The following is a 57199-nucleotide window of genomic DNA, read 5'->3' as shown; positions in this document are numbered from 1 at the left end:
GCGGCAGGATCAGGAAGCGCTCGTCCTTCACGCCTTCCAGCGTGACCTGTGCCACGTGCTCGGGCGTGACCGAGCCGGCCTGCAGGAAGCCCTTGCGCTCGCCATCCTCGCCGAACAGCATGCGCGTCTGCACGCCCTGCGGGCAGATGCAGCTGACCTTGATGCCGCGATCGCCGTAGGTGATCGACAGCCACTCGGCAAATCCGATGGCGGCGTGCTTGGTCACTGCATAGGGCGCCGAGCCGATCTGCGACAGCAGGCCGGCGGCCGATACGGTGTTGACGAAATAGCCATCGCCGCGCGCCAGCATCTGCGGCAGCACCGCGCGCGAGGCGTGGATGTGGGCCATGACGTTGATCTCCCAGATGCGCTGCCATTCCTCGGCGCTGGCATCCAGGCCCTTGCGCAGGATGATGCCGGCGTTGGAGCAGAACACATCGATCTGGCCGAAGCGTTGCGTGGCCTCATCGGCCAGCGCCTGCACGGCGGCAGCATCGGCCACGTCGGTTTGCTGCGCGAACACCTGGCAGTCCGGGCTGGCCTTGGCCACTTCCTCGGCTACCGCCTGCGCGCCCTTGCCATCCAGGTCGGCCACGGCCACGCCGCGCGCGCCGCCGGCGGCAAATGCCAGCGCCAGCGCGCGCCCGATGCCGGTGGCGGCACCCGTCACCACCACGGTCTTGTTGCGAATCTCCATCTTTGTCTCCTTTGTTTGCTATGTCTGTATTGCCAGCTAGATGTGTGGCCCTGGGGCCGTGAGAAAGCGATACGTGGCGATGGCATCGATGGCGCGCATGGCACAGCTATCCACGCCCCTGCCACAGACGGCTCTGCAGCGCTTCGGCCAGCTCGCGGATGCGCGGGCCAAGATTGCCGTCGAGGATTTCCGGCGTCAGCCGCGTAGCCGCGCCGCCGATGTTGATGGCCAGTACTTCCGCGCCGTCTTCAAGCACCACGGGCGCGGCCGCGCCGCTGACCGTGCGGTCCCACTCCGCGTGGGCCAGGCAGAAGCCGCGCTTGGCGTAGTCGCGCAGCGCGCGCTCGAGCTTGATGCGGATCGCGGGCCAGCGTGCGCCGTAGTGGCGCTCCAGGTCGGCCAGCACGGCGGCGCGCCGCTCCGGCTCCAGCCCGGCCAGCCACGCGCGGCCAATGGCGGAGGTGGCGGTGGGCAGGCGCGAGCCGGGCGCCAGCCGCATTACCAGCGCGCCGCGCGGCTGGCAGACTTCCAGGTACACCATCTCATGGCGGTCCGATGTGGCAAGCGCCACCGTGCAGTCGGTGGCAAACGCCAGCGATTGCATCAGCGGCTGCGCGATCTCGCGGATGCCCGAGCCGGCGAGGTAACGCTGGCCAAGCACCATCGCGCCCTGGCCGAGCCGGTACTTCTCCAGCGACGCCGAGTAGATCAGATAGCCCAGGCTGGTGAGCGTGTAGGTCAGGCGTGAAACCGTGGGACGCGGGATGCCGGCGCGCCGCGCCAGTTCCGCATTGCCAAGGTAATCGTCGTGCGGGCCGAAGGCGCGCAGCAGGTCCAGCCCACGCGCCAGCGCGGTGACAAAATTGCGGTCGTCACGGTCGATGTCCGGTTCGCCACCGTGGTGCGGCGCATCGGCGGCGCGCACAGGCGTGGCATGCGCGCCGCCGGGCAAGCAAGCGGAGGAGGCAGGCGAGAGCGGGATCGACGAGGTGCGCTTCATACGTGGCGATAACGCTTGGCTACTGGGTGCGGGAAGCAGACCTGTGGCCGCCTTTGGAGATGGCGGGCCGGAGGTAAGCCGGCTATTTCGCTGTGCGGAAGACTATTCCGTATTTCTTGACTGTGCCTCAGGCCGTATGCAACAGTCAATGAAAACGAACGATCGTGCTGGAACATACCTACGCAGACATGCGTAGCGCTTCACGGTACACGACGACACCGCACCCGGGGCCTGCACGGCAGGCCATTGCCGCATCGCACAGGAGACCAAGCATGCATCACGCCATTCACCAGGCCGCACCGCCCCGCGGCTGACTTTCGCCCCGCCTGACCAAGTGGCCCCCGCATTGTTTTTTGCGCGGCGCCGCCATTTCCACGCAGCCCGCAGCGCGGCTTGCGTGCCTTCGTTCGTGATTCGAAAAGTCGCATGAGGTAAGCCCGTGACATTGTTTCTTCAACAAGTCCTCAACGGCCTGACGCTGGGCGGCGTATATAGCCTGGTGGCGTTGGGCCTGACGCTGGTCTACGGCATCCTGCACGTGCCCAATTTCGCGCATGGCGCCTTCTACATGGCAGGCGCCTACGTCTCGTACTACTTGATGACGTCGCTGGGCATGAACTACTGGCTGGCGATGGGCGCCGCCGCCATCGCGGTGGCGGCGCTGTCGATGCTGGCCGACCGGCTGGTGTTCCATCCGCTGCGCAACGCGCCGGAGCTGCACGACATGATCGCCGCCATCGGCATCATGCTGTTCCTCGAAGCCGGCGCGCAGGCAATGTGGGGCGCCGACTTCCATCGCATGCCCACGCCTTATGGCCAGATGGTGGAAGTGATGGGCCTGACCGCGCCGGCGCAACGGCTGCTGATCATCGCCGCCGCCTTCGGGCTGATGGTGCTGCTGCACCTGTTCCTCACGCGCACCGTGACCGGCTCCACCATCGTGGCGATGGCGCAGAACCGCGAGGGCGCGGCGCTGGTGGGCATCGACGCCACGCGTGTCACGCTGCTGGTGTTTGCCATCTCCGGCGCGCTCGCCGCCATTGCCGCCACGCTCTACGCGCCGATCAACCTGGTCTACCCGAGCATGGGCAACCTGGTCATCACCAAGGCCTTCGTCATCATCATCCTCGGCGGCATGGGCAGCATTCCCGGCGCCATCGTGGGCGGACTGATCATCGGCATGGCCGAGAGCTTCGGCGGCTTCTACGTCTCGACGGACTACAAGGACATCATCGCCTTTGCGCTGCTGGTGCTCATCCTGTCGATCCGGCCCCAAGGCCTGTTTGCCGGCAAGGCCGCATAAGGAGCGCACCATGACAAAGACACTGCAAGGCAAGACCGGCTGGGCCCTGTTGCTGGCGCTGGCCATCGCGTTCCCGCTGGTCACGCCCAACAGCTACTACCTGACGGTGATGACGCTGGCCTTCATCTACGCCATCGCCACGCTGGGGCTGAACCTGATCACGGGCTATACCGGCCAGCTCAACCTGGCGCACGGCGGCTTCATGGCCATCGGCGCTTATACGCTGGGCATCCTCACGGTGGATCACCAGGTGCCGTTCTGGGCGGCGTTCGTGCTGTCCGGCGTGGTGTGCATGGTGGTGGGCTACTTCGTCGGCGTGGTATCGCTGCGGCTCAAAGGCCATTACTTCTCGATCTTCACGCTGTGCATCGGATACATCATCTACCTGCTGATCGAGAAGTGGGAAAGCCTGACGCACGGCACCGTGGGCCTGATCGGCATCCCGGTGCCGGCCTCGGTGGGCCCGCTCGCGTTCGACAACGTGCAGGCGCAGTACTACCTGGTGCTGTTCTTCCTGGTGGCGGGCACCTTCCTGATGCACCGCATCGTCACTTCGCTGCTGGGCCGCAGCTTCATGGCCGTGCGCAACAGCGACGCGCTGGCGGAGGCGCTCGGCATCAACCTGATGCGCACCAAGGTGCTGTCGTTCGTGCTGTCGGTGGGCTATGCCGGCTTTGCCGGCGCGCTGTACGCGGGCCAGGTGCGTTTTCTCGGGCCGGACATCGCGCGCACCGACCTGACCTTCGAGATGGTGATGGCGATGCTGGTGGGCGGCACCGGCACGCTGCTGGGGCCGCTGCTGGGCGCGGTGCTGGTGCCGTGGATCACGCAGACGCTGCAGTTCCTGCAGGACTACCGCATGCTGGTGTTCGGGCCGGTGCTGGTGCTGCTGATCATTTTCGTGCCGGACGGCATCGTGGGCTCGTGGGCCAAGCGCCAGGCGCGCCGCGCCGCCGCTGCACGCCGCGGCGGCACAAGCCGCGAGCACCCGGCCGACGCGCCCGTCGCCGGCAACCCGAATGCAAACGCTGCGAACGCAGGGGCCGACCATGCTTGAGATCCGCAACCTGACCAAGAAATTCGGTGGCCTGAGCGCCGTGCACGATGTCTCGATCACCTTCGAGACGGGCCATATCAACGCCATCATCGGCCCCAACGGCGCGGGCAAGACCACCTTCTTCAACCTGATCGCCGGCACCCATGCGCCAACCTCCGGGCAGATCCTGCTCAAGGGCCGCAACGTGGCCGGCCTGCGCGCCGACCAGATCGCCCGCCTCGGCGTGGCCCGCACCTTCCAGGCCACGCACCTGTTCGACCGCGCCACCGTGCTGGACAACCTGATCGTTGGCCACCGGCTGCGCACGCAAGCGGGGCTGGCCGACGTGATCTTCAACACGCGCCGGCTGCGCGAGGAAGAGCGGCTGTGCCGCGCCAAGGCCGAGGAGGCGCTCGACTTCGTGGGCCTGGCGCACCTCGCGCATGAAGTGGCGGCGGACATCACGCAGGAAGAGCGCAAGCGCGTGGCCTTTGCGCTGGCGCTGGCCACCGATGCCGAACTGCTGCTGCTCGACGAGCCCGCGGGTGGCGTGAACCCCGAGGAGACCGTGGGCCTGGCCGAACTGATCCGCAAGATGGTCCGCCACGGCAAGACGGTCTGCCTGATCGAACACAAGATGGACATGATCATGCGGCTGGCCGACAAGATCATGGTGCTGAACTACGGCGAGAAGATCGCCGAGGGATCGCCCGCGCAGATCCAGCAAGACCCGCAGGTCATCGAAGCCTATCTGGGAGCCGACCATGTTGCAGCTTGAACGCGTTTCGCTTTCGTACGGGAGCTTTCGCGCGCTCGACAACATCACGCTGAACGCCGCCGCCGGCGAGCTGGTGGTGCTGCTGGGCGCCAACGGGGCCGGCAAGAGCTCGATCTTCATGGCGCTCAGCGGCATCCATCGCACCAGCGGCGGCAGCATGCGCTTTGACGGCCGCGAGCTGGCTGGCATGAAACCTTCGCAGATCGTGCAGGCGGGGCTGGTGCACTGCCCCGAAGGGCGCAAGCTGTTTCCCGCCATGAGCGTGCAGAAGAACCTGACGCTGGGCGCCTACGTGCACCGGCGCGACTCGGCCGGCATCAAGCGCTCGCTGGAAGAAGTCTTCGAGATGTTCCCGATCCTGCGGCAGAAAAAGGACGACCCGGCCGGCTCGCTGTCAGGCGGACAGCAGCAGATGGTGGCGCTCGGCCGCGCGCTGATGGGACGCCCGCGCACGCTGCTGCTCGACGAACCATCGCTGGGCCTGGCGCCACTGGTGGTCAAGCAGATGTTCGAGGTGATCCAGCGCATCAACCGCGCGGGCACCACGGTGCTGCTGGCCGAGCAGAACGCCTATGCGGCGCTGGGCATCGCCCACCGCGCGTATGTGATCGAGAGCGGCCGCATCGTGATGCAAGGCGACCGCGACACGCTGCTAAAGGATGAAGGAATTCGCCGCGCTTATATCGGTGGCTAGAGCGCGCCAAAGCCGTTGGAAATGACGACGGCAGTTACTCCCTCTCCCCTCAGGGGGAGAGGGTTGGGGAGAGGGGTGGCTTAGCTAGGAGCCACAAAAAGCAAAGCCAACGGTTTTGCGCAGCGCGGCGGCGCAATGATCGCCCGCCCTCTCCCCCAACCCCTCTCCCGCAAGCGGGAGAGGGGAGCAAGACCAGAACCAGCAGGCAACAACGAACGCAGTGCAAACACAACTGGAGACAGCCAAATGCAAACCAAAATGATCCGCCGCCTCTTCCCCCTCGCCGCCACCGCCGTGGCCACGCTGATGGCATCCGGCACCGCCTTCGCACAGGAAGTCGTCAAACTCGGCTACACCGGCCCGCTGTCGGGCGGCGCCGCGCTGTACGGCAAGAACGTCCTGTCCGGCATCCAGATGGCAGTGGACGAAATCAACGCCTCGGGCCTGGAGGTCAAGGGCAAGAAGGTGAAGCTGGAAGTGGTGTCGCTGGACGACAAGTACGCGCCCGCCGAGGCCGCCATCAATGCGCGCCGCCTGGTGCAGCAGTACAAGACGCCCGCCGTGTTCGTGCCCCATTCGGGTGGCATCTTCGCACTGCAGGCGTTCAACGAGCAGGAGAAATTCCTGGTGATGGCCTACTCCAGCGTGCCGCGCATCACGGACACAGGCAACAAGCTGACCATCCGCATCCCGCCGTCCTACACTGGCTATATCGAGCCCTTCATCAAGGCGCAGATGAAGCGCTACGGTAAGAACGTAGCACTGGCCCCGGCCGACCACGATTACGCCAAGGCCTGGGTGCAGGCGTTTGTGCCGGCCTGGGAAGGCGCGGGCGGCAAGGTGGTGGCCAACAACCCGATGTCCTACACCAAGGCCACCGACTTCTACAGCGGCGTGTCACGCGTGCTGGCCGACAAGCCCGACGTGATGTTTGTGGGCGGCCCGTCCGAGCCGACCGCACTGGTGGTCAAGCAGGCGCGCGAGCTGGGTTTCAAGGGCGGCTTCATCGTGATGGACCAGGCCAAGCTGGATGAGATGGCCAAGGTCACCAACGGCCTGGCCATGCTCGAAGGCTCCATCGGCGTGATGCCGCTGGCCAACGATGCCCGCCCGGCCGCGCAAACCTACAACAGCAAATACAAGAAGCTGCATGACGGGCGCGACGCCACCACCGAGATGTCGCTCAACTACACCATGGTCTACGCGCTGGCCGGCGCCATGAAGCTGGCCGGCACCACCAGCGACGTGGCCGCGATCCGGGCCAGGATGCCGGAGGCGGTGAAGACGCTGGCCAAGGATGCCAACCCGAACGAGATCGAGAGCATCGACGCCAAGGGCGGCACCGTTGCCGACACCGTGGTGGGCTGGGTGCAGAACGGCAAGATCGCACCGGTGCGGCTGTCGGAACTGGCGAAGTAACGCGCGGCAAGAGACAGGCCCGGCGCACCGCCGGCGCCATCGGCAACGAGCCCGTCCTGGCTAGCCAGGGCGGGCTCGTTGCCCTTCAGGCGTGCGCAACCGCGCTCTCGCAAGCGATCCGCCCCGCCCTCACGCGTGGGGTGGCTGCGCATCCGCCGCCACGGGATGCGGCTGCGCCGCGTGTTGCTGCTGGCGCTGCAGTTCCTGCTGGCGCTTTTGCTGCTCCTGCTGCTGGCGCTGTTGGTCCTGCTGCTGGCGCTGCTGCTCCTGCTGCTGACGTTGCATCACTTGCTGCTGCCGCTGCTGCTCCTGTATCTGCTGTTGCTGCTGCTGTTGCTGTTGCTGACGCTGCTGGGCCTGCTGTTGCATGGCCTGTTGCTGCGCTGCCTGTTGCGCGCGCTGCTGCTCCTGCATCTGCCGTTGCATGGCTTGCTGCTGCCGTTGCTGCTCCTGCATCTGGCGCTGCTGGGCCTGCTGCTGCTGGGCCTGCTGCTGCGCGGCCTGTTGCGCGCGCTGCTGCTCCTGCATCTGCCGTTGCTGCTGCTGGCGCTGCATCTCTTGCTGCTGCTGGAGCGCCTGCTGCGCACGCTGCTGGTCACCCTCCTGCCGCTGTTGCTGCTGGCGCTGCATCTCTTGCTGCTGCTGGAGCGCCTGCTGCGCGCGCTGCTGATCGCCCGCCTGCCGCTGTTGCTGCTGGCGCTGCATCTCTTGCTGCTGCTGGAGCGCCTGCTGCGCACGCTGCTGATCGCCCGCCTGCCGCTGTTGCTGCTGGCGCTGCATCTCTTGCTGTTGCTGGAGTGCCTGCTGCGCGTGCTGCTGGTCGCCCGCCTGCCGCTGTTGCTGCTGGCGCTGCATCTCTTGCTGCTGGAGCGCCTGCTGCGCGTGCTGTTGGTCGCCCACCTGCCGCTGTTGCTGCTGGCGCTGCATCTCTTGCTGCTGCTGGAGCGCCTGCTGCGCGTGCTGTTGGTCGCCCGCCTGCCGCTGTTGCTGCCGTTGCATGTCCTGCTGCTGTTGCAGCGCCTGTTGGCCGCGAGCCATGCCTTGCGGCTCCGGCTGCGGGCTGTGGCCATTCGGCTGTGCCTGCTGGAGGGGCGCTGCCGGCTGGCCGTTCTGCGGCGGCATGCCGCCGGCCTGGCCCGGGCGCGTGGTCCAGCCGCGCGTGCGCGGATCGATGCCCTGGGCGGGCGGCTGGGCGCCATGCTCGCCTGCCAGGCCCTGCGGCATCGGCGGACGGATCCCGCCTTCCGCCCGCTGCGGCACCATGGCCGGGTTGCCGAAGTTACCGCCTGCCGGACCGCCGACCTGGCCGCCTGCGATGCGGCCATGATTGGCCTGGGCTGCCTGGCTCAGCCGGACTGGCGCGGGCGCCGCCTGGATGGCGGCAGGACCGTTGCCCCGCCCTTGCCAGACTGGCCCGGCGCCAGGCACTGCGCCGCCGGCGCGGGCGAAGCGCTGGGCCAGTTCGTCGCTGGCCGGGCGGCCCGGGGGGCGCGCCGCGATAGCGGGACGCGCAAAGCCTTGCATCGCCGCGGCCGGAGCCGGCCGTGCGGGCGCCGGGCCGGCCAGGCTCGCCTTGACGGGTGCCAGCGGCGGCGCGCCATTGGCCTCGCCCCGCGGCAGGTCGCGCCAGGCCACGTTGCGAGCACCCGGAGGCACGCGCTGGCCCTGTACAAAGGCGCGCGCCGGCATGCCAGTGATGGCGCCGGGTACATCGCGATTGATATACGTGTTGTGGACGTTGTTATTGATCGTCACGTTGTTGACCGCGACGTTGTTAATCCGCGTGATGTACGTCGGGCTTGCGCCGTAGACAGGCCGATAAGCTTCGCGCGGGCCGAGCGGGTACCAGGCGACGCCAGGACCATTGCCGATCTGGATGGACGCGTTCCAGCCACCGCCGCCGATAAAGCCGACCAGCGCTGGCGCATAGACCGGGCGCGCCGCGACCGGGCCCGGCATCCAGCCCCAGCGCTCGCCAACGCGCGCCCAGCGGCCGTAGTGGAACGGCGCAAAGCCCCAGGGCGCATCGTCGCACCAGCTCCACCCCCACGGCGCCACCCAGGCCCAGTGGCCTGTGCTGTACGGCGCCCAGTCCGCCGCCACCACACGCGGGAACCACACCGCGCCATAGCCGGGATCTTCCTGCCAGTCGCCGTAGCTATCCAGCTCGGCGGAGCCGGTCATTTCACGCGGCACGTAGCGTGCCGACGGCGATCCATCCTCCCGCGCGTCGCGCGCCAGGGCCCACCGGTCAAACGCATCCATCGGGGGATTGGAAGCACTGCCGTCTTGCGCCAGGTCGGAGCCATCGAAGCGGATCTGGTCACCGCGCCGCATTACCAGCGAGTGGTTGTCGCCGTAGACCACGGCAGTGCCGTGATGCATGGTGACGACCGTGCTGGTGCCGTCGGGCGCCACGTCCAGGCGGTAGTCGCCGGGCTCGCTGGGCACGAACGCCAGGTTGGGCGTATCCACCTCGACCGGCTGGTCCGGCGGCAGCGCGCGCACACGCAATTGCAGCGTGCCCTGGGTCAGCTTGACCTGGGTAGCGCTGTCGTCGAGGTTGAGCACCGTCACGGCGGTACCGCTGCCCAGCCGGATCGCCGTGGAGCCGGCATGCAGCTCGGCACGGCCGCCATTGTCGACCCACAGGCGGTCGCCGGTGGTAATGGGCCGGTTCAGCGCCGCGGCTGCCCAATCGTCCGAACCCGCCGGGGCAAAGCTCAGGTTGCCGGCAGCATCGGTCACGGTGGCGATGCGGCCAGAGGGATCGGCGGACTGCGCCAGCGCCGGCAGTTGCCAGGTGGCGAAAACGAGGCCTGCGGCAAGCAGCAAGGCGCGGGCGCCGGGGCCAAGCCTGCGATCAGAGAACATTTGGAATACCTCTTGGTCAGTATGGGCGCCCGGGCCGAGACTCGCCGCCCCTGATATCACCATACTTCCGATAACGCCACGCAGCCAGACTGGCCGACTTGACTTTGTAAGCACATATGTCCCCGGCCCGGCCGTGACCGGCAAGCGCGCCCGCCTGCGTGCCCCGCGCGGCGGCCCAGGTGCTGCCGGCGTTAGCCGCAGGAGCCCGGTGGCCGGGACAAAGCCGGAAACAATTTGCCGCAAGCCGCGCGAGCGCGGGCCTTGCGCGCACGCCGCGCGGCAAGGCCATGGGACGATGGGGAAGTGGCGGAAAGTGGCGCAACGTGCCCGGGCAGCCGGCCCGGATCAGCGTGCCGACTGCTGCAGGAACTCGGTGAACTTGTCGGCGGACATGGGCCTGCCATACAGGTAGCCCTGTACCTCATGGCAGCCATTCTCGGAGAGGAAATCCCGCTGCTCGACGGTTTCCACGCCTTCGGCCACCACGCCGATGCCCAGGCTGCCACCCACGTTCACCATGGCGCGCACGATGGCGGCGTCGACCGGGTTCTGCGTGACATTGCGGATAAACGACTGGTCGATCTTGATACGGTCCACGGGGAAGGACTTGAGGAAGCTGAGCGAGGCGTAGCCGGTGCCGAAATCGTCGCAGGTCAGGGTCACCCCGTCGCGGCGCAGGGTCTGCAACTGCCCGGAAAACTCGTCGCCCTGCTGCAGGGCGATGGTCTCGGTGATCTCCAGCTCCAGCCGCTCCGGCGCCAGTGCCAGCTCGCGCAGCACGTGGCGGACTTCGGTCAGCAGCCGGCTCTCGCTAAGCTGCGCGGCAAACAGGTTGATGGCCACCCGCGGTGCATCGGCAAACCCGAGCGACCACATGCGCGCCTGGGCGCAGGCGGTATGCAGCAGCCAGACGCCGACGTCCGCCGCCACGCTGCTGGCGGCCAGCGCGTCGATGAAGCTGGCCGGCGTCAGCAAGCCCTGGGTGGGATGGCGCCAGCGCATCAGCGCCTCTGCGCCAACCACGCGGCCATCGCGCAGGTCGATCTGGGGCTGGTACAGCAACTCGAACTGGCGCTGCGCGTAGGCGTCGCGCAGCGCTTGCACCAGCGACAGGCGGGTCGTCACGTCGGTGCGCATCTGCGGCTTGAAGAAGCGGATGGTGCGGCCGCCGTCGCGCTTGGCCCGGCCCAGGGCCAGGCTGGCCGAGGCCAGGGCATCGGAGGCATTGTCGCCGCCAGCCGGCATCACGCAGGCGCCCAGGCTGGCCAGCACGTGGTGGCGCCGGTTGCCGTACTCGTGGGGCTCGGTCTGCAGCGAAAGGATGGCGGCGCTGACGTGGCGCACCAGGGTGGGATCGGCAATGGAAGGCAGCAAGACGGCGAACTCGTCGCCGCCGACCCGCCCCAGAATGGCATCGCGCGGCGAGGCGTCGCGCAGGCGGCGGGCCACCCGGCGCAGGATCTCGTCGCCCTCGGCATGGCCATGCATGTCATTGAACGCGCGGAAATCGTCGATGCCAAGCAGCAATAGCGAGCAGCGCGGGGAAGCCTCCGTGCGCAGGCGGCCTTCCAGCGTGTTCAAGAATGCCTGGCGCGACGCTACGCCTGTCAGCGGATCAATGTCCGCGTTTGGCGGGGCGCCGGCCTTCGCCTCTGACCTGGCCACCATGCCTGCCCTGTTCGTGATTATCGACATCGGTCCGATCTGTCTATTTGGCAAGTGTGACTAAAACCAGGAAAAAATCAAGCCGAGTTAAACGATATGTTGCGGCAACAAGTTGCAACGCACCGAATCCCCTTGCCGCTGCGCGGGCGCCATTGAAATGGCCGGGGCCTTACAGTACCCTACGCCGCTATCAACCGGCCGCTCGCGCCCGGCCCGCGCACGCGCGCCGATTCCCGTGCGCCCGGCCGGTCATGGACCGCCTTCCGACAAGAATAAGCAACGGGAAACCGCACCGTGACTCACTGGACCATCCGCACGCGCATCCTGGCAAGTTTTGCCTTCATCCTGGCGGTCATTTTACTCACGGCGGTGGTCGCCTATGACCGCCAGTCGGCCATCCAGACCCATGCGAATGCGCTGCGCGACGATGCGCTCCCGGGACTCTACTACAGCACCGCGATGCGCGGCGCCTGGGGCGAGACCTATGTGCTGGCCTGGCAGAGCGTGACCGCGGCCAATGACGCCGAGCGCCGGCAATACGCCGAGGCCAACTCGACCCTGCTCAAGCGGCTGGACGGCCTGGAGGCAAAGTACGCCGATTCGATCCGGCGCGCCGACGATCGCGAGCGCTTCGAGAAATACCGGGAACTGCGCCGGCACTATGACGAGCTTTCGGCGCCGCTGTTCGCGGCGACCGGCCCGGAGGTCGTCGCCGCCGAGGCCAAGCTGCGCGGACCCATCCACGCAGCCTGGACCGAAGGCCGCACGGCCGTGCAAACACTGTTGGAAGATAACAACAAAGTGGCCGAGGAAGGCGCCAGCAGCATCAACCAGGCGGTGCAAACGGCCAAGATCAGCATCGAGGTCTCCCTGATCGCTGCCCTTCTGGAGTCGCTGGTGGCCGGCTACCTGCTGTTCCGCTCCATTACGGTGCCGATGCGCTCGATCGTCAAGCAGCTCGCCGACATGCGTGGCGGGGACTTCCGCCAGCGCCTGTCGCTAAACCGCAAGGATGAGTTCCTGGAAGTCGAGCAGGGCTTCAACCAGATGACCGGCGACCTCACCGCGCTGGTCGGGCAGGCCCAGCGCTCGGCCATCCAGGTCACCACCTCGGTCAACGAGATCGCCGCCACCGCGCGCCAGCAGCAGGCCACCGCCACCGAAACGGCGGCCACCACCACCGAGATCGGCGCCACCTCGCGCGAGATCTCCGCCACCTCGCGCGACCTGGTCCGGACCATGACCGAAGTCTCCGGCGCCGCTGAGCAGACCGCTGGCCTGGCCGGCACCGGCCAGGCCAGCTTGTCGCGCATGGAAGCCACCATGCACCATGTGATGGAAGCCGCCGGCTCGGTCAACGCCAAGCTGGCCACTCTGAACGAGAAGGCGGGCAATATCAACCAGGTGGTCACGACCATCGCCAAGGTCGCGGACCAGACCAACCTGCTGTCGCTCAACGCTGCCATCGAAGCCGAGAAGGCTGGCGAGTACGGGCGGGGCTTCTCGGTGGTCGCCACCGAGATCCGCCGCCTGGCCGACCAGACCGCGGTGGCCACCTACGACATCGAGCAGATGGTGCGCGAGATCCAGTCAGCGGTGGCGGCGGGCGTAATGGGCATGGACAAGTTCTCCGAGGAAGTGCGGCGCGGCATGTCGGAGGTGACCCAGGTGGGCGACCAGCTCTCCCAGATCATCGGCCAGGTGCAGTCGCTGGCACCGCGCGTGCAGATGGTCAACGAGGGCATGCAAGCCCAGGCGGGCGGCGCGGAACAGATCAACCAGGCCCTGATGCAGCTGTCCGAGGCGGCCCAGCAGACGGTGGAATCCCTGCGCCAGTCCAGCCAGGCGATCGACGAGCTGACACTGGTCGCCAACGACCTGCGCACCGGCGTGTCGCGCTTCAAGGTTTGAGCGCACTTTGAGCGCCCCGGGCACCCACGCAACCCCATGAAACTCTTCCTGCTCTTTCGCATCGGGACCGACCACTACGCGCTGGACGCGAAGGAGATCGTCGAAGTGCTGCCGCTGACCACGCTCAAGCACTTGCCCGAGGCGCCGGCCTGGGTCAGCGGGCTGCTGGCGCGGGGCGGCCAGGTGGTGCCGGTCATCGACATCAATGCGCTGGCCATTGGCACGCCGGTCGCCAGCCGGACCAGTACACGCACCGTACTGGTGCATTACCGCCGGCACGCGGAGGCGCCTGCACGCCTGCTCGGGCTACGGCTGGAGTACGCCACCGAGACGCTGCGCTGCGAGCCCGCCGAGTTTATCGACAGCGGCGTGGACGCCGCCCCGGCCCGCTACCTGGGGCCCGTGCGCAGCGGCAGCCAGGGGCTGGTGCAGTGGATCAAGGTCGATGCCCTGCTGCCCGACGACGTGCACGCCAGGCTATTCCCCGATCTGCCGGCGGCTGACGCCACCGCGCCAGGGCCATGACCACCGCCTCCCATATCGAAGCACTGCTCAAGGAGCGCATTGGCCTGGACGCCGCCACCGTCGGCCCCGGCATGATCGAGCGCGCGTTGCGCGAGCGCCTGGCAGCGGCCGCGGTGCCCAACCACCACGCGTACTGGAACCTGCTGCACTCGCACCCGGACGAACTGCAGTCGCTGATCGAAGCCGTGGTGGTCCCCGAGACCTGGTTCTTCCGCCATCGCGAGGCGCTGCTGGCGCTCGGCCGCTTCGCCGCCTTGCGGGTCTTCGGCAGCGATCGCGCGCCGGACGGCGCCGCGCCCCTGCGCATCCTCAGCGTGCCCTGCTCGACCGGCGAAGAGCCATACTCGATTGTCATGGCGCTGCTGGACGCCGGCGTGCCGGAGCAACGCTTCCAGGTCGATGCCGTGGACGTGAGTGCCCGCTCGCTGGAACGCGCGCGCATCGGGCAATACGGCAACAACTCCTTCCGGGGCACCCCGCTGGACTTCCGCGACCGGCATTTCACCCCCTGCGCGGGTGGCTACGCGCTCAAGGCCAACGTGCGCGCCAAAGTACGGATGCTGCGCGGCAACCTGCTCGACCCAGGGCTAATGGCCAATGAGCCGCCCTACCACTTTGTGTTCTGCCGCAACCTCCTGATCTATTTCGATGCACCGACCCAGCACCGTTCGCTCAAGATGCTGGAACGGCTGAGCCGGCAGGATGCCACGCTCTTTGTCGGCCCGGCCGAGGCCAGCCTGCTCACGCGGCACGGCTTTATCTCGGCGGGCGTGCCGCTTGCCTTTGCCTTCACCCGGCGCAGTGCGCACCAGGCGGGCAGCGCCACGCCGGCAATGCCGCGCTATCCTGCGCAGCCGAGTGCGCCGGCCCGGGCCGCCCCGCGACCGTGGCCGCAGCCGCCGAGGCCGCCGGCCGCAGGCGGCCATGCGGGCTCCATCGGCGTGCCGGCGCCCTCGGCACCGGCGCCTGGCGCCTCCACCACCGGCAAAGCGGCCGAGCGGGCCGAGGCCAGCACCGACGCACTGTCCCGGATCTCCCGGCTCGCCGATCGCGGCGAACTGGCCGCCGCAGTGACGGCCTGCGTGGCGCACCTGGATGCGCAAGGTCCGTCGGCTGCCGGCTACTGCCTGCTGGGCGTGCTCCACGACGCCACCGGCCGTCCCGCCGACGCGCGCGAGTCCTATCGCCGCGCGCTTTACCTCGACCCGGCCCACCAGGAGGCGCTCTACCATATGGCTGCCATCCTGGAAGCGGAAGGCGACGGCGCGGCCTCGGCCCGTCTGAGAAACCGCGCACAGCGCAAGACCCCGATCCGTCATGGCTGAGCCCGCATCGCATCCCCTGGCCGCGCATGGCCAGCCGCCCGGCATGGGCACTGTTACGGTCGCCGTCGACGATTGCTGGCGCCGCATCGGCGTGCTGGGCGATGGCAGCTGTGCGCTGCTGGCCGTGCACATCCATTGCCGCAACTGCCCAACCTATTCGCGCGCGGCGCTCACGCTGCTTGACAACCTGCCCACCGGCGAAGTCAGCCTGCCGGACGGCCACGCCGTTCATGCCAATGCCACCGCGCGCGGGCCTGCCATGTCATGCCTGGTGTTTCGCATCGGCGACGAATGGCTGGCGCTGCCCGCGGGCGCGCTGGCGCTGGTCACCGCGCCCTGCCCCGTGCACTCGCTGCCGCACCGCCGCCACGCCGCGGTACTGGGCCTGGCCAGCGTGCGCGGCAATCTGCTGGTATGCATCTCGCTGGCACGGCTGCTCGGGCAGGACCCTGCCGCCGGCGCCGCCTCCAACGCCGCCGCCAACGCCGCCGCCAATGCCAAAGGCAGCGCCGGACACGGCGCCAGGCTGCTGGTGCTGGGCCAGGGCCGCACCGCCATCGCGCTGCCTGTGGATGAAGTCACTGGCATCGAACGGATCGCCGAAGCCGACCTGCAGCCTTTGCCGACCACCTTGTCACGCGCCTCGGCGCATTACACCCGCGCGCTGCTGACAAGCGGCCAGCGCACGGTGGGCTTGCTCGACCCGGCCCGGCTGCAACAAGCCTTGAAGCGGAGCCTGGCATGAACCCCGACCAGTTGCGCGACGCCTCGCTGCTCGAGCTGTTCGCGCTGGAAGCGCAGTCGCAGGCTGAAGTCCTCAACACCGGCCTGCTGGCGCTGGAGCGCGACCCCGCCGCGGCCGAGCAGCTCGAGGCGTGCATGCGCGCCGCGCACTCGCTCAAGGGCGCCGCGCGCATCGTCGGCCTGGATGGCGGCGTGCGCGTGGCACACGTGATGGAAGACTGCCTGGTGGCCGCTCAGCGCGGCGAGCTGCTGCTGCGGCCCGTGCATATCGACACCCTGCTGCATGGCACCGACCTCCTGCTGCGGCTGGGCTGCCCGCCCGGCGGCGATCTGGACTGGGCCGACCGGGACGGCAAGGCCGAAGTCGATGCGCTGGTGCTGCGCATGGCCGCGCTGCTGGCCGGCGAGGAGGTGGACTCCGACGCCTGGGCCACGGGTCATGCCTCGGCGGCGGCAACGCCTGCGAGTGCATCCGCGGCCGAGCCAGAGGCCACGGTGACAGCGGCCGTCCACCCGGCGCCACCAGATGGCCCGGTGGCCGACGTGGTCTCCGATGCGGTCCCCGGCATGGTCCCCGGCACGGCCACGGCACCAGCCACGTTCGCGCCCGGCGAAGCCCCCCGCGAGCCGGAAGCCCAGGAGCGCATGCTGCGCGTCAGCGCCGATACGCTGGACCAGCTGCTGGCGCTGTCGGGCGCGGCGATGGTGGAGACGCACTGGCTCAAGCCCTTCGGCAACGCCCTGCAGCAGACCCGGCGCGTACAGATGCGCGCGCTGCAGGCACTCGACGCCCTGCAGGTCACGCTCGCGGCCGGCACGGCCGATCCCGCCGCCCACGCCGCGCTGGCAGAAGCACAGCGCCTGCTGGGCGAGAGCCACCAGCAACTGTCGCAACGGGTCACGGAGCTGGAGCAGTACGACCACCGCACCGGCCAGCTTTCGCACCAGCTCTATGACCGGGCGCTGGCGAGTCGCATGCGGCCCCTCGCCGACGGGCTCACCGGCTACTCGCGCATGGTGCGCGACCTGGGGCGCTCGCTGGGCAAGGCCGTGCACCTTGAACTGGTCGGCGAGAGCACCAAGGTCGACCGCGACATCCTGGAGCAGCTCGAAGCGCCGCTGGCGCACCTGCTGCGCAACGCGGTGGACCATGGCATCGAGCTGCCCGAGGCGCGCCGCGCCGCGGGCAAGCCGGTCGAAGGCCGCATCACGCTGAACGCGCGCCACAACGCCGGCCGCCTGATGATCGTGATTGCCGACGACGGTGCGGGCGTGGACCTCGACGCCTTGCGCGCCGCCATCGTGCGGCGCAAGCTGGTGCCCGAGGAAACCGTGGCCAGGCTGTCGCAGGCCGAGCTGCTCGACTTCCTGCTGTTGCCCGGCTTCAGCATGCGCGAAACCGTCAGCGAAGTGTCCGGGCGCGGCGTCGGGCTCGACGCCGTGCAGGACATGATCCGCCAGGTGCGCGGCAGCATCCGCCTGACGCAGGAGAGCGGGCGCGGCATGCAATTCCACCTGGAGTTGCCGCTCACCTTGTCGGTGGTGCGCGCCTTGCTGGTGGAGGTGTCCGGCGAGGCCTATGCCTTCCCGCTGGCCTATGTCATGCAGGCCATCAACCTGGAGCGCGGCAGCATCGAGCAGCTGGAAAACCGCCAGCACTTCCGCTTTGGCGGGCGCCAGGTCGGGCTGGTGAGCGCGGCACAGGTCCTGCAGCAAGCGGAGACCCGGCGCGACGAGGACACCGTGCCGGTGGTGGTCCTGGGTGATCACGAACGTACCTACGGCGTGGCGGTGGACCGGCTGCTGGGCGAGCGCATCCTGGTGGTGCAGCCCCTGGTGGCAAGCCTGGGCAAGATCAAGGACATCGCCGCCGGCAGCCTCACCGAGGATGGCACGCCGGTGCTCATCTTCGACGTGGAGGATATGGTCCGCTCCGTGGAGAAGCTGCTCTCGGAGGGCAAGATCGACCGCATCCGCCGCGCAGCGGAGGCCGCCCCGGTACGGCGCAAGCGCGTGCTGGTGGTGGACGATTCGCTCACGGTGCGCGAGCTGGAGCGCAAGCTCCTGTCCAACCGCGGCTATGACGTCACGGTAGCGGTGGACGGCATGGATGCCTGGAACGTGCTGCGCGCGGAATCCTTCGACCTGGTCATCACCGACATCGACATGCCGCGCATGGACGGCATCGAGCTGGTCAGCCGCATCAAGCGCGAGGCCCGCCTGATGCACCTGCCCGTGATGGTGGTGTCCTACAAGGACCGGGAGCAGGATCGCCAGCGCGGGCTGCAGGCCGGCGCGGACTATTATCTGGCCAAGGGCAGCTTCCAGGACGCCGCGTTGCTCGATGCGGTGCAAGACCTGATTGGAGAAGCACGCGCATGAAGATCGGCATCGTCAACGACTCCCACCTGGCGGTGGTCGCGCTGCGGCGCGTCATTGCCCTGGATCCCGCGTTGGAGGTCACATGGGTGGCCGAGGATGGCGAGAGCGCTGTGCGCCTGGCCGCCGCGCGCACGCCCGACCTGATCCTGATGGACCTGATGATGCCGGTGATGGATGGCGTCGAGGCAACCCGCCGCATCATGGCAGCCACGCCATGCGCCATCGTGGTGGTGACCATGGACCTTGGCCGCAACGCCACCCAGGTCTTCGATGCCATGGGGCAAGGCGCCATCGACGCCGTGGACACGCCCACATTGACCCAGCCGGATTCGCAACTGGCAAGCGGCCCCCTGCTGCGCAAGATCCGCAATATCGGCCGCTTGCTGGAGGGCCGCACCGGACCCGCGCGCGCGGCCGCGCCGCCAAGGCACAAGGCCAGCGCCGAGCGCCTTGTCGCGCTGGGCGCATCAGCCGGCGGCCCGGCCGCGCTGGCTACCGTGCTGGGCGGCCTGCCGGCCGGCTTCACCGCCGCCGTGGTCGCGGTCCAGCACGTGGACGAGGCCTTCGCAGCCGGCATGGCCGACTGGCTGGACGCGCAGTGCGCGCTGCCGGTGCGCCTGGCCCGCGAGGGCGAGGGGCCGCAGCCGGGCACCGTGCTGCTGGCTGGCAGCAACGACCACCTGCGCCTGGTCAGCGCCTCGCGCATGGTCTACACCGAAGAGCCGAGCGACTACCTGTACCGGCCCTCGATCGATGTGTTTTTCGAGACCGTGGCGCAGCACTGGCGCGGTGACGCGGTGGGCGTGCTGCTCACCGGCATGGGCCGGGACGGCGCGCTGGGCCTCAAGGCCATGCGCGAGCGCGGCTACCTGACCATCGCCCAGGACCAGGCCAGCAGTGCCGTCTACGGCATGCCCAAGGCCGCCGCCGCCATTGGGGCCGCCAGCGAAATCCTGCCTTTGCAGCAGATCGCCGCCCGCATCGTACGGGCATGCAATGCCATCAACAACCAGGGGTAGCACAGAGGCGCTAACAACATGAAACACAATGCAAACCTGGCCGCGCGCGCCTGCGCCGCCATGCCAGGATCATGCTGTTAGCGTCTCCAGGTCGGAGAGCACGAGGAAGACAATGTCTAAAGATACAACCCCTAGAGCGCCCCTGCGCCCGGATGAATACCTGGCCATGGTGCTGCTGGTGGACGACCAGGCCATGGTAGGCGAAGCGGTACGGCGCGAGCTGGAACCCGAACAAGATATCGATTTTCACTACTGCGCCAAGCCTGACGAGGCCGTAGCCGTGGCCGAGCGCACCCGTCCCACGGTGATCCTGCAAGATCTGGTGATGCCTGGCATCGATGGCCTGACGCTGGTGCGCCGCTACCGCGCCAACCCGGCAACGCGCGATATCCCCATCATCGTGCTATCCACCAAGGAAGACCCGCTCATGAAGAGCGCGGCCTTCGCCGCCGGCGCGAACGACTATCTGGTCAAGCTGCCTGACACCATCGAGCTGGTCGCGCGCATCCGCTATCACTCGCGCTCGTACCTCAACCTGCAGCAGCGCGACGAGGCCTACCGCGCGCTGCGCCAGAGCCAGCAGCAGTTGCTCGAGACCAACCTGGAGCTGCAGCGGCTGACCAACTCGGACGGCCTGACCGGGCTGTCGAACCGGCGTTATTTCGACGAGTACCTCGGGGCCGAATGGAAGCGCGCCAATCGCGAGCAAAGCCAGTTGGCGCTGCTGATGATCGACGTGGACTCGTTCAAGGCTTACAACGACACCTACGGCCACGTGGCCGGGGACGAGGTGCTGCGCCGTGTTGCCGGCGTGATCCGCGAGAACTGCGCGCGCCCGGCGGACCTTCCGGCGCGCTTCGGCGGCGAGGAGTTCGCCATGATCCTGCCGTCCACCTCGCCCGGCGGGGCACGGCTGCTGGCCGAGAAGGTCAGGCGCGCGATCGAGTCCCTGCAGGTGCCGCATAGCGGGTCGCTGGTGGGGCAGCATGTGACTGTCAGCATTGGGGGCACGGCGCTCGTGCCTGGTGCGGATTTGCCTTTTAGCCGGATTGTGGAGATTGCTGATGCCGGGCTTTATCAGGCTAAGCGGAATGGGAGGAATCAGGTTGTTATGACTTCTTGAGGGGTTGGGGGTGGGGTTGGGGTTGGGGCTTCAACTTCAACTGCAACTTCAACTGCGGTTTCACCACGCCTGCGGCGCGGCGACCTACTTTCTTGTCTTGCCAAGAAAGTAGGCAAAGAAGGCGCGCCGGATGGGGCGACACCCCCTCGGGCTTCGGCGAAAAGAGCGGCCGGGACCCAAACTCGCATCGCCTTAAGGCGATACTCAGACATGGGTCCCTCTTTTCCGCTCTTTTCGCCGAAGCCCGAGGCGCCCCATACGGCCTGGGCACACCTTGACGGCTCGCTTCGCATCGCGCTTGGGTGTTACCCGCCTGACTGGCGGGTAACACGGCCGAACCGAATGGCTGCGGCGCGGGCTGCCGCCGGTTTGACCGTATCCGGTGCCGGCGCTACGATTGCCGCCAGACGCCATCCCATGAATATGGAGTACCGCCCCGCGCCAATGCGCGCCATAGTCGAGACTACCTCAGCCTGAACCATGCCCTCACAGAACCTGTCTGCGGCCCCAGAGGCCGATATCCGCGTCCTGCTGGTCGAGGATGACCCCGCCACCAGCGTGCGCCTGCAAAATGCGCTGGCCAGCTTGCCGGGCATCCAGGTGATGGCGGCCTGCGCGCAGCGCGCCAGCGCCTGCGAGTGGCTGGCCGCGCATGAGCCCGACGTGCTGCTGTGCGACCTCGGGCTGCCGGACGGCTCCGGCATCGATGTCATCCGTCAAGCGCGCCGGCTGCACCCGCGCTGCGACTGCATGGTGATCACCATGTTCGGTGACGAGGCCAATGTGCTGGCCAGCATCGCCGCGGGCGCCACCGGCTACCTGCTCAAGGACGAATCGGACGACAACCTGCGCGCCTCCGTGCTGGAATTGCGCGCCGGCGGCTCACCGATGAGCCCGGTGATCGCGCGCAAGGTCATCACCCGGCTGCGCAGTGCCAGCGTGCCTGGCATCCCGGCGCAGGGCGCCCCTGGCATGGACGTGACGCTATCCGCCCGCGAGACCGAGGTGCTCGACCTGATCTCGCGCGGGTACACCTATGCGGAAACCGCCGGGCACCTGGCGATCAGCGTGCACACCGTGCAGGCGCATATCAAGAACATTTACGGCAAGCTGGCGGTCAACTCCCGCACCGAGGCCGTATTCGAAGCCCACAAGCTTGGCCTGTTGAAGACCTTTTGAGGCCAATGCCGATGGCCCTGCTGCCCATCCTGCGGCTGGTGTGCCTGAGTGCCCTGTGGCTCGCCATGGGCTGTGGGGTCACCGCCTGCGGCGCAGAGCGCCAGGATCCGTCGCTGCCATCCGCGCCGGACCCGGCAAACCAGGTGCAGGTGCTGCAGCAAGCGCTGGCCGTGGTCCGCCCCGACGGCGCCGGGCAAGGCCAGGCGCCCCAGCCGGCCGAGATCGCACTGCCCCACGACTGGGACCGCGTCTACCCCGGCCGCGACGGCACGGCGACCTATCGCCTGGATTTTCCCTACCGCGGCGCCGGGCAGGACATCCCCGCGCTCTACCTGGCGCGCGCGGCCAACAGCTTCGAGATGCATCTCAACGGCAAGCTGCTGGCCGCCTCCGGCGCCATGGATGCGCCTGCCCTCTACGGCGGCCAGCGCCCCTTGTACATCCCCGTGCCCGAGGCCATGCTGCAGCCGGAGAACGAGCTGACGATCAAGATCGCCGCCCGCGCGAATGCCAAGGCAGGCCTGTCGCGCGTCGAGTTCGGGCCGGGCCGGCTGGTGCATTCGCACTACCTGGGCGCGCTCTGGTTCCGCGTGATCGGGCCGTTGGTGATCACGGCGCTGAGCCTGTTGCTGACGGCGATCTCGCTGCTGATCTGGTGGCGCCAGCGCGATCCATTGTTCGGCCTCTATGCGCTAGCCGAGATCGCATGGTCGGTCAGCGTGGTCGAGCGCCTGCTGGACAGCGCCCCGTTGCCGCTGCACGCGTGGCAGGTGCTGGTGCTGGCCAGCCGGACCCTGTTCATCGTGGCCACAGCCCGGTTCGCGCTGATCATCATCGACGTTCGCTCGCCGTGGCCGGCGTGGCTGGTCACCGCTTTCCTGTGGATCAAGCTGCCGCTGATCGTGGTGATGACATTCCTGTTCAACACCCCCAGCCTCAAGCTGTTCGACTGGGCCGTCAACATGCTGCTAGCGTGCGGCATCGCCACGGCGCTGGCGTGGGCGGCGCTGCGGCGCCCCAGCCGCGAGCGCCTGGTGCTAGCCGCCACGGTGGCGCTGGCCAGCGCGCTGAGCACCGCCGACGTGATCCGCATCCTGTTCAGCAACGATTTTTACTGGGACACATCGCTAACCAAGTACGTCTCGCAGCTGTTCAGCCTCAGCATGGCCTGGCTGCTGGTGGACCGCTATACGCGCACCACCAGTTCGCTGGCCGAGCTCAACCGCAACCTGGACCGCAAGGTTGCGCAAAAGGAGGAAGAGCTGCATCTGCTCTACGCGCACTCACGTGAGATCGAGCGCGAGCAGGCCACCTTGCGAGAGCGCGGGCGCATCATGCGCGACATGCACGATGGCCTGGGCAGCACGCTGGTCGGGGCGCTCAGCCTGTTGCGCTCAGGCCATGGCTCGCCCATGGTGCTGCAGCAACATCTGCAGCAAGCGCTGGATGCCTTGAAGCTCTCGGTGGATGCCATGCAAGACACTGGCGGCGACCTCGCCGTGGTGCTGGGCAACCTGCGCTACCGGCTGCGGGCCCGCCTGGAGGCGGCGAAGCTGCGGGTGGACTGGCAAGTGGAGCGGCTGCCGCCCGTGGCCGGCCTGACGCCGCAGATCGTGCGCGAGCTACAGTACCTGCTGCTGGAAGCCTTCTCCAACGTCATGCAGCATGCCGGCGGCGCTACGGTGCAAGTGGTGGCGCGCAGCCTCGCGGGCGCCGGCGCCGAGGCCATCCTGATCGAGATCCGCGACGACGGGCGCGGCTTCGATGCGCAGTCCGGCGCCCAGGGCCACGGCCTGGCCAATATGCGCAGCCGCGCGGCCGCCATTGGCGGCGAGTTGTCGATTGCGTCTTCGGAGCGGGGCACGACCGTCAGCCTGCTGCTCTACCCGGCGCGGTGGGCCGAAGGCGAGGCCACCTGAGCGATAGCCAGGTGCGGCAATGCTAGCGCGTCTGCTCGATGTCGCTTTGCAGGACGTCGAGGTGCGACAGGTATTTGTGCAGTTCTTCGCGTCCGCTATCGGTAATGCAATAGACGCGGCCACTGCCTTCCACCAGCTCCGCCGTGATCGCGCGTGCGATCATCAGGCTGCGCAGGATGGGCCTGAGCGAACGGATGTTCTTTTCCACTCCATGCTCGCGCAGGCGGTCAACCAGCGTCATGACCGTCGACGGGCTCGACTGGACAAGCTTGAGGATGTACAGCTTCGAAACGAAGCCGTCTAGCGTTGGCGCTCTCATGCGGCTCCTGTGACACACCTGCCAGCGGTGCGATAGAGCAGATCTACATAGGCAGCCCTGGCGCGGCAAGCGCGCCCGGGCGTGTTACCTGCAAGCGGCCCGGTCGGCACCAGGCGCGCCAATTAAAAAAATGGGGTGCACGAGGCACCCCATTTCTTGCATTGCGCGCGCCAGCGCGAGGCCGGCGCGGGTGGGGCTTGACGATTACTCTTCCTGGAACGCCTCTTCGCGCTTTGCCTTGATGGAAGGCAGGGCAACGATGGCAACCAGCGAAGCTGCTGCGATCAGCAGGCCCAGCGACAGCGGACGGGTCACGAACACAGTGAACTCGCCGCGCGACAGCAGCAAGGAGCGGCGGAAGTTCTCTTCCATCATCGGCCCCAGCACGAAGCCCAGCAGCAACGGAGCCGGCTCGCACTTGAGCTTCAGGAACAGGTAGCCGATGATGCCGAAGCCAGCTGCCATGAACACGTCGAAGGTCTGGTTGTTGACCGAGTACACGCCGATACCGCAGAACACCAGAATGGCCGGGTACAGGAAGCGGTAAGGCACGGTCAGCAGCTTCACCCACACGCCAATCATCGGCAGGTTCAGGATGATCAGCATCAGGTTGCCGATCCACATCGAGGCGATCAGGCCCCAGAACAGCGCGGGGTTGCTGGTCATGACCTGCGGGCCCGGCTGGATGTTGTGGATGGTCATCGCGCCCACCATCAGCGCCATCACGGCGTTGGGCGGAATGCCCAGCGTGAGCAGCGGGATGAAGGAGGTCTGCGCCGCGGCGTTGTTGGCCGATTCCGGACCTGCCACGCCTTCGATGGCGCCCTTGCCAAACTCATGTGCGTACTTGGAGGTCTTCTTTTCCAGCGAGTAGGCTGCGAACGAAGCCAGTGCCGCACCGCCGCCCGGCAGGATGCCCAGCGCGGAGCCCAGGAACGTGCCGCGAAGCACGGCCGGGATCATGCGGCGAAAATCTTCCCTGGTCGGCCAGAGGTTGGTGACGCTGTCGGTGAAGGTCTCGCGGGCTTCCTTCTGCTCCAGGTTCGCGATGATTTCCGCGAAGCCGAACATACCCATGGCCAGCGCGACGAAGTCGATGCCATCGGTCAGCTCGGGGATGTCGAAGGAGAAGCGTGCGGCGCCCGAGTTCACGTCGGTACCGATCAGGCCCAGCAGCAGGCCCAGCACGATCATCGCCACGGCCTTGGGCAGCGAGCCCGAAGCCAGCACCACGGCGCCGATCAGGCCCAGGCACATCAGCGAGAAGTACTCGGCAGGACCGAACTTGAACGCCAGTTCCGACAGCGGCGTAGCAAACGCGGCCAGGATCAGGGTAGCCACGCAGCCGGCAAAGAAGGAACCCAGGCCAGCGGTTGCCAATGCCACGCCCGCTCGTCCCCGCCGTGCCATCTGGTAGCCATCGATGGTGGTCACCACCGACGACGATTCACCCGGCAGGTTGACCAGGATAGCGGTGGTGGAGCCACCATACTGTGCGCCGTAGTAAATACCGGCCAGCATGATCAGCGCTGCCACCGGGGGCAGCGTGTAAGTCACCGGCAGCAGCATGGCGATGGTGGCCAGAGGCCCCAGGCCCGGCAGCACGCCGATCAAGGTACCCAGCACACAGCCCAGGAAGGCGTATGCCAGGTTCTGCAACGAAAGCGCCGTGGAAAAGCCCAAGGCAAGATGGTCAATCAATTCCATATGGCCGACTCCTTAACCAGTAATGAAAGCAGGCCACACCGGCATCTGCAGGTTGATGCCGTACACGAAGGCGCCCATGCTGATCAGCACCAGGACGATCGCGTTCAAGACCGCGCCCTTCCAGCTGAACTCATGGCTGGCCATCGACGACACCAGCACCAGCACGAACACCGACAACACCATGCCGAGCGGCTTGAGCAGCAGGCCGAACAGCACCACCGAACCCAGAATCCACAACAGGGTCTTCAAGTCCCAGCGGGCGAGCTGGTCAGCTTCACCCTTTTTCGATACCGAGCCGATCAGCACGAATGCACCGAGCACGGCGAGTACCAGGCCGAGTAGAAACGGAAAATATCCGGGGCCCATCTTGGCGGCTGTTCCCATGGAATAGCCGCGGGCGACCCAGGAAAAGCACAATCCGACCAGAATGAACATCAGGCCGGAGGCAAAGTCCTTTTGGCTGCGTATGCGCAAAACGATTCTCCTCAAAGTACGTGAAAGCAGTGCCCCTCCGCTCGCAGGCTCTTTGCATGCGGAGGTGGTCCGTTCGGCAGGAAGAAAATAGTGTCCCTGCAGGATGGAACGAACATTAGAGAGGCGATCTTTCAGCTTGCTTTCATTTGTCTTGGTTTAGGGGTATTCACCGATACGCTTGGAAATCCCGCCAAAATACATACATCACGCCGTGATGTAACACCGAAAGACGAATGAAAGGAAGCCGAAGGGAAATTGAAGGGGATCGAAAGGAAAACGTAAGGAAAACACGAGGATCATCCTGGTGCGGACGCGTGCCGGCAGACCCGAGGGCCGCTTGCATCACCTTACTGGAACGCCGGATATGCGGGCCAGCGACTCAGTCGGCGCCCTGCTTCGACATTGCACGTGACTCTCCCGCCAGCGCCGGCTCGCCGGCGGCGCCGGCCGTGCTCAGGGCTTCCTCGCACGCTGTGCCCATGCTGGTATCGGGCGCCTGGGGCGCGAACTCCGGCTCCGGGGCCGGCCCGGGCGCGACCGGCAGGATACGGGCGGCGCGCCAGTTGCCAAAGCGGTAATACGCCACGGCCAGCGTGACCGAGACCACCGAGCCCAGCGGAAAGCTCCACCAGATCGCATCGGCGCCGACGGCGCGCTCGAGCACCCAGGCAAATGGCAGGCGCACCACCCACATCGACAGGAACAGGATCACCAGCGGGGCCATCACCGCGCCGGTGGCGCGCACGGTGCCGAACAACACGATGGTGAAGCCGAACAGGATGAAGGACCACAGCACGATGGCATTGATATGCTGCGCAATACCGATGGCCGTGCCGTCATCGGGCAGGAACAAGCCCAGCGAGTGACGGTTGAACAGGTAGATCAGGGCAACCAGCGTTCCGGTCATCAGCAAGTTGAACATCAGCCCCACGCGTGTGATGCGCGTCACGCGACTCCACAGCCCGGCGCCCACGTTCTGCGCCACCATCGACGACACGCTGGCGCCAACCGCCAGCGCGGGCATCTGCACGTACGTCCACAACTGCGAGGCCACGCCGTAGGCGGCGGTGGTCTGCGAGCCGTAGCGATTGACCAGCGACATCATCACGATCGCCGACGACGAGATCACCACCATCTGCAGCCCCATCGGCAAGCCCTTGGCCACCAGCGCGCGCAGGATCGCGGTATCGGGCCTCAGGTAGGCGAGCTGGTGGCGCCGCAGCGCCAGGAAGTGGTGGCGGCGGTAGAGCACGACCAGCATCGCGGCCAGGCTCGCCAACTGCGCGATCAGCGTGGACAGCGCCGAGCCGGCGATGCCGAGCTCCGGGAACGGGCCGATGCCAAAGATCAGCAGCGGATTGAGCACCACGTCCAGCCCCACCGACAACAGCATGAAATAGAACGGCGTGCGCGAGTCTCCCGCGCCGCGCAGCGTCATCATCACGAAGTTGTAGAAATACATGAAGGGCAGCGCCAGGAAGATGATGCGCAGGTAGCTGATGGCAAGCGCCCTGGCATCGGCCGGCGTGCCCATCGCGGCAAGGATGTCGGGCGTGAAGGCGTAGCCCAGCGCCGCTGCCAGCACCGACAGCAGGACAAAGAAGGTGGTGCTGGTGCCCACCACGCGGCGCGCCTCGACCAGGTCGCGCGCGCCCACGGCTTGCCCGATCATGATGGTGTTGGCCATGCTGATGCCGAACACCACGCCGAGCAGGAAGAACAGGATGATGTTGGCGTTTGAGGTGGCCGTCAGCGCCGCCTCGCCGAGGAAATGCCCCACCCACACGGAATTGATCGAGGCGTTGAGCGACTGCAGGATGTTGCTGCCCAGCACCGGCAGCGAAAACAGCAGCAACGTGCGGCCGATCGGGCCCGTGGTCAGCTGGGCTTTGGATTTTGTTGGCATGTTCGGGGGTGGTCTCGTGTTTTTATCGTGTTCTTGTCGTGTTCTTGTCGTGTTCTGATTGCGCCTGGGATCGTCGGGAAACGCGGGGCAATGCCATGCGCGATGCCCACGTTTGCCACTATGTCACACCTTGCCGACAGCCCTTGTCGGTAGTCGTCTGTCAGACGGAAAGCCAATTGTAAGCAGTTGTTTGGATCAGGGCACGAGCTCTGCGCGCAAGGAGTCAAACATTGGCGAAACGCAATACACAAGTGGCCCTTGGTGTCTCGCAGAGCGGCCATGGCGGTGTCCCCCGCCGTGGCGTCCAAGCGCCGTTTCCATCCATGAACCGTGAGGTCCGATATGACGAAGAACACGCCGATTCGCTTTTTGCAAGCTTCCACCGCCCTGGCTGCCGGCCTGCTATGTGCGGCCGCCTTTGCCCAGACGCCCGCCGTTCCTGCCGATAGCGGCAATGCCGCGGCGCCTGCCGGCATGACACAGATCGAGCCGCCGAAGGATCCGCTGGTCCAGCGCCGCGATGCCAACAAGCAGGCCTCGGACGAATACAAGACCAAGAAAAAGGCCGCCAAGACAGAGTACAAGCAGGACGTGAAGTCCGCCAAGCAGCAAAAGAGCGCCGAGAAGAAGGCCAACAACGACACCATGAAAAAGGACATGTCGACCACGCCCGCCGACGCGCAGAAGAACTAAGCGCGTACGGCCGCGTTTTGCCGCTTCCCGCTTCCCCCTTCCCCCTTCCCCCTTCCGGGCAACCACGATAAAACGCCCCGCCTCCCCCAAGGAGGCGGGGCGTTTTATCGTGATGATCGCTTGAACCGCAGCGCCATTGGGCGAACCATCAGGCGCAATTTCCGAGTCTGTGGCATCTCCGGGTAGAATCGCGTTAGGTGCAAACTAGATCACATTATGGGAAGAACCGTGGATATCAATGGCAACGCATTGACAGGTGCTCAGCTGGAACAGTTACTGGATCGCCTCGAAGCCGATCTTGAGGAAGGCAATTCAAGCGAAGCCGCCGATTTGCTGGCCAGATTGCGCGCCAAGCCTTTGCGGGCCGACTCCCTTGAGTCCATCGACCGGCTGCATACGCTATGGATGCGCGCGGGGGATCCGGAGGCTGCGCTGGCGGTGGTCAACGTAGACGGCGCCGGCACGCTGGAAGCCACGCCGCGCGAAGCGCAGGCCGAACTGCGCATGTACCTGGCGCTCTATCGCCTCCAGATAGCCAACCACGTCAACGAGGAAGAGAGCATCCAGCGTGCCCTCGCTGAGATGCGCGCCATCGTGGCAGGGATGCCGGAGCTGAATGCGGACCGGTATCGGCAGCTTCGCGTGTTCGATAGCCTGGAAGTGCGCAAGCTGGGCATTGCGCTGGAGACAATTGACCTGCGCCATGCATTGAACGGGGCCATCGCGGAACGCGCGCCGTTCCGTGCATGGGACCTCGCCGACTATCAGCGGCGGCGCGCCTGGGCGCTGACGCGCCATGACAGCAACGACGAGGCCCGCGCAGCAGCTGGCGCGGCCATCCTGGCGCTGCAGACGGCCGACGCGCAACAGGACGTCGACGAAAACGACTGGCTGCGCCTGGGCAGCGCCCTGATCGGCATCGCGCCCGAGCGCCTCGCCGACTTCCAGCAGGCCGCGAGGGCCCTGACAGCGCAGCAGTCGTTGCCGCAGCGCCGTGAACTGGAAGTCCGGCTGTCCCGGCTCGCGGCGCGCGCCTTGTACGCGCAGGGCGATTTGCCCGGCGCACTGGACGCCTGCTCCGCCGCGCGCCATAGCCTGTCGTCGAACGGCAGCGATGACTTCATCGAATACGAGCTGCCGTGGCTGATGCAAGCCCAGCGCGTTGACGAGGCCGGCCGCCGGGCCTTCCTGCACATCTATCAGGTCGAGGACGAGATGTGGGATGGCGCCGCGCAGCTGGTTCACGCGCGGCTGGCCGATGCGGCCGACGGCTCGGCCTGGTGGCCATTGTGCGCCATGCGGGCCTGCAATACGGAAGAAACGCTGGCAGCCTTCCTGTCAAAAGCGCAAGAGGGAGAACAGGATCCGCGGACCCTCTCCCCGACCCATGAAGCGCTCTTTGGCGCCGTGGGTGAGCAAGTGGATGCGCAGGCCTTGCAGTCGGTATTCGACGCAGCACGCGCACTGGCCGAGCAGCGTTCGCCGGGCCATCCATGGATCGCAAGACTGGCGGCGGTCAACGACGGCGCGGCGGGCCGCATCGATGCCACAACGCAAGCGGCGCGGCTGTATGCGGCGGCGCAGGAAGGCGGCATGCAGGACAACCGCACGGCCTATGCCCTGTTCGAGGCTCGGGTGCAATCGCTTGGGGTGATCCAGACGCTGAAGCTGCCGGCCTTCTCGCTGCCAAGCGGGCTGTGGGCGTACAACTTCGGGGTCGCGCTTGGCGATTTGCTCGGGGAACACCTGGACCGCGTCCCTGCCGAGTCGCGCAACGAAACCTACAGCGATTTCATCAAGCTGCAGATTGCCGCCTACGAACAAGGGCAGGCGTGCCTGGAGCGCTATTTCGAGAGCGGTGCCGGCCATCCGTACGATGCCTGCGCGCACCTCTACTCCATGCTGTGCAACAACCTGGCCATCATCTATCGGTACGACGAGCGGCGCTACGAGGATGCCGTCGAGCTGCACAGGCGCGGCATCGCCGCCAGCCCGTTTGCCGAACACTACGCCGGCCTGCTGAGCGTGCGGATCGCAATGCAGGATTCCGAGGGGATCATCAGCGCCGCCGAGCAGCTCTGGCACTACGCCGCCGAGTTTGGCTACAGCCGGCATGACCCCAACGACTACCTGAGCGAGGTGTCGCAGGCCCTGTACAAGCTCGATCGCGACCGCGAGATTCCCATCTGGGTGGAGCGCCTGGTGAAATGGGAGCGGGAAGAAGGCCAGGACGGTAGCAAGCTGTCGAGCAGGGACTTGGGCGTGCGCCTGCAAATGGCTTTCAACCTGGCGCATAACTGCCCCGAAGAAGCCGCGGCCCTGTGGAGCCGCATCGCGCGCCACGTCGATGGTTGCTCGGAATCCTGGATGGTCAGCCTGGCGGCCGACACGCTCAGTGGGCTGCAGCGCCACGCCGAGGCCGCCGCCCTCTTTGAGCGTGCCATCGCACTCAATCCGCGCAGCAACGAATACGAGCTCGCCGATGTCAAGGCGATGGAGGAAAAAGTGGCGCTCTACCGCACGCAAGCCAACCCTGCCGGCAAGAGCAAGAGCTGGTGGCAAGTCTGGAAATGAGTACCGCCTGCCGGATGACAGGCTACGCGCCGCGCAACGCCCTCAATGCCGGCGCCCTGAAGGCGGGCATCGCCGCGCGCAGCCAGGCGCGCGGCGACGATGCCGCGGTGCGCGCCTGGCTGCTCAACCACTTCTATCGCCATCTCGTCGCCAACTTCGAGCCGGCCATCAAGATTGATTCGCTCGACGGTGCGCGGCAGGCCCTGAGATCCGAGGCGATGCCGGAGTGGGTTGCGGCGCGCTTTGGCGCGTCGGCCAAGGCGAGCGGCGAAGCAGCAATGCCACCGGCCCCGGTCGTCTGGGTGGATCCTGTCGAGCCGCGCCTGCTGGCGCTGGAAGCGCGGCTCGTCGAGTTCCTGACCTCGCGCAAGGGCACCGCTCTTGACGGCAAGCTCGACCGCATCACCTGCCCGCAAGCACTGGCGCTGTGGGACAAGGAACATGCCGAGATGGCCACGCGCATCGAGCGCGGCTGGCGCCAGAGCCAGCCCGAAGCGCTGCGTACCTTGCTGTCGACGCCGCATGGCGTGTTCGTGGAATTGCTGCCAGACAGTGCGCTGCTGCGCGCGGAAATGGCCTTTGAAAGCTACGTCATGCGGCATTGCCTGGGGCAGTTTTCCGACCGGCGCGCGCTCTCCGGCGGCTACGGCGAGCGCTATGCCGAAGCGGTGGCGCAGCAGCGCCTGCGCTTGCTGAGCTTCCGCGATGCCAGCGGACAACCGCATATCACCATCAGCGTGCATGTGCTGGCCAGTGGCGCGCTCACCATCGACCAGGTCAAGGGCAAGCAGAACAGGCCGCCCATCGCGCGCTACGTGGAAGATGTGCTAGCCTGCCTGAACGCCCTGGGTACCGATGCGGAAACCCCGGACGATTGCATCGCCATCGGCGTGGTGCGCACGCCAGCCGGCTGGGCGCGCATTGAAGACGTGGCCGACGCCGCGACGCAGACCCGATTGGTCGCCCGGTACCCACAACTCTTTGTCAGGCTCCGCGCGCCGACGCCAATGGTGGAGTGGCTGGTCGCCGCGCGCCAGCCTGGCTTGCTGACGGAGCGTTCGCCAATGGCGGCATCGGTCCGGTATGCCACTCGGCAAACGCCGGGCGCGGGTGACGCCGAGGCGGTTGTCGCCACCGAAGACGTGCCATGGCCGGACATCTCGCTGTCGCACGCGGCGCAAATCCAGGCTTCGCCCTCGCGAGGTGTAACGGAGCGCCAGATCGGATGAATGGGATGAATGTCTTCTACCTGCTCCTCGGGGCCTTTGTGCTATGGCGGGTCTACCGCTTCCTGCGCCCCAAGCGTCCCGCTGTGTTCACCCGGCGCAAGCAATGGGCATTGACGTTGGCGCAGCCCATGGTTGATGCCACCAGCATGACGGGGTTTTTCAACCCCGCATCGGACCACATGACCGACGCGGCGCGCGCGTTGTTCCGCGTGCAGTTGCTGCATCAGATGGAGTTCCGCGCCAATGCCACGGATGACGAAGTGCGCCAGCACCTCGCCCAGATGTTCGAATCACGGTGGTTTCGCGCCGACCTGCATGCGCTGCTGCCGACCGACGATCCGCGCGCCGCGCTGGCCTTTGCCTGCGTCCGGATGGCCTTTTTTGCGCGCACCGTCATGCTGATGGGCTGGGTCGAGCCGATGGCCGCGTGGCGCGTGCTCCTGCTCAACGCGCAGCGCGCGCAGGACTGTTTTGCCAGCTGGGAAGACTTCGGCCATGCCTTTATCGCCGGCCGCCAGCAATGGCTTGCCGCATTCCGCGCCGACCCTCTGGGCAAGGCCTTCGATGCAGCCAGCTTGCGCCAGCTGCTGGCGCCGCCCAAGGGCGCCTGGGCAGCGCTGGCATGGCCGGACCTGCCGGCGTTCAGCCCCGAGCCGCGCTGAGTCAGCGCCTGGACGCCGCCCGGTAGGCGGCGATGCGCGCCTTGAGTCCCGGCCGGGCGGCGGAGCGCACCAGCTCGGCCAGCTGCGCCGCGCGCGCCGCTTCTGCCATGGCGTGGCCGCCCTGCGTGGCGGCCTGGATAGCGGCATGGGTTGGGGCGTCCAGCCGGCGCGCACGCTGCGCCAACGTGGCAAGCGCGCCGGCGCGCGCCTGCGGCGCCACCAAATTGCCGGCCATGTCGCAGGCCAGCGCTTCCTCGGCCCGAACGGCCCGCCCGCTCGCGATCCAGTCCCGCGCCGTAGCCACACCCACCAGCTGCGCCAGCCGAGCGCTGCCCAGCACCAGGCCGAAGGCCGCGCCGGGGAAAGCCAGCGTGCTGCCCGGCGCGATCCAATGCTGCTCGCAGGCCACCATCAGGTCGGCGCCCGCGCCCATGGCGCGGCCCTGGACCAGCGCGACGGTGGTAAAGGGTGCGCCGTGCACGCTTTGCAGCAGCAGCTCGACGCGCACGAAACGCGCCAGCAGCGAATCGTCGCTCTCGCTATCCAGCTCACCCAGATCGAACCCCGTGCAGAAATGCGTGCCGGCGCCGTCAATGGCGAGCAGGCGGGTGCCATCGTGGTGGCACGCCAGCACCGCCGCCGCGAGCGCCTCCACCAGCCCGGCCGACAGCGCATTGCCACGCTCGGGCCGGTTCAGCGTCAATCGGGTGACGTCGCCTTGCTTGTCAATCAGCAGACCGGCTTGTTCCACGTTCACCCCTGCGCCGGCGCTGCCGCCGGCGCCCACAGGTTGGGCACCAGCGCATTGGAGTAGCCGGATACGAACGGCTTGGTGGCGCCGCTGGCGGCGTCATACACATGGCGCTGGATGCGGCCAATGTTGCCGCCATACAGATGCACGCTGATCGACACCCGGTCGTCATGCGCATTGCGCACGCGGTGCACATCGCCCAGCGTGGGCGAGACCGCGGCCACCTGGCCGGCGCTCAGCACCACGGCATCGCCGTCTTCCACCAGCCGGCCGCCTTCCACGCGGTAGTGCTGGTCCACCTCGGCGCCGCGCAGCATGCCGATCAGGCCCCACACCGTGTGGTCGTGCACGGGCGTTTGCTGGCCCGGCCCCCAGACGAAGCTGACCAGCGAAAAGCGATCGAGCGGATCGCCATAGAGCAGATGCTGCTGGTAGTAGACAGGATGCGGGCGTGCCATGGCCTCAGGCAGCCAGTCGTCGTGCGCCACCAGTTCGCTCAGCGCGGCGCTGGCTTGCGCGAGGATGTCCGGCTCGCTGCTGCCCTCGCGTTCTGCCTGCGTAACCACGCGGCTGATGGTGGCAACGAACGCGCGCAGCCGATCGATGTTGCCGGTCTTGTCGCTCATGATGATTCCTCTATCTGCCTTTGACTTACGTGGGGTCTTGTTCCGTGGCTGCACTGCCCGCCTGGTAGCGGGCGCGCACGGCGGCGTTGTGCTCGCCCAGCGCCGGCGGGTCGCGGCGGATCGGCAAGCCCAGCCCGTCGAAACGCAGCGGCGAGGCGAAGGTGCGGGTCTGGTGGCCGCCAGGCAGCGTCAGCGGGCGCACCCAATCCATATGCGCCACCTGCGGATCGTCCAGCGCGGCGGCATAGTCGTTGATACGCGCATGCGGCACGCCAGCGGCATTGAAAGCGGCTATCCAGTGCGCCACGCCAGCGGTGGCAAAGCGCTCCTCCAGCAGGATCTTCAGTGCGGCCTGGTTGGCCGCGCGGTCGCGCGTGGTGGCGAAGCGCGCGTCCTGCGCCAGAGCGGGCAGTGCCACCACGCGCACCACTTCGAGCCACAGCTTCTGGTTGCCCGCGGCGATGGCAAAGTAGCCATCGGCGGCCTGGAAGGCCTGGTAGGGCGCATTGCGCGGATGCGCGGAGCCCAGCTTGGCCGGGCTTCGGCCGGTGCCGAAGTACTCGCTGGTCTGCAGTGCGGCGATGCCGAGCGTGCAACCGTACATCGGCACATCGATATGTGCGCCCGCGCCGCCGGCCCGCACCCGGGTGAGCGCGCTGGCAATGGCAAAGGCGCCGTACAGCCCCGAAGCAAAGTCCGCCAGCGGCACGCCGCACTTCACCGGCGCGCCATCGGGCTCGCCGGTTACGCTCATGACGCCGGCCGCAGCCTGGATGGTCAGGTCGAACCCGCCCTCGCCTGCGCGCGGGCCGCTCTGGCCGTAGGCGGACACCGAGCAATACACCAGACCTGGCTTTTGCTCGCGAAAGCTGGCGTAGCCCAGCCCGAGCCGGTCCATCACCCCCGGGCGGTTGTTCTCGATCACCACGTCGGCATCCAGGATCAGCGCACGCGCCAGCGCCACGTCGGCGGCATCCTTCAGGTTGAGCGCCACCGACTCCTTGTTGCGGTTGAGCGAGGCGAAGTTCTCGGAGAAGCCATCGGATAGCGGCGGCCACTGCCGTAAGGTGTCGCCCTCGGGCGCTTCCACCTTGATCACCTCGGCGCCCATATCGGCCAGCAGCATGCCGCAAAAGGGCCCGGCGGCAACGGTACAGAATTCCACGACCCGCACGCCTTGCAGCGGCAGGTCCTGTTGGTCGAGATCACGCATGGGAAGCATCCACAGGGAAGGAGAGAGAGGCGGCGCAGTGAATCAGCCGTCCTCTTCGGCAAGCTGCCGGCCGCGTTGCGACAACGCGCTGCAACGATTATAGGGAGTTGCAAAATACGATACTATCGTTCCACATTTGAGAACAGGGTGCGCCATCCGCATCAGATGCCCGCATGGAGCATAAGCATCGATGAACAACACCTTGATCAAGGGCCTCGGCGTGATCGAGTTGCTGGCGCACAGCGACCGGCCGCTGGGCCTCACCGAGATCGCCACCCGCCTGGGCCTGGCCAAGAGCAATGTGCATCGGCTGCTGCAAGCGCTGACCGAACTCAATTATGTGATTCGCGACGCCTCCGGCACCGGCTACAGTGCGTCGATCAAGCTCTGGGAGTTGGGCTCGGCGGTGCTCTCGCGGCTGGACCTGCGCCGCCATGCCCAGGCGTGGATGGACAAGCTGATGCACGCCAGCGGCGAGAGTGTGCACCTGTCCGTGCTGGACCGCGCCGAGGTGGTCTACGTGCACAAGATCGACAGCCCCAACCCCGTGCGCGCCTATACCCAGATCGGCGGGCGGGCGCTGGCGCACTGCGTGGCCACCGGCAAGGCGATGCTAGCCTTCCAGCCGGACACCGCGTTGCAGCGCATGTTCACCACGCTGGTGCCGTCCACACCCAACAGCATCGTCGAGCCCGAGCGTTTCCTGCGGGAGATGGCCAAGGTGCGCAAAGAGGGCTATGCGGTCAACCGCGGCGAGTGGCGCGAGACCGTCTACGGCGTGGCCGCGCCGATCTGCGACGGCAACGGGCACGTCATCGCCGCCATCGGGCTGTCGGGGCCCGCTGAGCGGTTCAAGCCGCACAAGATCAAGGGCTTTGCCGCGCTGGTGCTGAACGCGGCCACGGAGATCTCCGATGACCTGGGCGGCGGCAACCGGCACAATGCACTAGCACTGGCTACGCGCAGCATGGTGGCGATGCGGCGCGGCTGAGCCCCGGGCATCAGCCATTCTTCCTGAGCCCGTGAGAGATCGCGGACGGTGGCTTTTGCCGCACTTTCTCCCGCCCCTCGGAAACGCCGGCGCCTGCCGATGCACAAAACCGGCCGACGCGTTAAGCTTGCGGTTTGGCCGCCGCGCCCACGCGCGGCATCCCCCACCGCGGCGGCACCGGCTGCGCTTGTCGCACGCAACCTTCTTCAGGAGAAAGGCATGTACCAGGATCTCGCCCTCTACATCGACGGAGAATTCGTCAAGGGAGGGGACCGACGCGAGCAAGACGTCATCAACCCCGCCACCCAGGAACTCCTGGGCAAGCTGCCGCATGCCAACCGCGGCGATCTGGACCGCGCCCTGGCCGCCGCGCAGCGCGCCTTTGAAAGCTGGAAGAAGACCTCGCCGCTGGAGCGCTCCAAAATCCTGCGCCGCGTGGCAGAACTGACCCGCGAGCGCGCCAAGGACATCGGCCGCAACATCACGCTGGACCAGGGCAAGCCGCTGGCCGAAGCCATCGGCGAAGTCATGATCTGCGCCGAGCACGCCGAATGGCACGCCGAGGAATGCCGCCGCATCTACGGCCGCGTGATCCCGCCGCGCCAGCCCAACGTGCGCCAGATCGTGGTGCGCGAGCCGATCGGCGTGTGCGCTGCCTTTACGCCGTGGAACTTCCCTTTCAACCAGGCGATCCGCAAGATGGTCTCGGCCATCGGCGCCGGCTGCACGCTGATCCTCAAGGGCCCGGAAGACTCGCCCAGCGCGGTGGTCGCGCTGGCCCAGCTGTTCCACGATGCAGGCCTGCCCCCGGGCGTGCTGAACATCGTCTGGGGCGTGCCGGGCGAGATCTCCACCTACCTGATCGAATCGCCGATCGTGCGCAAGATCTCCTTCACCGGTTCGGTGCCGGTGGGCAAGCAGCTGGCCGCGCTGGCCGGCGCCCACATGAAGCGCGTGACCATGGAGCTGGGCGGGCACTCGCCGGTGCTGGTGTTTGACGACGCCGACATCGAGCCGGCAGCGGAAATGCTGGCGCGCTTCAAGCTGCGCAACGCCGGCCAGGTGTGCGTGTCGCCCACGCGCTTCTACGTGCAGGAAAAAGCCTACGACAAGTTCCTGGCGCGCTTTACCGAAGTGATCGGCTCGATCAAGGTTGGCGACGGCCTGGACGACGGCACCCAGATGGGGCCGCTTGCGCACGAGCGCCGCATCGCCTCGATGGAGCAGTTCCTGGACGACGCCAATCATCGCGGCGGCAAGGTGGTGGCGGGCGGCAAGCGCATCGGTGACAAGGGCTTCTTCTTTGCCCCAACCGTCGTCACCGACCTGCCCGACGACGCCAAGCTGATGGTCGACGAGCCCTTCGGCCCGGTAGCGCCGGTGACGCGCTTCAAGGACGTGGAAGAAGTGCTGCGCCGCGCCAACAGCCTGCCGTTCGGCCTGGCCTCGTACGTGTTCACCAACTCGCTGAAGACCGCGACGGTGGTGTCCAACGGCCTGGAAGCCGGCATGGTCAACATCAACCACTTCGGCATGGCGCTGGCCGAGACGCCGTTTGGCGGCATCAAGGATTCCGGCATCGGCAGCGAAGGCGGCCAGGAAACCTTCGATGGCTACCTGGTGACCAAGTTCATCACGCAGGTCTGATGTACCGTCCTGGCCGGGCAACCGCCCGGCCAGGAAAAGAGGGTTGGCGACGGCTAGCGAGCGCGCGAACCAGGCCTATTTCCCCCGGGCCTTGTGGTAGTCCTCGGCAAAGTCCTTCCACTGTGCCTGCGCCATCTCGCAGCCATGCCGCGCCAGCCGCAGCACCGGCGCGCGCCAGCGCGAACCGGCAGCGAATTCCTGCAACGCCTCGATCCGATCGGCGGCTTCATGTCCGCAGCCGCGCAGGTGCGCCCAGGCCGCCGAGCGCGCCATCGTGAGAAGCACCTCGTTCAGGCTGGCGCGATCGGTGTGAGGCCCAAGGTTCACGCGGTCGGCCGTGGGCTGCAGGCTCTTGACGATATAGGACGGGCTTGCTGGCCCGGGCCCCATCGCCACCGCTGAGAGCAGCGCAGGCGAAGCCGCCTGCATGGCGTGCTGGATATGCACCACGCGCGACGCGTCGCTGCCCCACGCGGGTTGCGCGCCATACGGCAAGCCTTGCCACGCGCTGGGCGCGGCGCGCTTGATGTCGATAAGCCGCTGGGCGGTCGGCGTGCCGGGCGCATGGGCTAGCACCACATAGCGCTCCAGCCCCAGGCTACCCACGCCCGCCACCCGCCGCGCCGCGTCGTCGGCCACGAACTGGCCGTGATGGGCCTGCCGCGCGAACTCACGCAGGATGGCGCCAGCGCGCTTGCGCTCGCCCTTGAGCGGTGCCAGCGCATGGATGTTGTCGACCAGCAGGCGTCGTTTCCCGCCACGCCGCACGGTGCGCGCCGCCAAGACCTCGCCGCGGCGGCGGCGTTTGACGCGGCGCAGCAGCGTCGCCACCAGGCCGGTAGCGGTGGCGCGCTCCACCCAGCGCGGCTTGCCGCTGGCCAGCACCGCCGCGTAGGTATCGAGCATGCGCTCGGCACCCGCGCGCGCGTCGGCATCCGACAGGCCGAGCTGCGGCGCCGCGATCATCAGGCTGGACAGCAAGCGCACGAGGTCCACCGTCAGCGGCGCAACCATCGCGTCGTCGAAGTCGTTCAGATCGAAATAAACCAGGCCGTTGTCGCCCTTGAAGCTGCCCAGGTTCTCCAGATGGAGATCGCCGCAGACATAGGTGGTGGGTGCCTCCATCAGCGCGGCCTCGGTGCCCACTGAGGCCGCGTAGAGGTGGTTGGTGCCACGCAGGAAGGCGAACGGATCGGCGGCGATGGCCGCGAGCTTGCGGGTCAGCCGCTCGGGATCGCGGCCATGGTTATAGATCAGGATGGCTTCCGTAGCTGGGTGCATGGTTTCCTCGTAGTGGCGGGCAACCGGGCAAGTGTACCCGGATGGCGCGCACGGAACATGCACCGCACGCGCAGGCACACTCAGCGGAAGAAAACCCCGCGCAAGAGGAACGTGTAGTCTGCCTCGGCCGCCATCAGGCCCACCAGCACCAGCAGGCAGAGCGGCGGCAGCAGGATGGCGCAGATCAGCGCCAGCCGCTCCCAGGCCATGTGCATGAACACGGCCACGATCAATCCGGCCTTCATCACCATGAAAAGCAGGATCAGGGTCCAGCGCAGATAGCCCTCGAAATGGAAGTAGTCCACCAGGTACGACAACGTGGACAGGACGAACAACAGTGCCCAGATCTTCAGGTACAGGCCAATGGGATGTTGCTGCCCATGTTGCTGCCCATGCGCTTGCCCGTGCGGCAAATCGCCGTGCGAGCCGGCAACGGCGGGGGCCTGCGCGGGCAATTCGGGAGATGGGGTCGACGCAGCCATGATGGGCCTCACCAGAGATAGAACAGCGCGAAGATAAACACCCAAACCAGGTCCACGAAGTGCCAGTAGAGCCCGGCGATCTCCACGATCTGGTAGTTGCCCGTGCGCTCGTAGCGGCCCCGCAGCACCTTGGTGGCGACGATCAGCAGGTAGATCACGCCGCAGCTCACATGCAGGCCATGGAAGCCGGTGATCATGAAGAAGGCGGAGCCAAACTGCGGCGCCCCCATCGGGTTGCCCCACGGGCGTACGCCCTCGGTCACGATCAGCTTGGTCCATTCAAAGGCCTGCATGCTGACGAAGGCCACGCCGAACAGCGCCGTGGCAAACATGAGCAACGCGCATCTCACGCGATCGCGCCGGTAGGCAAAGTTGACGGCCATCGCCATCGTCCCGCTGCTGCTGATGAGCACGAAGGTCATGATGGCGATCAGCAGCAACGGCACCTCGGTGCCACCCACCTTGAGCCCGAACACGATGCTGGGGTTCGGCCAGGGCGCCGTGCTGGCGATCCTGACCGTCATGTACCCGGTCAGGAAACAGCTGAAAATGAAGGTGTCGGACACGAGGAAGATCCACATCATCGCCTTGCCCCACGACACCTTGAAGGCCTGCTGGTCCGAGGACCAGTCGGCCACCAGCCCGCGCAAGCCGGTCACCGCCGGTGCGGATGAAGTGGGTAGCGAAGACATGGGCACGTCTCCTTCGAGAATCGGCCGGGCCGCCTAGCCGCGGCCGCAGATAAAGCGAACGAACTCCGGCGTGAGCCAGCCAAGCGCGGCCAGCAGCACCAGCCACACGGCCAGCAGGAAATGCCAGTAGCGCGCGCACAGGCGAATGCGCAGCGCGCTGCCCGGCCCGGCGCGCATGGCCATCGCCCAGCCAGCCAGGCCGCCCAGCACATGCAGGCCATGCATCGCGGTCAGCAGGTAGAAGAAGCTCCCGGACGGGTTATTGGCAGGCACCACGTGGATGGCGAGCAGGGCCTGCCATGCCCACAACTGCGAAGCCACGAACGCCGCCGCGGCCAGGCCGCCGAAGCACAGCGCGCGGTGCGCCACCGAGACACGTCCGGCGCGGGCCGCGCGCGCGGCCACCAGCATCACCCCGCTCCCCGCAGCCAGCAAGGCCGTGGACAGCCAGACCTGCCACGGCAACGCCACCGCGTGCCAGTCAGGCGAATCCATGCGCATGGCGTACGCGGCGATAAACAATGCAAACAGCGAGCTCACCACGCCCATGAACACCCACAGCCCGATGCTGGCCGGCGCGGGCCTCGCGCGCTGCCTGCCCACATCGCCGGGGCCGGGGCCCGGGCGCCGCTCGCCGTCGGCACCGGCGCGATAGACCAGGTTAGCGTTCATGCCACGGCTCCATGGCTGGTGTGCGGCTCGGGCTCGGCGCCCCCGGCCTCGGGTGGCGCGTTCTGCGCGATGAAATCCTCGCTCGCGCCTGGCACGCTATAGGCATAGGCCCAGCGATGCACCACCGGCTGCTCCGCGCCCCAGTTGCCGTGCACGGGTGGCGTGTCCGGTGTCTGCCACTCCAGCGAGGCCGCGCGCCAGGGATTGGAGCCCGCCGGCCTGCCGTGCCTGAGGCTCCAGGCCAGGTTGAAGATGAACAGCAACTGCGCCGCCGCCACGATAAACGCCGCCACGGAGATATAGGCGTTCATGGTGTGCGCCGACTCGGGGATGAAGGCGTAGTTGTCGTAGGCGTAGTAGCGCCGCGGCATGCCAAGGATGCCCAGGTAGTGCATCGGGAAGAAGATGGCATAGGTGCCGACGAACGTCACCCAGAAATGAATGTGCCCAAGCTTGTCGTTGAGCATGCGGCCGGTGACCTTGGGGTACCAGTGATAGATCCCGCCAAACACCACCAGGATCGGCGAAACGCCCATCACCATATGGAAGTGCGCGACCACGAAATACGTGTTCGACAGCGGAATGTCCACGCTGACATTGCCCAGGAACAGCCCGGTCAGCCCGCCGATCACGAAGGTGCTGATAAAGGCGATGGCAAACAGCATCGGCACCGAGAAATGGATGTCGCCCCGCCACAGCGTGATGACCCAGTTATAGACCTTGATGGCGGTGGGAATCGCGATGATCAGCGTGGTGGTGGCAAAGAAGAAGCCGAAGTACGGGTTCATCCCGCTCACGAACATATGGTGCGCCCACACCACCACCGACAGCACGCCGATGGCCAGGATGGCCCACACCATGGTGCGATAGCCGAAGATGCTCTTGCGCGAATGCACGCTGACCAGGTCGGAGACGATGCCGAACGCCGGCAACGCGACGATGTACACCTCCGGGTGGCCGAAGAACCAGAACAGGTGCTGGAACAGCAACGGGCTGCCGCCCTTGTAGTTAAGCTGCTGGCCCAGCGACACGATTGCCGGCATGAAGAAGCTCGTGCCCAGCGTGCGGTCCAGCAGCATCATCACACCTGACACGAACAGCGCCGGAAAGGCCAGCAGCGCCAGGATGGTGGCCATGAAGATGCCCCACACGGCCAGCGGCATGCGCATCAGCGTCATGCCCTCGGTGCGCGCCTGCAGCACGGTGGTGACGTAGTTGAGCCCGCCCATGGTGGCGGCCACAATGAAGATCAGCAGCGACACCAGCATCAGGATGATGCCCCACTCATAGCCGGGCGTGCCCGGCAGGATGGCCTGCGGCGGATACAGCGTCCAGCCGGCGCCGGTGGGCCCGCCCGGCACGAAGAAGCTCGACAGCAGCACCAGCACCGAGAGGAAGTAGACCCAGAAGCTCAGCATGTTGAGGTACGGGAACACCATGTCGCGCGCCCCCACCATCAGCGGGATCAGGTAATTGCCGAAGCCGCCGAGAAAGAGCGCCGTGAGCAGGTAGATCACCATGATCATCCCGTGCATGGTCACGAACTGGTAGTAGCGGTTGGCGTTGATAAACGTGAAGTGCCCGGGGAAGCCCAGTTGCAGACGCATCAGGTTGGAAAGCACCACGCCGATCAGCCCCACGAAGATGGCAACCAGCGTGTACTGCACCGCGATCACCTTGTGATCCTGGCTCCAGATGTAGCGGGTAAAGAAGCTCTGCGGTCCGTCGTGGGCGGCCTCGTCGGCGTATGCCATTGCACTCCCTCCTGTAACCTTCTTTGCAACCTGCCTGCGACCTACCTGGCCGCCGCGCCCGACGCGGCGCCTGCCTGCGTTGCAGCGCCGGGCGCGCCGTTGGCGCGGATGTAGGCAATCAGCGCGCTCACCTCCTCGTCGCTCAGGGCCATCTTCGGCATGAGCGGGCCGAAACCCTTGACCAGGCGCGCCTGCGGATCGGTGATCTCCGTCTTCAGGTAAGCGTCGTCGACCTTCGCGCTGCTGCCGTCGGCAAAGGTCCCGGTACTGCCATACAAGCCCTTCCAGCTTGGCCCCACGCCAACGGTGCCATCGATGCTGTGGCAACCCACGCAGCCCTTGCTCTGGGCCAGCGCACGGCCCTGTTCGACGAGCGTATCGGCTGCCGGCGCGCCAGCAGGCGCAGCCGCTGGCGCCGTTGGGGGCGTCTTCACCATGGTCAGCGCAAACGTCGGCTGGCGCGCGAGCCATGCCTGGAACGCCGCCTCGTCCTCCACCACCACGTGGCCACGCATGTTGTAATGGCCGACCCCGCACAGTTGCGCGCACAGGATCTCGTACGTGCCCGCCTTGGTCGGCGTGAACCAGAACGACGTAACAGTGCCGGGCACCATGTTCATGCGGGCCCGAAACGGCGGCACGTAGAAGTCGTGGAGCACGTCCTTGGAGCGCAGCAGCACCTTGACCGGACGATTCAGCGGCAGATGGACTTCCTGGCCGGCAACGATGATGTCGTCCTGCCCGCGCGGGTCGTCCGGGTTCACGCCGAGCGGGTTGGCGGGCGTGACAAAGCGCGGGTCCGAGGTGCCGAGCTGGCCGCCCCGGCCGGGAAAGCGAAAGCCCCACTGCCACTGCTGGCCCACCACCTCCAGAACCATGGCGTCGCCGGGTGGACGCACGTACTCGGCATAGACGAACAGGCCCGGCGCCAGCAGCGCGATCACCCCAAGCGTGGTGCCCGCGGTCAGCCACAGCTCCAGCTTGGGGTTCTCCGGCTGATAGGCCGCGCGCGCGCCGTCGCGATGGCGGTAGCGCCAGGCGATGTAGGCGACGAACAGGTTGATGATGACGAAGAAGATGCCGGTGATGACCAGCGTGATGGTCAGCGTGTCGTCCATCTGCTTCCAGTTGGAGGCAAGCGGTGTCGCCCACCACGGGCTCACGAAATGGAAGAGCACCGAAGCAACGACGATGATCACGATTGCAATGGCTATCGCCATACCGACCCTCCCCGCTTGCGTACAGAAGGTTGCGAACTACACGCAAGCTGAGATAAGACTAGTGCATCTGGTCCGCCACCGGCAAGGCGGCCTTGACAGCGCTTTGGGTGCGATGCCACACAAAATTGGCCCGGCCACGCGCCACCGGCGGCAAAACAAAAAGCGGCGGAGAAAGCCGGAGCTTTCATCCGCCGCCGCCGGCCCGCACGGCCCGTGTAGTGGCAATGCGCGGGTCTAAACCACTAAACCACTAAACCGCGTAGACGCAAGGCAATGGAAGCAGGGATATGCGCTGCGGCACGCGCTGATGGGTTGGCTGGTATTTCCTCCGGTCTGCGTGCTCAGTGAGATACATCCTTGCTTTCGAGCTTCCAGTAGGCAATGGCCGCGGTCATGCCGAAGATCATGTGGCCAACCAGCGTATGCCAGCCACGCGCATCGGCGAACCAGGTGAAGAAGTGCGTCATGCCGTAGAAGTTGAGCAGGTACACGGCAATGCCGAATACCGCGCCGGTAAGCAATGCCAGGCCCGTGCTCGAATCCAGGTGAAATGGCGCGATGATGGCCCCCAGGATCATGCCCAGCACCGCGCCGAGCACAAAATGGATCATCAGCGCCGCGGCCACGGTACCCACGCTGAACAACGATGTCTGGAGCACGTCCTGCCCCATCAGGATCGCCGCGATCATCCGCGTCGTGCCCCACGGGTTGATGCCCGCCACCATCGTCGACCAGAACAGCTCGATCACCATCAACAGCGCCCCGGCCGCCAGCCCCGACACCGCTGCCGCGGTCCAGTCTGGCATGCGGCGCACGTAGTGGTGCGATTGCATGTGAAGTTCCATAGCCACCTCCAGATATGCTGTTTCACCGCCGCTTTTGCTGCAGTTGCGCTGCAGTTGCGCTGCGGTTGCTCTGCTGTTGCTCTGCTGTTGCGCTTCTTATACGCAAGTTGCGACTCGACTGCCGATCAGGCCTGCGTATCTGCACAGCATAGGACACGCCGGCCTGATCGTTTGACCGCACACGCGCAAATAAGTGCTGGAGGTGGGCCGGCGCCACGTTGGCGCCGCAACGTGCCACGCCCGGGTGACAGGATCGGTACTTGGCGGGCAGCGATCCGTTCAGGCGGCGCTGGCCTGGGTGCCGGCGACCGCCGCGAGTGTCGCCAGCACGCCGTGCTCGCGCAGCATGCGCGTATGCGTGGCAAGCGTTTCGACGAACACGCGCGAAGCGGCCAGATCCCCGAACACCGGCGTGAACGACGCGATGGCCGCGATGCGATCCGCTTCCCGCGCATGCCGGGCATCGGCCTCGGCCAGCAAGGCATGCAGCGAAGATGCCAGCGGGTCTTCGATACGGTACTCGGCGCCGTGCTCGTCCCGGCCGCGCAGGAAATGCAGCCAGCCTGCCACGCCCAGCGCCAGGCGCGGAAACGGGGCACCGGCGCGCAAGCGCTCGCGGATCGGCGCCAGCAGGCGCTGCGGGATCTTCTGCGAGCCGTCCATGGCGATCTGGCTGGTCTTATGCTGCAGCGCGGGATTGGCAAAGCGCGCCAGCAGGTCGCGCCGATAGGCCACGGTGTCCAGCCCCGGCAGCGCAGGCAAGGTTGGCAGCATTTCCTGCTCCATCATGCCGGCTATCAGCGCGCGCACAGCCGGCACGGCGATGGCGCGGTCGGTGGTGGCCCACCCGGCCACCATGCCCAGGTAGGCCGTGGTCGAATGGCTGCCGTTGACCAGGCGATGCTTGAGCGTCTCGAACGGGTGCGCGTGCTCGACGAACTGCGCCCCGCCCGCCTCCCAGCGCGGCCGGCCGGCCACGAAGCGGTCCTCCATCACCCACTGCAGGAAGGGTTCGCCCACCACGGGCCATGCGTCCTCCACGCCAAGCGTGGCGCTGATGCGCGCGGCATCGTCCACGGTGGTCTTGGGCACGATGCGGTCGACCATGGCATTGGGAAAGCCGCAGCGTTCGGCCACCCAATCGTGGAGCGCGCCATCCACGCGCGCGCAGAAGGCCAGCAGCAAGGCGCGCAGCGTGTCGCCGTTGGCGGCGATGTTGTCGCAGCTGAGCAAGGTCAGCGGCGGCAGGCCGCGTGCCATGCGCCGTTGCAGGCCGCGCGCCAGATAGCCGATGGCGGTAACCGGGGCGCTGGCATGCAGCAGGTCATGCACGACGCCCGGGTCGCTGAAGTTCAATGTGCCGGTGGCGGGGTCATGGCAGTACCCCTTCTCCGTCACCGTCAGGCTGACGATGCGCGCGTCCGCATGCGCGATCCGCTCCAGCACGGCATCGGGATCATCGGCGGCCACCAGCACTGCAATCACCGCGCCGATCACCTGCAACTGCGCGAAGCGGCTGCCGTCGTCGCGCACCCCGCGCAGCGCCAGCGTGTACAGGCCTTGCTGCGGCGCCAGCGCGTCGCGCGTGTCGGGCCGGCGAAGCGAGACGCCGACGATGCCCCAGTCTAACGAGTGCGCGCCGGTTGCGTCCGCATGCAGTGCGGCGTCCGTCACCGCCGCCTGGTGCGCGCGGTGAAAAGCGCCGATGCCCAGGTGGACAATGCCGCCGCGCAGGCGTTCGCGCGGATAGCGCGGGCGCAGTACGTCCTGCGGAAGTTGCGCGAGCGTGTCGGGATGCAGTCTTGGCGTCGTCATCGTGCGTGCCTGTGTTTGCCTGGCATTAGAACTACCAGTGCCAGAGCGTGCCATCGTGGGCAAGGCGATTCACCGGCAGGTAGGCGCGTTGATAGGGATACCTGGCCGCCAGCGTCTCGTCGATATCCACGCCATGTCCCGGCGCATCGCCCGGATACAGCATGCCGTTGGCAAAGGTGTAGGCGTGCGGGAACACCGCATCGGTCTCCTCGCTGTGGCGCATGTATTCCTGGATGCCGAAGTTAGGCACCCACAGATCAAAATGCAGCGCGGCGCCCATGCACACCGGCGAGAGGTCGGTCGCGCCATGCGAGCCGGTGCGGACCTGGTGCATGGCGGCGAAATCAGCGATGCGGCGCAGGTGCGTGATGCCACCCGCATGGACCACGGTGGCGCGGATGTAGTCGATCAACTGTTCCTGGATCAGCGTCTTGCAATCCCAGATGGTGTTGAAGACCTCGCCCACCGCCAGCGGCGTGGTGGTGTGATGGCGGATCAGCCGGAAGCTCTCCTGGTGCTCCGCGGGCGTGGCGTCTTCCATCCAGAACAGGCGGAACGGCTCCAGCGACTTGCCCAGGCGCGCCGCCTCGATCGGCGTGAGCCGGTGGTGCACGTCGTGCAGCAGGTGCAGGTCCCAGCCAGCCGCGTCACGTACCTTCTCGAACAGGCGCGGCGTGTGGTCCAGGTAGCGCTCCGTGCTCCAGTCGTGCTCCGACGGCAGCGACGCATCGGCCGGCTCGTAGAACAGGCGGTCCGACGACACGCCATACACCTTGTTAAGCCCCGGCACACCCGATTGCGCGCGCACCGCGCGGTAGCCCATTTCCTGGTAGCGCAGCACCTCGTCCACCGTGGCCTCGATATCGCTGCCATTGGCGTGGCCGTACACCATCACGCCGGTGCGGCTCTTGCCGCCCAGCAACTGGTAGAGCGGCATGCCCGCTGCCTTGGCCTTGATGTCCCACAGCGCGGTATCCACCGCGGCGATCGCGCTCATGGTCACCGGCCCCCGCCGCCAGTACGCGCCGCGATACAGGTACTGCCAGATGTCCTCCACCTGATGCGGGTCGCGCCCGATCAGGCAGGGCGCCACGTGGTCCGCCAGGTAGCTCGCCACGGCCAGCTCGCGGCCGTTGAGCGTGGCATCGCCAATGCCGCTCAGGCCCTCGTCGGTCTCGATCTTCAGCGTCACGAAGTTGCGTCCCGGGGAACACACGATGACGCGCGCGGCGGTGATCTTCATGCTCTCTCCTGCGTGGTTTTCTTCGATGGTTCCCGGTGCCTGCTCGCGCTTACATGACCGCGCCCAGCGACCACGGCACGAACTCGTTCTGCCCGTAGCCGTGCAGCTCGCTTTTGGTCTTTCGCCCCGATGCGGTCTCCAGCATCAGCCGGAAAATCTGCTCGCCCTTTTGCGCGATGCTGGCGCCGCCATCGACGATGTCGCCGCAGTTGATGTCGATATCGTCGGCCTGCCTTTGCCACAGCGCGTTATTGGTCGCCAGCTTGAGCGAGGGCGATGGCGCGCAGCCGTAGGCCGAGCCGCGCCCCGTGGTGAAGCAGATCAGGTTGGCGCCGCCCGCCACCTGGCCGGTGGCCGAGACCGGGTCGTAGCCAGGCGTGTCCATGAAGACCAGGCCGCGCGCGCGCACCGGCTGCGCGAATTCGTAGACCTCCACCAGGTTGGTGGTGCCGCTCTTGGCCACCGCGCCTAGCGACTTCTCCAGGATGGTGGTGAGCCCGCCGGCCTTGTTGCCAGCCGAGGGATTGTTGTCCATGCTGCCGTGGTTGCGCGCGCAGTAGTCCTCCCACCAGCGGATCCGCGCCAGCAGGCGCGCGGCCACCGCTGGCGACGCCGCGCGGCGCGTCAGCAGATGCTCGGCGCCGTAGATCTCGGGCGTCTCGGACAAAATGGCGCCGCCGCCGTGGCGCACCAGCAGATCCACGGCCGCGCCCAGCGCCGGGTTGGCAGTCAGCCCGGAGTAGCCATCCGAGCCGCCGCATTGCAGGCCCACCGTGATGTGGCTCGCTGGCACGGCTTGCCGGTGCACGCGATTGGCATCGGCAAGCAGGTCCTGCACGATGGCCACGCCGCGCGCCACCGCGCCGGCCGTGCCGCCGCTGTCCTGGATGTTGAACGCATGCAGGCGCGGGCCGCCGGCCATGCCAGCGAGATGCGCCTCGGCCAGTAGGCCATCGATCTGGTTGGCCTCGCAGCCCAGCCCCACCACCAGCACCGCGGCAAAGTTCGGGTGGCGCGCGTAGCCCGCCAGCGTGCGGCGTAATACGCGCAGGTTCTCGCCCTCGCTATCGGTGGCGCAGCCCGCGCCATGCGTGAGCGCCACCACGCCGTCCACATTGGGAAACGCGCCCAGTGCCTCGGGGCGAAGCTCGCGCCGGAAATGATCGGCAATGGCGCGCGCCACCGTTGCGGAGCAGTTCACCGAGGTGAGGATGCCAATGTAGTTGCGGGTGGCCACGCTGCCGTCGGCCCGTTTGATGCCGTCGAAGCAGGCAGGTGCATCAACGTACTCGGTGGCGCGCGCATCGGCGCCGGCAGCGTATTCGCGTGCGAACTCGCCCATGGCCAGGTTATGCGTATGCACGTGCTGGCCCGGCGCGATCGGCTGGCGCGCAAAACCGATGATCTGGTTGTAGCGCCGCACCGGCGCGCCCGCGGCGATGGCGCGCACCGCCAGCTTGTGTCCGGGCGGCACCAGGCTGGCGACGGTCACGCCCTCGGCGGCGATGACGGTGCCCGGCACCAATTGGCGGCAGGCGATGACGATGTCGTCGGCGGGGTGTATGCGGATGACATTGAGGATGTTATCGGCTGGCATGCTGGCTCCGGGCGGATGGCTGAGAGGGACGAGCAGGATGTGCCGCCTCAGTTGGACCAGCCACCGTCGATCACCTGCGCCGTGCCGGTGGTGAATGCCGATTCGTCCGAGCCGAGATACACCGCCAGCGCGGCGATCTCCGCGGCGCTGCCGATGCGCCCCATTGGCTGGCGGGCGACAAAGGCGGCTTCCACCTCGGCCAGGCTCTTGCCGCCATCACGCGCCTGGTCCGCGATGCGCTGGCGCAGCGAGGGCGACTCCACCGTGCCAGGGCAGATCGCATTGCAGCGGATGCCATGGCCGATGTAGTCCGCCGCCACCGACTTGGTCATGCCGATCACCGCCGCCTTGGTGGCGCCGTAGACGAAGCGGTTGGGCGCGCCCTTGATGCTGCCCGCCACCGACGCCATGTTGACGATCGAGCCGCGGCGCTGCGCCACCATGGCGGGCAGGAAGGCGCGCATCATGCTGTACATGGCGCGCACGTTCAGGTTCATCGAGAAATCGAAAGCCGCTTCGTCGCATTCCAGGATGGTGCCGTGGTGCACGAAGCCCGCGCCGTTGAACAGGATATCGAGCGCGCCAGCCTGCTTCGCCGCGGCCTGCACCGCGGCACCGTCCGTCACGTCCAGCCGCAGCGTGGTGCAGCCGGGCTGGCCGGCCAGCGCCTCGAGCAGGCGCTCGTTGATATCGGCGGCGATCACGCGCGCGCCTTCACGCAGATAGGCTTCGGCGGTGGCGCGGCCAATGCCCTGCCCGGCCGCGGTGACGAGGGCCAGCTTGCCAGCGAGTCGTTGCGTCATCAGTCGTTCTCCATGAGCGGTCCCGGCCACGTTTGCGTAGCCGGTGAAATCATCAGGAAACCAGCGTGCGCGCCACCGTGCGGCGCCCGATCGCGGCCCAGTCCCATTCGATGCCAAGGCCCGGCGCGTCCGGGGCGATGGCGTAGCCAGCCTCGATGCGCACGCTGCTGGCGGCAATCTCGTCGAGCTGCGGGATGTACTCCACCCAGGCCGCGTTGGGCACCGCAGCGCATAGCGACACATGCAGCTCCATCAGGAAGTGCGGGCAAATCGGCAGGTTGTGGGCCTCGGCCAGGTGCGCCACCTTAAGCCAGGGCGTGATGCCGCCAATGCGCGCCACATCGGCCTGCACGATCCCGCAGGCGCCCTGGCGCACGTACTCGGCAAACTGGCCAGGCGAGTACAACGACTCGCCCACCGCGATGGGCACCGAGGTGGATGCGGCCAGCCGCACGTGCCCGCCGATATCGTCGGCCGGCAGCGGCTCCTCGAACCACGCGATGCCCAGCTCGGCGTAGCGAGGCGCGCGCCGGATGGCCTCGGCGGCGGTGAAGCACTGGTTGGCATCCACCATCAGCTCGAAGCCGTCACCTACCGCGGCACGCACCGCCGCGAGGCGCGCCACATCCTCGCTCGCCCGCGCACGGCCCACCTTCAGCTTGGCGCCGCGAAAACCCGCCTCGCGCGCCGCCACGGCCTCGCTCACCAGCGTATCGGCATCCAGGTGCAGCCAGCCGCCTTCGGTGGTGTAGACCGGCACGCGCGGTTGCGCCCCGCCGGCGGCAAGCCACAGGGGCTGGCCGTCGCGCCGGCAGCGCCAGTCCCACAGCGCGGTATCGATGGCGGCCAGCGCCAGGCTGGTGATGGCGCCGACCGAGGTGGCGTGCGTGGCAAACAGCAGCTCGCGCCAGATCGCCTCGATCTGGGCGGGATCGCGCCCGATCAAGCGCGGCGCCAGGTGATCGCGCAGCAGCGCCATCACCGATGAGCCGCCGGTGCCGATGGTATAGGCGTAGCCCGTGCCCTCGGCGCCATCATCGCAGCGGATGCGCACCATGGGCGTTTCCTGCGTGACGAAGGACTGGATGGCGTCGGAGCGCGGCACGCGCGGCGGCAGGTCCACCTGCAGCAGTTCGACCTGGACGATGGTGGCGCTCATTTGCTGCCCACCAGGTTCGGCAGCCACAGCGTGATCGCCGGGAAATAGGTGATGGCGATCAGCGTCAGGAACAACGGCACCAGCCACGGCAGGATGGCCACGGTAGTGCGCTCCACCGACAGCTTGGCCACCCGCGCCAGCACGAACAGCACCATCCCCAGCGGCGGATGCAGCAGGCCGATCATCAGGTTGAGCGTCATCACCAGCCCGAAGTGGATCGGGTCGATGCCGAGCTTGAGCACGATGGGCAACAGGATCGGGACCAGGATGGTGATCGCCGCCGTGGTGTCGATAAAGCAGCCCACGATCAGGATCAGCACGTTGGCCAGCAGCAGGAACACCCATTTGTTGTGGGTGAAGCCAAGGATGGCGTCGGACAGCATCTGCGCGGCCTGGCTAGTGGTGAGCAGCCACGCGAAGATCGATGCCGCGGTGACGATGAACAGCACCGATGCGGTGGTCTCGATGGTGTCGAGCGTGGCCTTGGCCAGCGAGCGCAGCGTCATGGAGCGGTAGCGCACCAGCCCGAGGAACAGCGCCCAGATCACCGCCGCCACCGCGGCCTCGGTGGGCGTGAACCAGCCCAGCGTCATGCCGCCAATCAGGATCACCGGCGCCATCAGCGCCATCACCGCGGAAAAGTCGAAGTACCAGTCCAGCGCCAGCAGCACCACCAGCGCGATCAGCGCGGCCACGTTGGTGGACACGCCAAAGCGCGTCATCAGCCAGATCGCCAGCGGAAAGGCCAGCACCACCGCGATCTCGATGCTGGCGTTGCCCAGCAGCTTCCAGGAGAACGCCGTATCTCTGCCCCAGCCGCGGCGGTGGGCAAACCACGCCACCGTGCCCATCATGAACAAGGTCAGCACCAGTCCCGGCACGATGCCGGCCAGGAACAGCGAGCCGATCGACACATTGGCCATCATGCCGTAGATCACGAACGGCAGCGACGGCGGGATGATCGGCCCGAGCGTGGCCGAGGCCGCCGTCACGCCAACCGCGAACTCGGTCTCGTAGCCGTGGTCCTGCATGGCCTTGATCTCGATGGTGCCCAGGCCCGCCGCATCGGCAATGGCGGTGCCCGACATGCCGGAGAAGATCACCGAGCCGATGATGTTGACGTGGCCCAGCCCGCCGCGCATCCAGCCCACCAGCGCCACGGCGAAGTTATAGATGCGCCCGGTGATACCGGCCACGTTCATCAGGTTGCCGGCGAGGATGAAGAAGGGCACGGCCAGGAGCGGAAAGCTCTCCACGCCGGCAATCATGCGCTGCGCCAGGATCACGTCCGGCACTGTGCCGGAGGTCCAGATATACAGCAGCGAAGCCACCGCCATCGCAATGGCGACTGGCAGGCCCACCAGCATCAGCAGCAGGAAGGAAACAATCAGGATCCACATGGCGGCGCGCGCTCCGGGTTGGTCGTCGGTCGTCGGTCGTTGTCTGTCGTTGTCAGTCGTCGTCAGTCGTCGCTGGCCTCGAACGCTTCGGGGCGCTCCAGGATGGAAAAACCCTGCGTCCAGTTCAGCCAGCTCACCTGGCAGGAGCGCAGGCACATCAGGACGAATCCGGCCAGCACCAGGTAGTAGATCCAGCTCTTGTTCCACTCGATGGTGGTCATCGGCTCGTCGCCCACCACCAGGATGTAGCGCCAGACCAGCCAGCCGGCATAGCCAAGAAAGGCAGTGCGCACAATGTCCACCAGCGTGGACAGCGCGCGTGCCGGCGCATGCGGCAGGTAGCGGTAGATCAGGTCCACCTGGATATGCCGGCTCTTGCGCACGCACATGGCCGCGCCGATGAACACCACGCCGATCAGGCAGTAGGTGGCCAGCTCCTCGGTCCAGGCCAGCGAGTCGTTCATCACGTAGCGGGTGAAGAACTGCAGGAAGACCAGCACGGTCATGAGCCAGAACAGCCCCAGCGTGAACCAGTCCTCGGCGGCGTAGCCGGCAAGGTCCACCTGCTTGTTGTCCGCCTCTTCGAAGCTGTGCGCCAGCTCCGCGACGGTGGCCAGTTGCGGCGCACCGCCTGAGGTCTCGCCGGCAACGGCCTGCGCGGGCAGGTCGTCGGCAAGTCGGGAACGCATTTCCATGGTGTTGCTCCGCAAAGACTGCGATCTGCCTGATCTGTGGTCTGTGATCTGCCATCGGGCGCCTGCAAGCCCGCCGCGCCTGCCGCCGGGGTCACTGCACGGCCTGGATCTTGTCCCAGTCGGCCTTGCGATAACCCTGCGATTCAAAGCTCACGTTCTTCAGCACCGCGTCGCGGTACTCCGGCACATTGATGTCGGTGACCGTCAGGCCCTTTTGCTTGAATACCGCTACCAGCTCCTTCTCCCGCGCCACCACGTCGGCGGTGGCGCGCATGGCAGCTTCCTGCGCCACGTCGCTGAACATCTTGCGGTCGGCCTCGGAGAGCTTCTTCCACAGCCCTCCCGAGATCACCGTGTTGAGGTGGTCGACGATATGGCCCGTGAGCACGATGTACTTCTGCACCTCGTAGAATTTCTTGGCTTCGATAGTGGGCAGCGGGTTCTCCTGCGCCTCCACGGTGCCGTTCTGCAGTGCCAGGTACACCTCGGCAAAGGCAATCGGCGAGGTATTCACGCCGCAGGCGCGTGGCATGGCAAGGTAGGCTGGCACATCGGGCACGCGCATCTTCAGGCCCTTCATCTCGGCACAGTGCGAGAAGGGCTTGTTGGAGGTGGACTGGCGCGTCCCGTAGTAAGTCGTGGCGACGATATGGTTGCCCGATTTCTCCTCGTAGCCACGCGTGAGTTCCTTGTAGATATCGCTCTTGGTATAGGCCAGCAGGTGGTTGGCGTCGCGGAAGGTGTAAGGGTAGTAAGTCACGCCGATGCGCGGGAACGACTTGGCGGCAAAGCTGGAGCCCGAGATGATGATATCGACCGAGCCCATCGCCAGGCCCTGGTTGATGTCGTTCTCCTTGCCGAGCTGGGAGGCGGGAAACACATCGATCTGGTACCTGCCGTTGCTGCGCTTCTTGATCTCATCGGCGGCCCACACCGACCACTTGTGAAACGGTTCCGAGGTCTCGTACACGTGCGCCCACTTGAGCTTGGTCTGGGCCAGCGCGCTGCCGCAGGCTAGGCTGGCCACGCAGGTTGCCAGCACAAGTGCGGCCGGCAGCAACGTTGACGGCAGGCGCAGGGAAAATGGCTTCATGCTTCGTCTCCTTCGGTGTGGTGGGCCTTGCGCTGTCTTGCGGATGCGCTTGCGGCAGTCAGGTGCTGCGTGGATGGATCTATGCGGCGGTGAGCTGTACCTTGGTGCTGCGCGTCTTGTCGGCAGCCAGCGCGAATGCCTCCACGGCCTGCGCCAGCGGCAGCTGCGCCGACAGCAGCGGGCGCACGTCGAGGCGGCCTTGCGTAAGGTAGCGCACGGCCCAGTCGAACTCGCGCCCGAAGCGGAACGCGCCGACATACTCCAGCTCGCGCGCCATGATGTTGTTGGCCGGAAAGTGCAGCCCCTCGGCCGGCAACGTGCCGATCTGAACGATGCGGGCGCCACGCCGCGCGGCCAGCAGGCAGGTGTCCAGCGCCGCGCCGCTGCCGGCAGCTTCCAGGCAGACATCGGCGAGGTCCTGCAGCGCCTGCGGTGGCTCCCGGTCGGTGCGGATCACCTGGTCGGCGCCAACTCGCAACGCCACTTCGAGCGGGCGGTCCGCGATATCGCAGGCGATGATATGCGCGGCGCCGGCTAGGCGCGCGGCCATCACCGCCAGGCTGCCGATGGTGCCGCCGCCAGTGACCAGCACGGTCTTGCCCAGCAGCTCGCCCGCGCGGTTCACGCCATGCAGCGCCACCGAGAGCGGCTCGGCAAACGCCAGCTCACCCAGCGAGATATCGCTGTCCACCGGCGTCAGCTGGCGCTCGTGCATCAGGAAGTGCTCGCGGAACATGCCTTGCACGTGCGGATAGATGCTGGCGCTGCCGAGAAAACGCATGTTCCGGCAAAGGTTGTCGCGCCCGGCCCGGCAGTAGTCGCATTGCCCGCACGCATGCGAGGGATTGATCGCCACCTTGTTGCCCGGCGCGACGCGCGTGACCGCGCTGCCAACGCGGGAGACGATGCCGGCCGCTTCGTGGCCCGGCGTCAGCGGCTCGCGGATCACGAAGGCGCCGACCTTGCCGTGGAAGTAGTAGTGCAGGTCCGAGCCGCAGATACCGGCCGCACCAAGGCGCACCTCGACCTCGAACGGCCCGGGAGCGGCAGGCTCCACTTGCGTGAAACGCAGGTCTTCGCTCGCATGGATGTGGCAGACCAGGGACATCATGACTCCTCGGCAAGCTTGCGCGGCTTGCGCCGCGTTGGGGTTGGCTCGGTTGGCTCGGTGGGCTCGATTGGCGCGCCTGCGGGCCACGCCGCGTAGAAGCGGCTGTGCGAGGCTTCCAGGTGCAGGCACATGGCGTCGCGCGCGGCATCCGCCGAGCCCGAGGCGATGGCGGCCACCACGGCGCGGTGCTCGGCAATGGCCGCGTGCCAGCTGGACGCGTTCTCGAAGTGGCTGCCGAAGCGGGCAAAGAGCGGGTTATGACGCTCGTCGAACAGCTCGGCCACCAGGCGCTGCAGCACGGCATTGCCCGAGACTTCGGTAATCCGCAAATGGAACAGGCGATCGCCTTTGACCGGAATCTGTCCGGCGCCGGCCTCCTCCTGCATGATGGCAATCGATTCTTCCAGCGCGTCCAGCAATGCCGGCGTGGCATGCCGCGCGGCGTTGGCCGCCATCTCGCCCTCGATGGTCTGTCGCGCGCGGATCACATCCAGCGGCGGCTCGGCCATCACGCTGGCAGCGCGCGCACGTTCCGGCGGACAGGCGTAGATGCCCGAGCCCATCCGCACCTCCACCAGCCCCTCCACCTCCAGCGCAATCAGTGCTTCGCGCACCGATGGCCGCGACACGCCCAGTTGCACCGCAAGGTCTCGCTCCGGCGGCAGGCGCGCGCCCACGGGAAACTCCCCGTTCTCGATCAACCGGCGCAACTGGTCGGCAATCTGGCGGTAAAGGCGGCGGGGTTCGATCTGCTGCAGGGGCATGTCGGCGCGCGATTCCGAAAATGATTTGGGCCAGGAGGTAAAGTGGCCTGACCAATTTTTAGGAAGTTTTTACGCGCGCTACAAGGGGAATTTATGCAGCGCTGCAGCAGGCCGGCGCCGGTGGTTGCCCTGGCGTCCGCGCCAGCGGCCAAAACGGCATGGGTGGCGGGTGCAGCAAAGGATGTAGC

General features: G+C 67.0%; 48 protein-coding genes (1 of these 48 cut by a window edge). 20 read left to right on the top strand and 28 right to left on the bottom strand.

Features of this window, described 5'->3' with window-relative positions:
* Both AC1RQC_RS07065 and AC1RQC_RS07060 read right to left on the bottom strand, forming a co-directional pair.
* Positions 1–697 carry the 5' portion of an SDR family oxidoreductase gene (locus tag AC1RQC_RS07065; RefSeq protein ID WP_150993598.1) on the bottom strand. 116 nt of this gene lie to the left of the window's left edge, so the window shows 697 of its 813 coding nt (coding positions 1–697); its start codon is at positions 695–697; its stop codon lies beyond the left edge, outside the window.
* 106 nt (positions 698–803) lie between these two features.
* Complete coding sequence (locus tag AC1RQC_RS07060; protein WP_492376753.1) at positions 804–1697, bottom strand: IclR family transcriptional regulator; 894 nt, start codon at positions 1695–1697, stop codon at positions 804–806.
* 439 nt (positions 1698–2136) lie between these two features.
* Between AC1RQC_RS07060 and AC1RQC_RS07055 the strand changes: the two genes are divergently transcribed.
* From AC1RQC_RS07055 to AC1RQC_RS07035, 5 genes are all read left to right on the top strand, one after another.
* Complete coding sequence (locus AC1RQC_RS07055) at positions 2137–3000, top strand: branched-chain amino acid ABC transporter permease (RefSeq protein ID WP_150993602.1); 864 nt, start codon at positions 2137–2139, stop codon at positions 2998–3000.
* A gap of 10 nt (positions 3001–3010) precedes the next feature.
* Positions 3011–4057, top strand: coding sequence for a branched-chain amino acid ABC transporter permease (locus tag AC1RQC_RS07050; protein WP_492882775.1), 1047 nt, complete (start codon positions 3011–3013; stop codon positions 4055–4057).
* On the top strand, positions 4050–4814 hold the full coding sequence (locus AC1RQC_RS07045) for an ABC transporter ATP-binding protein (RefSeq protein ID WP_150993389.1): 765 nt from the start codon (positions 4050–4052) through the stop codon (positions 4812–4814). Before AC1RQC_RS07050 ends, AC1RQC_RS07045 begins: the two co-directional genes overlap by 8 nt.
* Positions 4801–5508, top strand: coding sequence for an ABC transporter ATP-binding protein (locus AC1RQC_RS07040; RefSeq protein ID WP_174425292.1), 708 nt, complete (start codon positions 4801–4803; stop codon positions 5506–5508). Before AC1RQC_RS07045 ends, AC1RQC_RS07040 begins: the two co-directional genes overlap by 14 nt.
* Before the next feature lie 246 nt (positions 5509–5754).
* Positions 5755–6927, top strand: coding sequence for an ABC transporter substrate-binding protein (locus AC1RQC_RS07035; RefSeq protein WP_492376485.1), 1173 nt, complete (start codon positions 5755–5757; stop codon positions 6925–6927).
* 129 nt (positions 6928–7056) lie between these two features.
* Here AC1RQC_RS07035 and AC1RQC_RS07030 read toward each other — a convergent pair whose 3' ends face one another.
* Both AC1RQC_RS07030 and AC1RQC_RS07025 read right to left on the bottom strand, forming a co-directional pair.
* A complete protein-coding gene (locus AC1RQC_RS07030) occupies positions 7057–9801 on the bottom strand; it encodes a DUF6600 domain-containing protein (protein ID WP_492882773.1) in 2745 nt (914 codons plus the stop codon).
* Between the two features lie 345 nt (positions 9802–10146).
* On the bottom strand, positions 10147–11469 hold the full coding sequence (locus AC1RQC_RS07025) for a putative bifunctional diguanylate cyclase/phosphodiesterase (protein WP_253928481.1): 1323 nt from the start codon (positions 11467–11469) through the stop codon (positions 10147–10149).
* A gap of 291 nt (positions 11470–11760) precedes the next feature.
* Between AC1RQC_RS07025 and AC1RQC_RS07020 the strand changes: the two genes are divergently transcribed.
* The 9 genes from AC1RQC_RS07020 (at position 11761) to AC1RQC_RS06980 (ending at position 23593) form a co-directional block, all read left to right on the top strand.
* Positions 11761–13377, top strand: coding sequence for a methyl-accepting chemotaxis protein (locus tag AC1RQC_RS07020; RefSeq protein WP_492882771.1), 1617 nt, complete (start codon positions 11761–11763; stop codon positions 13375–13377).
* A 36-nt stretch (positions 13378–13413) separates the two neighbouring features.
* Positions 13414–13902 carry a chemotaxis protein CheW gene (locus tag AC1RQC_RS07015; protein ID WP_492376488.1) on the top strand — a complete coding sequence of 163 codons (489 nt, stop codon included), beginning with the start codon at positions 13414–13416 and terminating at the stop codon, positions 13900–13902.
* Entirely contained in the window at positions 13899–15227 is a 1329-nt protein-coding gene (locus tag AC1RQC_RS07010; RefSeq protein WP_492376489.1) for a CheR family methyltransferase, read from the top strand. The genes AC1RQC_RS07015 and AC1RQC_RS07010 overlap by 4 nt, the downstream gene beginning before the upstream one ends.
* Positions 15220–15972 carry a chemotaxis protein CheW gene (locus tag AC1RQC_RS07005; RefSeq protein WP_492882768.1) on the top strand — a complete coding sequence of 251 codons (753 nt, stop codon included), beginning with the start codon at positions 15220–15222 and terminating at the stop codon, positions 15970–15972. Before AC1RQC_RS07010 ends, AC1RQC_RS07005 begins: the two co-directional genes overlap by 8 nt.
* The gene (locus AC1RQC_RS07000) at positions 15969–18353 is read left to right on the top strand and encodes a hybrid sensor histidine kinase/response regulator (RefSeq protein ID WP_492882766.1); all 2385 of its coding nucleotides are present in this window, start codon (positions 15969–15971) and stop codon (positions 18351–18353) included. Before AC1RQC_RS07005 ends, AC1RQC_RS07000 begins: the two co-directional genes overlap by 4 nt.
* Positions 18350–19372: a chemotaxis response regulator protein-glutamate methylesterase gene (locus AC1RQC_RS06995; RefSeq protein WP_492376492.1), complete on the top strand. Its 1023-nt coding sequence runs from the start codon at positions 18350–18352 to the stop codon at positions 19370–19372. The genes AC1RQC_RS07000 and AC1RQC_RS06995 overlap by 4 nt, the downstream gene beginning before the upstream one ends.
* A gap of 112 nt (positions 19373–19484) precedes the next feature.
* A complete protein-coding gene (locus AC1RQC_RS06990; RefSeq protein WP_492376493.1) occupies positions 19485–20495 on the top strand; it encodes a diguanylate cyclase in 1011 nt (336 codons plus the stop codon).
* Between the two features lie 480 nt (positions 20496–20975).
* Positions 20976–21674: a response regulator gene (locus tag AC1RQC_RS06985; protein WP_492376732.1), complete on the top strand. Its 699-nt coding sequence runs from the start codon at positions 20976–20978 to the stop codon at positions 21672–21674.
* A gap of 11 nt (positions 21675–21685) precedes the next feature.
* Positions 21686–23593: a sensor histidine kinase gene (locus AC1RQC_RS06980; protein ID WP_492376733.1), complete on the top strand. Its 1908-nt coding sequence runs from the start codon at positions 21686–21688 to the stop codon at positions 23591–23593.
* Between the two features lie 22 nt (positions 23594–23615).
* On the opposite strand, the gene AC1RQC_RS06975 is transcribed toward AC1RQC_RS06980, so the two are convergent.
* The 4 genes from AC1RQC_RS06975 to AC1RQC_RS06960 form a co-directional block, all read right to left on the bottom strand.
* Entirely contained in the window at positions 23616–23912 is a 297-nt protein-coding gene (locus AC1RQC_RS06975; protein WP_043356716.1) for a helix-turn-helix transcriptional regulator, read from the bottom strand.
* Between the two features lie 204 nt (positions 23913–24116).
* The gene (locus tag AC1RQC_RS06970) at positions 24117–25619 is read right to left on the bottom strand and encodes a tripartite tricarboxylate transporter permease (protein ID WP_150987429.1); all 1503 of its coding nucleotides are present in this window, start codon (positions 25617–25619) and stop codon (positions 24117–24119) included.
* A gap of 12 nt (positions 25620–25631) precedes the next feature.
* Entirely contained in the window at positions 25632–26093 is a 462-nt protein-coding gene (locus AC1RQC_RS06965; RefSeq protein WP_150987427.1) for a tripartite tricarboxylate transporter TctB family protein, read from the bottom strand.
* 379 nt (positions 26094–26472) lie between these two features.
* On the bottom strand, positions 26473–27999 hold the full coding sequence (locus AC1RQC_RS06960; protein ID WP_492809763.1) for an MATE family efflux transporter: 1527 nt from the start codon (positions 27997–27999) through the stop codon (positions 26473–26475).
* A gap of 342 nt (positions 28000–28341) precedes the next feature.
* On the opposite strand from AC1RQC_RS06960, the gene AC1RQC_RS06955 reads away from it, so the two are divergent.
* The 4 genes from AC1RQC_RS06955 (at position 28342) to AC1RQC_RS06940 (ending at position 33157) form a co-directional block, all read left to right on the top strand.
* A complete protein-coding gene (locus AC1RQC_RS06955) occupies positions 28342–28692 on the top strand; it encodes a hypothetical protein (protein ID WP_492376735.1) in 351 nt (116 codons plus the stop codon).
* Positions 28693–28941: 249 nt separating this feature from the next.
* The gene (locus AC1RQC_RS06950) at positions 28942–31266 is read left to right on the top strand and encodes a coiled-coil domain-containing protein (RefSeq protein WP_492882763.1); all 2325 of its coding nucleotides are present in this window, start codon (positions 28942–28944) and stop codon (positions 31264–31266) included.
* The gene (locus tag AC1RQC_RS06945; RefSeq protein WP_492375884.1) at positions 31263–32495 is read left to right on the top strand and encodes a hypothetical protein; all 1233 of its coding nucleotides are present in this window, start codon (positions 31263–31265) and stop codon (positions 32493–32495) included. Before AC1RQC_RS06950 ends, AC1RQC_RS06945 begins: the two co-directional genes overlap by 4 nt.
* 5 nt (positions 32496–32500) lie before the next feature.
* Positions 32501–33157: a DUF1266 domain-containing protein gene (locus tag AC1RQC_RS06940; RefSeq protein WP_492375885.1), complete on the top strand. Its 657-nt coding sequence runs from the start codon at positions 32501–32503 to the stop codon at positions 33155–33157.
* 1 nt (position 33158) lies between these two features.
* On the opposite strand, the gene AC1RQC_RS06935 is transcribed toward AC1RQC_RS06940, so the two are convergent.
* Genes AC1RQC_RS06935 through AC1RQC_RS06925 form a run of 3 tightly spaced genes read right to left on the bottom strand, consistent with a single transcriptional unit; the run spans position 33159 to position 35747 of the window.
* Positions 33159–33908, bottom strand: a complete 750-nt coding sequence (locus AC1RQC_RS06935) for an enoyl-CoA hydratase/isomerase family protein (RefSeq protein WP_492882761.1) — start codon at positions 33906–33908, stop codon at positions 33159–33161.
* A gap of 2 nt (positions 33909–33910) precedes the next feature.
* A complete protein-coding gene (locus AC1RQC_RS06930; RefSeq protein ID WP_492375887.1) occupies positions 33911–34534 on the bottom strand; it encodes a cysteine dioxygenase family protein in 624 nt (207 codons plus the stop codon).
* 25 nt (positions 34535–34559) lie between these two features.
* Complete coding sequence (locus AC1RQC_RS06925) at positions 34560–35747, bottom strand: CaiB/BaiF CoA transferase family protein (protein WP_492375888.1); 1188 nt, start codon at positions 35745–35747, stop codon at positions 34560–34562.
* 190 nt (positions 35748–35937) lie between these two features.
* Between AC1RQC_RS06925 and AC1RQC_RS06920 the strand changes: the two genes are divergently transcribed.
* Entirely contained in the window at positions 35938–36738 is an 801-nt protein-coding gene (locus tag AC1RQC_RS06920) for an IclR family transcriptional regulator (RefSeq protein ID WP_492375889.1), read from the top strand.
* Between the two features lie 219 nt (positions 36739–36957).
* On the top strand, positions 36958–38385 hold the full coding sequence (locus AC1RQC_RS06915) for an NAD-dependent succinate-semialdehyde dehydrogenase (RefSeq protein ID WP_043356737.1): 1428 nt from the start codon (positions 36958–36960) through the stop codon (positions 38383–38385).
* Between the two features lie 75 nt (positions 38386–38460).
* Here the strand turns inward: AC1RQC_RS06915 and AC1RQC_RS06910 are convergent, their stop codons facing one another.
* The 17 genes from AC1RQC_RS06910 to AC1RQC_RS06830 all read right to left on the bottom strand — a co-directional run bounded on the left by AC1RQC_RS06910 (position 38461) and on the right by AC1RQC_RS06830 (position 57011).
* Entirely contained in the window at positions 38461–39666 is a 1206-nt protein-coding gene (locus AC1RQC_RS06910) for a DUF2252 family protein (protein WP_492809754.1), read from the bottom strand.
* A gap of 80 nt (positions 39667–39746) precedes the next feature.
* On the bottom strand, positions 39747–40148 hold the full coding sequence (locus tag AC1RQC_RS06905) for a cytochrome C oxidase subunit IV family protein (RefSeq protein WP_492375891.1): 402 nt from the start codon (positions 40146–40148) through the stop codon (positions 39747–39749).
* 8 nt (positions 40149–40156) lie between these two features.
* On the bottom strand, positions 40157–40840 hold the full coding sequence (locus AC1RQC_RS06900) for a heme-copper oxidase subunit III family protein (protein ID WP_492375892.1): 684 nt from the start codon (positions 40838–40840) through the stop codon (positions 40157–40159).
* Between the two features lie 33 nt (positions 40841–40873).
* Entirely contained in the window at positions 40874–41512 is a 639-nt protein-coding gene (locus tag AC1RQC_RS06895; protein ID WP_492375893.1) for a cytochrome c oxidase subunit 3 family protein, read from the bottom strand.
* Positions 41509–43266, bottom strand: coding sequence for a cytochrome c oxidase subunit I (gene ctaD / locus AC1RQC_RS06890; RefSeq protein WP_492375894.1), 1758 nt, complete (start codon positions 43264–43266; stop codon positions 41509–41511). Before ctaD ends, AC1RQC_RS06895 begins: the two co-directional genes overlap by 4 nt.
* 41 nt (positions 43267–43307) lie before the next feature.
* Positions 43308–44486 (bottom strand): c-type cytochrome, encoded by a 1179-nt coding sequence (locus tag AC1RQC_RS06885; protein ID WP_492882759.1) that lies wholly within the window; start codon positions 44484–44486, stop codon positions 43308–43310.
* 341 nt (positions 44487–44827) lie between these two features.
* Positions 44828–45331, bottom strand: a complete 504-nt coding sequence (locus AC1RQC_RS06880) for a hypothetical protein (protein WP_459375043.1) — start codon at positions 45329–45331, stop codon at positions 44828–44830.
* A gap of 279 nt (positions 45332–45610) precedes the next feature.
* Positions 45611–47146, bottom strand: a complete 1536-nt coding sequence (locus tag AC1RQC_RS06875; RefSeq protein WP_492882757.1) for a mannitol dehydrogenase family protein — start codon at positions 47144–47146, stop codon at positions 45611–45613.
* 31 nt (positions 47147–47177) lie between these two features.
* On the bottom strand, positions 47178–48389 hold the full coding sequence (manD, locus tag AC1RQC_RS06870) for a D-mannonate dehydratase ManD (protein WP_492375897.1): 1212 nt from the start codon (positions 48387–48389) through the stop codon (positions 47178–47180).
* A gap of 49 nt (positions 48390–48438) precedes the next feature.
* A complete protein-coding gene (locus AC1RQC_RS06865; RefSeq protein ID WP_492375898.1) occupies positions 48439–49986 on the bottom strand; it encodes a UxaA family hydrolase in 1548 nt (515 codons plus the stop codon).
* Positions 49987–50033: 47 nt separating this feature from the next.
* Entirely contained in the window at positions 50034–50789 is a 756-nt protein-coding gene (locus AC1RQC_RS06860) for an SDR family oxidoreductase (protein ID WP_492375899.1), read from the bottom strand.
* A 52-nt stretch (positions 50790–50841) separates the two neighbouring features.
* On the bottom strand, positions 50842–51948 hold the full coding sequence (locus AC1RQC_RS06855) for a mandelate racemase/muconate lactonizing enzyme family protein (RefSeq protein ID WP_492375900.1): 1107 nt from the start codon (positions 51946–51948) through the stop codon (positions 50842–50844).
* Positions 51945–53348, bottom strand: coding sequence for a TRAP transporter large permease (locus AC1RQC_RS06850; protein ID WP_492882755.1), 1404 nt, complete (start codon positions 53346–53348; stop codon positions 51945–51947). The genes AC1RQC_RS06855 and AC1RQC_RS06850 overlap by 4 nt, the downstream gene beginning before the upstream one ends.
* Before the next feature lie 62 nt (positions 53349–53410).
* Complete coding sequence (locus AC1RQC_RS06845) at positions 53411–54043, bottom strand: TRAP transporter small permease (protein WP_492375902.1); 633 nt, start codon at positions 54041–54043, stop codon at positions 53411–53413.
* A 91-nt stretch (positions 54044–54134) separates the two neighbouring features.
* Positions 54135–55136, bottom strand: a complete 1002-nt coding sequence (locus tag AC1RQC_RS06840) for a sialic acid TRAP transporter substrate-binding protein SiaP (RefSeq protein WP_492375903.1) — start codon at positions 55134–55136, stop codon at positions 54135–54137.
* Between the two features lie 79 nt (positions 55137–55215).
* Positions 55216–56244 (bottom strand): L-idonate 5-dehydrogenase, encoded by a 1029-nt coding sequence (locus AC1RQC_RS06835; RefSeq protein ID WP_416053361.1) that lies wholly within the window; start codon positions 56242–56244, stop codon positions 55216–55218.
* Positions 56244–57011 (bottom strand): FadR/GntR family transcriptional regulator, encoded by a 768-nt coding sequence (locus AC1RQC_RS06830; protein WP_492387260.1) that lies wholly within the window; start codon positions 57009–57011, stop codon positions 56244–56246. The genes AC1RQC_RS06835 and AC1RQC_RS06830 overlap by 1 nt, the downstream gene beginning before the upstream one ends.
* Positions 57012–57199 lie beyond the last annotated feature (188 nt).

The sequence above is a fragment of the Cupriavidus sp. GW822-FHT03E04 genome (genome assembly GCF_058801495.1).
The sequence above is the reverse complement of the archived record's forward strand: the minus strand, read 5'-3'. Positions and strand labels throughout refer to the sequence as shown.

What these genes read in the sequence shown, in the direction of transcription:
- AC1RQC_RS07005 (WP_492882768.1), top strand. Translation starts at nt 15,220, where the DNA reads ATGGCTGAGCCCGCATCGCATCCCCTGGCCGCGCATGGCCAGCCGCCC.
- AC1RQC_RS06835 (WP_416053361.1), bottom strand. Translation starts at nt 56,244, where the DNA reads ATGTCCCTGGTCTGCCACATCCATGCGAGCGAAGACCTGCGTTTCACG.
- AC1RQC_RS06970 (WP_150987429.1), bottom strand. Translation starts at nt 25,619, where the DNA reads ATGGAATTGATTGACCATCTTGCCTTGGGCTTTTCCACGGCGCTTTCG.
- AC1RQC_RS07025 (WP_253928481.1), bottom strand. Translation starts at nt 11,469, where the DNA reads ATGGTGGCCAGGTCAGAGGCGAAGGCCGGCGCCCCGCCAAACGCGGAC.
- AC1RQC_RS06860 (WP_492375899.1), bottom strand. Translation starts at nt 50,789, where the DNA reads ATGACGCAACGACTCGCTGGCAAGCTGGCCCTCGTCACCGCGGCCGGG.
- AC1RQC_RS07015 (WP_492376488.1), top strand. Translation starts at nt 13,414, where the DNA reads ATGAAACTCTTCCTGCTCTTTCGCATCGGGACCGACCACTACGCGCTG.
- AC1RQC_RS07000 (WP_492882766.1), top strand. Translation starts at nt 15,969, where the DNA reads ATGAACCCCGACCAGTTGCGCGACGCCTCGCTGCTCGAGCTGTTCGCG.
- AC1RQC_RS06925 (WP_492375888.1), bottom strand. Translation starts at nt 35,747, where the DNA reads ATGCGTGATCTCGACCAACAGGACCTGCCGCTGCAAGGCGTGCGGGTC.
- AC1RQC_RS06900 (WP_492375892.1), bottom strand. Translation starts at nt 40,840, where the DNA reads ATGTCTTCGCTACCCACTTCATCCGCACCGGCGGTGACCGGCTTGCGC.
- ctaD (WP_492375894.1), bottom strand. Translation starts at nt 43,266, where the DNA reads ATGGCATACGCCGACGAGGCCGCCCACGACGGACCGCAGAGCTTCTTT.
- AC1RQC_RS06850 (WP_492882755.1), bottom strand. Translation starts at nt 53,348, where the DNA reads ATGTGGATCCTGATTGTTTCCTTCCTGCTGCTGATGCTGGTGGGCCTG.
- AC1RQC_RS07010 (WP_492376489.1), top strand. Translation starts at nt 13,899, where the DNA reads ATGACCACCGCCTCCCATATCGAAGCACTGCTCAAGGAGCGCATTGGC.
- AC1RQC_RS06910 (WP_492809754.1), bottom strand. Translation starts at nt 39,666, where the DNA reads ATGCACCCAGCTACGGAAGCCATCCTGATCTATAACCATGGCCGCGAT.
- AC1RQC_RS06855 (WP_492375900.1), bottom strand. Translation starts at nt 51,948, where the DNA reads ATGAGCGCCACCATCGTCCAGGTCGAACTGCTGCAGGTGGACCTGCCG.
- AC1RQC_RS06945 (WP_492375884.1), top strand. Translation starts at nt 31,263, where the DNA reads ATGAGTACCGCCTGCCGGATGACAGGCTACGCGCCGCGCAACGCCCTC.
- AC1RQC_RS06985 (WP_492376732.1), top strand. Translation starts at nt 20,976, where the DNA reads ATGCCCTCACAGAACCTGTCTGCGGCCCCAGAGGCCGATATCCGCGTC.
- AC1RQC_RS06895 (WP_492375893.1), bottom strand. Translation starts at nt 41,512, where the DNA reads ATGAACGCTAACCTGGTCTATCGCGCCGGTGCCGACGGCGAGCGGCGC.
- AC1RQC_RS07030 (WP_492882773.1), bottom strand. Translation starts at nt 9,801, where the DNA reads ATGTTCTCTGATCGCAGGCTTGGCCCCGGCGCCCGCGCCTTGCTGCTT.
- AC1RQC_RS06840 (WP_492375903.1), bottom strand. Translation starts at nt 55,136, where the DNA reads ATGAAGCCATTTTCCCTGCGCCTGCCGTCAACGTTGCTGCCGGCCGCA.
- AC1RQC_RS06955 (WP_492376735.1), top strand. Translation starts at nt 28,342, where the DNA reads ATGACGAAGAACACGCCGATTCGCTTTTTGCAAGCTTCCACCGCCCTG.
- AC1RQC_RS07060 (WP_492376753.1), bottom strand. Translation starts at nt 1,697, where the DNA reads ATGAAGCGCACCTCGTCGATCCCGCTCTCGCCTGCCTCCTCCGCTTGC.
- AC1RQC_RS06880 (WP_459375043.1), bottom strand. Translation starts at nt 45,331, where the DNA reads ATGGAACTTCACATGCAATCGCACCACTACGTGCGCCGCATGCCAGAC.
- AC1RQC_RS07035 (WP_492376485.1), top strand. Translation starts at nt 5,755, where the DNA reads ATGCAAACCAAAATGATCCGCCGCCTCTTCCCCCTCGCCGCCACCGCC.
- AC1RQC_RS06975 (WP_043356716.1), bottom strand. Translation starts at nt 23,912, where the DNA reads ATGAGAGCGCCAACGCTAGACGGCTTCGTTTCGAAGCTGTACATCCTC.
- AC1RQC_RS06980 (WP_492376733.1), top strand. Translation starts at nt 21,686, where the DNA reads ATGGCCCTGCTGCCCATCCTGCGGCTGGTGTGCCTGAGTGCCCTGTGG.
- AC1RQC_RS07040 (WP_174425292.1), top strand. Translation starts at nt 4,801, where the DNA reads ATGTTGCAGCTTGAACGCGTTTCGCTTTCGTACGGGAGCTTTCGCGCG.
- AC1RQC_RS06990 (WP_492376493.1), top strand. Translation starts at nt 19,485, where the DNA reads ATGTCTAAAGATACAACCCCTAGAGCGCCCCTGCGCCCGGATGAATAC.
- AC1RQC_RS06940 (WP_492375885.1), top strand. Translation starts at nt 32,501, where the DNA reads ATGAATGTCTTCTACCTGCTCCTCGGGGCCTTTGTGCTATGGCGGGTC.
- AC1RQC_RS06830 (WP_492387260.1), bottom strand. Translation starts at nt 57,011, where the DNA reads ATGCCCCTGCAGCAGATCGAACCCCGCCGCCTTTACCGCCAGATTGCC.
- AC1RQC_RS06875 (WP_492882757.1), bottom strand. Translation starts at nt 47,146, where the DNA reads ATGACGACGCCAAGACTGCATCCCGACACGCTCGCGCAACTTCCGCAG.
- AC1RQC_RS07045 (WP_150993389.1), top strand. Translation starts at nt 4,050, where the DNA reads ATGCTTGAGATCCGCAACCTGACCAAGAAATTCGGTGGCCTGAGCGCC.
- AC1RQC_RS06930 (WP_492375887.1), bottom strand. Translation starts at nt 34,534, where the DNA reads ATGAGCGACAAGACCGGCAACATCGATCGGCTGCGCGCGTTCGTTGCC.
- AC1RQC_RS06960 (WP_492809763.1), bottom strand. Translation starts at nt 27,999, where the DNA reads ATGCCAACAAAATCCAAAGCCCAGCTGACCACGGGCCCGATCGGCCGC.
- AC1RQC_RS06920 (WP_492375889.1), top strand. Translation starts at nt 35,938, where the DNA reads ATGAACAACACCTTGATCAAGGGCCTCGGCGTGATCGAGTTGCTGGCG.
- AC1RQC_RS07050 (WP_492882775.1), top strand. Translation starts at nt 3,011, where the DNA reads ATGACAAAGACACTGCAAGGCAAGACCGGCTGGGCCCTGTTGCTGGCG.
- AC1RQC_RS06995 (WP_492376492.1), top strand. Translation starts at nt 18,350, where the DNA reads ATGAAGATCGGCATCGTCAACGACTCCCACCTGGCGGTGGTCGCGCTG.
- AC1RQC_RS06905 (WP_492375891.1), bottom strand. Translation starts at nt 40,148, where the DNA reads ATGGCTGCGTCGACCCCATCTCCCGAATTGCCCGCGCAGGCCCCCGCC.
- manD (WP_492375897.1), bottom strand. Translation starts at nt 48,389, where the DNA reads ATGAAGATCACCGCCGCGCGCGTCATCGTGTGTTCCCCGGGACGCAAC.
- AC1RQC_RS06865 (WP_492375898.1), bottom strand. Translation starts at nt 49,986, where the DNA reads ATGCCAGCCGATAACATCCTCAATGTCATCCGCATACACCCCGCCGAC.
- AC1RQC_RS06915 (WP_043356737.1), top strand. Translation starts at nt 36,958, where the DNA reads ATGTACCAGGATCTCGCCCTCTACATCGACGGAGAATTCGTCAAGGGA.
- AC1RQC_RS06885 (WP_492882759.1), bottom strand. Translation starts at nt 44,486, where the DNA reads ATGGCGATAGCCATTGCAATCGTGATCATCGTCGTTGCTTCGGTGCTC.
- AC1RQC_RS06845 (WP_492375902.1), bottom strand. Translation starts at nt 54,043, where the DNA reads ATGGAAATGCGTTCCCGACTTGCCGACGACCTGCCCGCGCAGGCCGTT.